Source organism: Prevotella sp. khp7, from assembly GCF_900109055.1.
Classification (GTDB): domain Bacteria; phylum Bacteroidota; class Bacteroidia; order Bacteroidales; family Bacteroidaceae; genus Prevotella.
In genome coordinates this window covers 1-57,671 of the sequence record NZ_FOIV01000001.1, presented here as the reverse complement: position 1 = coordinate 57,671, position 57,671 = coordinate 1, and the positions used below count along the sequence as shown (strand labels likewise).

Annotated in this window: 47 protein-coding genes, 2 rRNA genes and 1 pseudogene (1 of these 50 running past the window's edge); 21 read left to right on the top strand and 29 right to left on the bottom strand. The window is 47.5% G+C overall.

The window, feature by feature from the left end:
* On the bottom strand, positions 1-61 hold the beginning of the coding sequence (locus BMX82_RS00250) for an efflux RND transporter permease subunit (RefSeq protein ID WP_036911927.1). 3,050 nt of this gene lie to the left of the window's left edge; the window shows 61 of its 3,111 coding nt (coding positions 1-61); the start codon lies at positions 59-61; the stop codon falls past the left edge of the window.
* A gap of 1 nt (position 62) precedes the next feature.
* Positions 63-1,079, bottom strand: a complete 1,017-nt coding sequence (locus tag BMX82_RS00245; RefSeq protein WP_091765075.1) for an efflux RND transporter periplasmic adaptor subunit — start codon at positions 1,077-1,079, stop codon at positions 63-65.
* A 174-nt stretch (positions 1,080-1,253) separates the two neighbouring features.
* Here BMX82_RS00245 and BMX82_RS00240 point away from each other — a divergent pair, with 174 nt between their 5' ends.
* From BMX82_RS00240 to BMX82_RS00230, 3 genes are read left to right on the top strand one after another with little or no spacing between them, the layout of a single operon-like run.
* Entirely contained in the window at positions 1,254-2,132 is an 879-nt protein-coding gene (locus BMX82_RS00240; RefSeq protein WP_091765071.1) for a helix-turn-helix domain-containing protein, read from the top strand.
* A 38-nt stretch (positions 2,133-2,170) separates the two neighbouring features.
* Entirely contained in the window at positions 2,171-4,495 is a 2,325-nt protein-coding gene (locus BMX82_RS00235; RefSeq protein WP_255396510.1) for a glycoside hydrolase family 2 TIM barrel-domain containing protein, read from the top strand.
* A 10-nt stretch (positions 4,496-4,505) separates the two neighbouring features.
* Positions 4,506-4,712, top strand: a complete 207-nt coding sequence (locus BMX82_RS00230) for an MmcQ/YjbR family DNA-binding protein (RefSeq protein ID WP_091765066.1) — start codon at positions 4,506-4,508, stop codon at positions 4,710-4,712.
* A gap of 197 nt (positions 4,713-4,909) precedes the next feature.
* Here the strand turns inward: BMX82_RS00230 and BMX82_RS00225 are convergent, their stop codons facing one another.
* On the bottom strand, positions 4,910-5,137 hold the full coding sequence (locus BMX82_RS00225; RefSeq protein ID WP_255396540.1) for a hypothetical protein: 228 nt from the start codon (positions 5,135-5,137) through the stop codon (positions 4,910-4,912).
* Here BMX82_RS00225 and BMX82_RS12830 point away from each other — a divergent pair.
* Both BMX82_RS12830 and BMX82_RS00220 read left to right on the top strand, forming a co-directional pair.
* A complete protein-coding gene (locus BMX82_RS12830) occupies positions 5,091-5,231 on the top strand; it encodes an iron-containing alcohol dehydrogenase (protein ID WP_143058274.1) in 141 nt (46 codons plus the stop codon). The two genes, BMX82_RS00225 and BMX82_RS12830, sit on opposite strands and share 47 nt — an antisense overlap.
* Positions 5,232-5,309: 78 nt before the next feature.
* Entirely contained in the window at positions 5,310-6,050 is a 741-nt protein-coding gene (locus BMX82_RS00220; RefSeq protein ID WP_091766149.1) for a class I SAM-dependent methyltransferase, read from the top strand.
* Between the two features lie 52 nt (positions 6,051-6,102).
* Here the strand turns inward: BMX82_RS00220 and BMX82_RS13260 are convergent, their stop codons facing one another.
* Entirely contained in the window at positions 6,103-6,306 is a 204-nt protein-coding gene (locus BMX82_RS13260) for a Rossmann-fold NAD(P)-binding domain-containing protein (RefSeq protein ID WP_317039568.1), read from the bottom strand.
* A 116-nt stretch (positions 6,307-6,422) separates the two neighbouring features.
* Between BMX82_RS13260 and BMX82_RS00210 the strand changes: the two genes are divergently transcribed.
* A complete protein-coding gene (locus tag BMX82_RS00210; protein WP_091765061.1) occupies positions 6,423-7,082 on the top strand; it encodes an SGNH/GDSL hydrolase family protein in 660 nt (219 codons plus the stop codon).
* Between the two features lie 74 nt (positions 7,083-7,156).
* Here BMX82_RS00210 and BMX82_RS00205 read toward each other — a convergent pair whose 3' ends face one another.
* The gene (locus BMX82_RS00205) at positions 7,157-8,815 is read right to left on the bottom strand and encodes a DUF6377 domain-containing protein (RefSeq protein ID WP_036911910.1); all 1,659 of its coding nucleotides are present in this window, start codon (positions 8,813-8,815) and stop codon (positions 7,157-7,159) included.
* Positions 8,816-9,111: 296 nt separating this feature from the next.
* Between BMX82_RS00205 and BMX82_RS00200 the strand changes: the two genes are divergently transcribed.
* The 4 genes from BMX82_RS00200 (at position 9,112) to BMX82_RS00185 (ending at position 16,566) form a co-directional block, all read left to right on the top strand.
* Positions 9,112-12,066, top strand: a complete 2,955-nt coding sequence (locus BMX82_RS00200; protein ID WP_255396539.1) for a SusC/RagA family TonB-linked outer membrane protein — start codon at positions 9,112-9,114, stop codon at positions 12,064-12,066.
* 59 nt (positions 12,067-12,125) lie between these two features.
* Positions 12,126-13,865 (top strand): RagB/SusD family nutrient uptake outer membrane protein, encoded by a 1,740-nt coding sequence (locus tag BMX82_RS00195; protein ID WP_036911907.1) that lies wholly within the window; start codon positions 12,126-12,128, stop codon positions 13,863-13,865.
* 57 nt (positions 13,866-13,922) lie between these two features.
* On the top strand, positions 13,923-14,345 hold the full coding sequence (locus BMX82_RS00190; RefSeq protein ID WP_051949771.1) for a SusF/SusE family carbohydrate-binding protein: 423 nt from the start codon (positions 13,923-13,925) through the stop codon (positions 14,343-14,345).
* A 67-nt stretch (positions 14,346-14,412) separates the two neighbouring features.
* Positions 14,413-16,566: a glycoside hydrolase family 97 protein gene (locus BMX82_RS00185; RefSeq protein ID WP_374933686.1), complete on the top strand. Its 2,154-nt coding sequence runs from the start codon at positions 14,413-14,415 to the stop codon at positions 16,564-16,566.
* A gap of 82 nt (positions 16,567-16,648) precedes the next feature.
* On the opposite strand, the gene BMX82_RS00180 is transcribed toward BMX82_RS00185, so the two are convergent.
* Positions 16,649-18,181, bottom strand: coding sequence for a phosphatase PAP2 family protein (locus BMX82_RS00180; RefSeq protein WP_036911904.1), 1,533 nt, complete (start codon positions 18,179-18,181; stop codon positions 16,649-16,651).
* Positions 18,182-18,336: 155 nt separating this feature from the next.
* On the opposite strand from BMX82_RS00180, the gene BMX82_RS00175 reads away from it, so the two are divergent.
* Positions 18,337-19,023, top strand: a complete 687-nt coding sequence (locus BMX82_RS00175) for an alpha/beta fold hydrolase (protein ID WP_218142007.1) — start codon at positions 18,337-18,339, stop codon at positions 19,021-19,023.
* A gap of 66 nt (positions 19,024-19,089) precedes the next feature.
* On the opposite strand, the gene axeA1 is transcribed toward BMX82_RS00175, so the two are convergent.
* From axeA1 to deoD, 4 genes are read right to left on the bottom strand one after another with little or no spacing between them, the layout of a single operon-like run.
* Positions 19,090-20,529 (bottom strand): acetylxylan esterase AxeA1, encoded by a 1,440-nt coding sequence (gene axeA1 / locus BMX82_RS00170; protein WP_091765050.1) that lies wholly within the window; start codon positions 20,527-20,529, stop codon positions 19,090-19,092.
* A 28-nt stretch (positions 20,530-20,557) separates the two neighbouring features.
* The gene (locus BMX82_RS00165) at positions 20,558-21,988 is read right to left on the bottom strand and encodes a L,D-transpeptidase family protein (protein WP_091765046.1); all 1,431 of its coding nucleotides are present in this window, start codon (positions 21,986-21,988) and stop codon (positions 20,558-20,560) included.
* Between the two features lie 19 nt (positions 21,989-22,007).
* The gene (gene ettA / locus BMX82_RS00160) at positions 22,008-23,705 is read right to left on the bottom strand and encodes an energy-dependent translational throttle protein EttA (protein ID WP_091765043.1); all 1,698 of its coding nucleotides are present in this window, start codon (positions 23,703-23,705) and stop codon (positions 22,008-22,010) included.
* Between the two features lie 19 nt (positions 23,706-23,724).
* Positions 23,725-24,432: a purine-nucleoside phosphorylase gene (deoD, locus tag BMX82_RS00155; protein ID WP_036911896.1), complete on the bottom strand. Its 708-nt coding sequence runs from the start codon at positions 24,430-24,432 to the stop codon at positions 23,725-23,727.
* A gap of 139 nt (positions 24,433-24,571) precedes the next feature.
* Between deoD and BMX82_RS00150 the strand changes: the two genes are divergently transcribed.
* Positions 24,572-24,877: a Dabb family protein gene (locus BMX82_RS00150; RefSeq protein WP_091765039.1), complete on the top strand. Its 306-nt coding sequence runs from the start codon at positions 24,572-24,574 to the stop codon at positions 24,875-24,877.
* 38 nt (positions 24,878-24,915) lie between these two features.
* Here BMX82_RS00150 and BMX82_RS00145 read toward each other — a convergent pair whose 3' ends face one another.
* The 5 genes from BMX82_RS00145 to pyk form a co-directional block, all read right to left on the bottom strand.
* Positions 24,916-25,743, bottom strand: a complete 828-nt coding sequence (locus tag BMX82_RS00145; protein WP_036911891.1) for a sensor histidine kinase — start codon at positions 25,741-25,743, stop codon at positions 24,916-24,918.
* 116 nt (positions 25,744-25,859) lie between these two features.
* The gene (locus tag BMX82_RS00140) at positions 25,860-26,876 is read right to left on the bottom strand and encodes a GGGtGRT protein (RefSeq protein ID WP_036911888.1); all 1,017 of its coding nucleotides are present in this window, start codon (positions 26,874-26,876) and stop codon (positions 25,860-25,862) included.
* 15 nt (positions 26,877-26,891) lie between these two features.
* On the bottom strand, positions 26,892-27,593 hold the full coding sequence (locus BMX82_RS00135) for an iron-sulfur cluster assembly scaffold protein (RefSeq protein ID WP_036911886.1): 702 nt from the start codon (positions 27,591-27,593) through the stop codon (positions 26,892-26,894).
* Between the two features lie 127 nt (positions 27,594-27,720).
* Positions 27,721-29,859 carry a M3 family metallopeptidase gene (locus BMX82_RS00130; protein ID WP_036911884.1) on the bottom strand — a complete coding sequence of 713 codons (2,139 nt, stop codon included), beginning with the start codon at positions 29,857-29,859 and terminating at the stop codon, positions 27,721-27,723.
* Positions 29,860-29,883: 24 nt separating this feature from the next.
* Positions 29,884-31,323, bottom strand: a complete 1,440-nt coding sequence (pyk, locus tag BMX82_RS00125; RefSeq protein ID WP_036911880.1) for a pyruvate kinase — start codon at positions 31,321-31,323, stop codon at positions 29,884-29,886.
* 164 nt (positions 31,324-31,487) lie between these two features.
* Between pyk and BMX82_RS00120 the strand changes: the two genes are divergently transcribed.
* From BMX82_RS00120 to BMX82_RS00100, 5 genes are all read left to right on the top strand, one after another.
* On the top strand, positions 31,488-31,781 hold the full coding sequence (locus tag BMX82_RS00120; RefSeq protein WP_255327777.1) for an HU family DNA-binding protein: 294 nt from the start codon (positions 31,488-31,490) through the stop codon (positions 31,779-31,781).
* A gap of 262 nt (positions 31,782-32,043) precedes the next feature.
* Entirely contained in the window at positions 32,044-33,618 is a 1,575-nt protein-coding gene (locus tag BMX82_RS00115; RefSeq protein ID WP_036911874.1) for an Rne/Rng family ribonuclease, read from the top strand.
* Positions 33,619-33,639: 21 nt separating this feature from the next.
* Positions 33,640-34,824 (top strand): glycosyltransferase family 2 protein, encoded by a 1,185-nt coding sequence (locus BMX82_RS00110; protein WP_091765037.1) that lies wholly within the window; start codon positions 33,640-33,642, stop codon positions 34,822-34,824.
* Positions 34,825-34,898: 74 nt separating this feature from the next.
* Entirely contained in the window at positions 34,899-36,155 is a 1,257-nt protein-coding gene (locus BMX82_RS00105; protein ID WP_051949769.1) for an ATP-binding response regulator, read from the top strand.
* 36 nt (positions 36,156-36,191) lie between these two features.
* Positions 36,192-37,265, top strand: a complete 1,074-nt coding sequence (locus tag BMX82_RS00100; RefSeq protein WP_091765034.1) for an endonuclease/exonuclease/phosphatase family protein — start codon at positions 36,192-36,194, stop codon at positions 37,263-37,265.
* Positions 37,266-37,343: 78 nt separating this feature from the next.
* Here BMX82_RS00100 and BMX82_RS00095 read toward each other — a convergent pair whose 3' ends face one another.
* The 3 genes and pseudogenes from BMX82_RS00095 to fabD all read right to left on the bottom strand — a co-directional run bounded on the left by BMX82_RS00095 (position 37,344) and on the right by fabD (position 40,926).
* Positions 37,344-37,817 (bottom strand): helix-turn-helix domain-containing protein, encoded by a 474-nt coding sequence (locus BMX82_RS00095; protein WP_091765029.1) that lies wholly within the window; start codon positions 37,815-37,817, stop codon positions 37,344-37,346.
* Between the two features lie 103 nt (positions 37,818-37,920).
* Positions 37,921-40,049 (bottom strand): annotated as a pseudogene (locus tag BMX82_RS00085) (alpha-amylase family glycosyl hydrolase).
* Entirely contained in the window at positions 40,036-40,926 is an 891-nt protein-coding gene (fabD, locus tag BMX82_RS00080) for an ACP S-malonyltransferase (protein WP_036911859.1), read from the bottom strand. Before fabD ends, BMX82_RS00085 begins: the two are co-directional and overlap by 14 nt.
* Before the next feature lie 216 nt (positions 40,927-41,142).
* Between fabD and BMX82_RS00075 the strand changes: the two genes are divergently transcribed.
* The 3 genes from BMX82_RS00075 to BMX82_RS00065 are packed head-to-tail and all read left to right on the top strand — an operon-like array spanning position 41,143 to position 43,305.
* Positions 41,143-41,751 (top strand): thiamine phosphate synthase, encoded by a 609-nt coding sequence (locus tag BMX82_RS00075; RefSeq protein ID WP_036911858.1) that lies wholly within the window; start codon positions 41,143-41,145, stop codon positions 41,749-41,751.
* Between the two features lie 41 nt (positions 41,752-41,792).
* Positions 41,793-42,731 carry a ribose-phosphate pyrophosphokinase gene (locus BMX82_RS00070; RefSeq protein WP_036911857.1) on the top strand — a complete coding sequence of 313 codons (939 nt, stop codon included), beginning with the start codon at positions 41,793-41,795 and terminating at the stop codon, positions 42,729-42,731.
* 7 nt (positions 42,732-42,738) lie between these two features.
* Positions 42,739-43,305: a DUF4369 domain-containing protein gene (locus tag BMX82_RS00065; protein ID WP_091765026.1), complete on the top strand. Its 567-nt coding sequence runs from the start codon at positions 42,739-42,741 to the stop codon at positions 43,303-43,305.
* Positions 43,306-43,344: 39 nt separating this feature from the next.
* Here BMX82_RS00065 and glgP read toward each other — a convergent pair whose 3' ends face one another.
* Positions 43,345-45,918, bottom strand: coding sequence for an alpha-glucan family phosphorylase (glgP, locus tag BMX82_RS00060; RefSeq protein ID WP_091765024.1), 2,574 nt, complete (start codon positions 45,916-45,918; stop codon positions 43,345-43,347).
* 50 nt (positions 45,919-45,968) lie between these two features.
* Entirely contained in the window at positions 45,969-47,630 is a 1,662-nt protein-coding gene (locus BMX82_RS00055; protein WP_091765021.1) for a glycogen/starch synthase, read from the bottom strand.
* Positions 47,631-47,768: 138 nt separating this feature from the next.
* On the opposite strand from BMX82_RS00055, the gene BMX82_RS00050 reads away from it, so the two are divergent.
* Positions 47,769-48,188 carry a hypothetical protein gene (locus BMX82_RS00050; RefSeq protein ID WP_036911851.1) on the top strand — a complete coding sequence of 140 codons (420 nt, stop codon included), beginning with the start codon at positions 47,769-47,771 and terminating at the stop codon, positions 48,186-48,188.
* On the opposite strand, the gene BMX82_RS00045 is transcribed toward BMX82_RS00050, so the two are convergent.
* The 9 genes from BMX82_RS00045 to BMX82_RS00005 form a co-directional block, all read right to left on the bottom strand.
* Complete coding sequence (locus tag BMX82_RS00045; protein ID WP_091765019.1) at positions 48,175-48,753, bottom strand: M48 family metallopeptidase; 579 nt, start codon at positions 48,751-48,753, stop codon at positions 48,175-48,177. The genes BMX82_RS00050 and BMX82_RS00045 overlap by 14 nt on opposite strands.
* A 440-nt stretch (positions 48,754-49,193) precedes the next feature.
* Positions 49,194-49,394 carry a hypothetical protein gene (locus BMX82_RS00040; RefSeq protein WP_091765016.1) on the bottom strand — a complete coding sequence of 67 codons (201 nt, stop codon included), beginning with the start codon at positions 49,392-49,394 and terminating at the stop codon, positions 49,194-49,196.
* Between the two features lie 135 nt (positions 49,395-49,529).
* Entirely contained in the window at positions 49,530-51,104 is a 1,575-nt protein-coding gene (locus BMX82_RS00035; protein WP_143058273.1) for an nSTAND3 domain-containing NTPase, read from the bottom strand.
* Positions 51,105-51,211: 107 nt separating this feature from the next.
* On the bottom strand, positions 51,212-52,519 hold the full coding sequence (locus BMX82_RS00030; protein WP_143058272.1) for a hypothetical protein: 1,308 nt from the start codon (positions 52,517-52,519) through the stop codon (positions 51,212-51,214).
* 1,110 nt (positions 52,520-53,629) lie between these two features.
* The gene (locus BMX82_RS00025; RefSeq protein ID WP_091765009.1) at positions 53,630-54,442 is read right to left on the bottom strand and encodes an alpha/beta hydrolase; all 813 of its coding nucleotides are present in this window, start codon (positions 54,440-54,442) and stop codon (positions 53,630-53,632) included.
* Positions 54,443-54,499: 57 nt separating this feature from the next.
* Positions 54,500-55,849 carry a protoporphyrinogen oxidase gene (gene hemG, locus BMX82_RS00020; RefSeq protein ID WP_091765005.1) on the bottom strand — a complete coding sequence of 450 codons (1,350 nt, stop codon included), beginning with the start codon at positions 55,847-55,849 and terminating at the stop codon, positions 54,500-54,502.
* Between the two features lie 15 nt (positions 55,850-55,864).
* Positions 55,865-57,229, bottom strand: coding sequence for an oxygen-independent coproporphyrinogen III oxidase (gene hemN, locus BMX82_RS00015; protein WP_091765002.1), 1,365 nt, complete (start codon positions 57,227-57,229; stop codon positions 55,865-55,867).
* Positions 57,230-57,384: 155 nt separating this feature from the next.
* Positions 57,385-57,497: ribosomal RNA gene (gene rrf / locus BMX82_RS00010) — 5S ribosomal RNA — on the bottom strand.
* Positions 57,498-57,577: 80 nt separating this feature from the next.
* A 23S ribosomal RNA gene (locus BMX82_RS00005) occupies positions 57,578-57,671 on the bottom strand; the annotation flags it as partial.

Sequence of the window (57,671 nt, the reverse complement as noted above, 5' to 3'; positions counted from 1 at the left end):
CGATGAGCAATGATATCGAGTAATGCTCCAATGGCCATCGGAGCCAATTAACATTCTTCATTTTAATAAACCACTTTGGTGTTTTCACTCAGTTTCTGATATCCCTCGGTAACTATGCGGCCACCCTCAGCGATGCCATCTGTGATGACAATTCGGTTGCCCATTGTCTCACCCGTACGTACGGTGGCACGGTGAGCGGTGCTGTCGTTGGCAATCGTCCATACAAACAGCGAACCATCGGCCTTACGCTGAACTGCCGTTATAGGCAGACTCATATCCTTGGTGGGTTTCTCAAAATTACCAAACTGCACGCTGGCCACCATACCAGGCAGCAGCTTTCGCTCACCATTGGCCACATGGATGCGGATATCGTAAGTATGGGTGAGCGCGTCAGCCTGCACCCCCTTCTCTATCCTACCTCCCGTAAAACTGCCATTTACAGCATCTACCTTAATGGTTGACGAGGTGTTGGCACCAATACCACTGATTTCGGCCTCGGGAATAGCCACTTTTACCTTGACGGTTGAAATATCGAGGATGCTGACTACTGCCTGCGAGGGCATGGCTGTTTCGCCTGCACTTACCAAGCGTTTGCCTACGATACCACTTACGGGGGCTACCAATCGGCAATCGGCCAGATTTTTCTTAGCCACCTCTAACTGCGACTTGGCCTGAGCCACCTTGCTCTGAATCTCCACCCATTGGACCTCTGGGAGCGATCCGTTATCATGTAGCATCTTGTATCGTGCTAAGGCATCGTTGGCCTGCGTCATCTGGGCCTCGGCACCACTTAACAGGTTACGCGCCTGCGTATCGTCCATCTCGGCTATCAGCTGACCACGACCCACTGCCTGTCCTTCGTTTACCAGCATGCGTTTTACAACACCCATGCCTGTAAAGCTTACAGCAGTAGCCTCACACTCCTCTACCATACCTACATACGTCTGACCACTCGCATTCATGGCTGTCGATACGACTTCTGTCTTTACTCTCGTAGGAGCCTTTGCATTCTGCTCCTTCTTACTTGTGCAGCTACTCACCAAAATAACCAAAAGCAACATTAAAATACTCTTATTCATAACTAAATGTAAATTTCTGTTTTCGCATTTTTTTGCAAAGGTAATGCAATATCGGTCATCATCTATGTTCGATTTCACCGCAAATATTATCAAACAAACCACATATTCCGAAATAGAACATAAAAAACTCGATACAAAACACCAAATATGCAAAATAATGATTAATTTTGCCACATGAAACAGCAAGAAGAGATTACCATTCAGTCATTGGCCAACAATGAAGACATCCAGATTGGCTATTCGGATAACGAAATAGTGATTGTGGACAGTATTCAGCAGTTCACTGAAACATGTAACGCTCACGTAGCCATGAATGCCGTGGTTATCTGTACCAGTGGCAAGGCGCAGGCCCAGATGAATGGCTTGCACATGGAGTTTCACAAGAATCAGGTGGCCATTATCCCGCAGAACGTGATGATTACCGATGTGATGGTAAGTCCCGACTTCGACCTGAAAGGTCTGTTCCTTACCAATAGTATCCTGCGCAGTTTCCTGAACGAGAAAATCAGCATTTGGAACGACATGATGTATATCCATCGCCAGCATATCGTAACGATGGACGAAGATGAGATTCTCTTCTACACCCACTTCTACGACATGCTCACACAGGCTATCGAACGAGGCAAGGAGAATCCGTATCACACAGAAATCATCCAGGCTCTACTCCGTTCGGCCATCCTCGGTCTTTGCGGCGCCATGAAGTGGATGCTGGCGTCAAACAATCAAGAAACGCATACGACTGACAGCCACTTCCAGCGTTTTCTCGACCTGCTGCACTCTACCGATGTGAAGCATCGCACGGTTGAGGCCTATGCTAACGACCTTTGCATTTCGCCCAAATACCTGACCACCATCTGCAAGAAGAATTCAGGCAAGACAGCCAACGAGTGGATTACAGAACATGTTTTAGAGGACATCCGTTACTACCTGAAACAGACCGACCTGAGCATGAAGCAGATATGCGACCGTCTTGGTTTCCCCAATCCCTCGTTCTTCGGCAAATACGTAAAGGATCACTTCGGCATGACACCTATAGAATTCAGAAATAGCTAAACCATAAAATAATGCATTATAAATAAATGAAAAAAATTATGATTACATGGATGCTAGTCGTTGCGACGATGACGGCATCGGCACAAACAAAAAGGCAGTTGTTTGACTTCGGCTGGCAGTTTACTCACCGCTCGGCTTCACCGCTTGGCTTGTCCAAAAACGGAAAAACGCAGACTGTGGACTTACCGCATGACTGGGACATCTTCGAAGGTCCCAATGCGGGTAAAGGTGCTACAGGAACCGGCGGCGGATGGTTCGAGGCCGGTAAAGGCGAGTACCGCAAAACGTTTGCCACACCTGATGCTGAACTTGTAAAGCTACACTTCGAAGGTGTCTATCAGAAGGCAGAGGTCTTTGTGAACGGACAGAAGGCAGGACAGCACCATTATGGCTACACACCGTTCACCGTGGATGTGACACCATTTATTAATAAGAACAAAAAACAGGCTAACGAGGTTGTCGTGAAGGTGGATAACTCCGAGCAGCCCAACTGCCGCTGGTATAGCGGCTCTGGTATCTACCGCCACGTGTGGTTGGAGACCATGCCCACACTGCACATTGCCAAGAACGGTGTCTTTGTCACTACCGACGAGATAACGGAAACCTCGGCCAAGGTGAATGTGAATGTGGCTATAGTGAACGAGTCAGACCACCAGCGCAAATTATCACTGATAGTTAACGGCAAAAGAAATCATATCACACTGGCAGCTGGAGAAGCAGTAGATTTTCATGCCTTTTACATGGTGGACAATCCTAAATTGTGGTCTCCTGACACACCATACCTGTATCAGGCCCATGTGGCTATTGAGGAGAACAGACAAATCATTGACGAAAAAAATATCAGCTACGGCATCCGCTCTTTCTCGTTTGATGCAAAGAACGGCTTTATGCTCAATGGTAAAAAAATGCTCATCAATGGTGCCTGCGTACACCACGACGACGGTGTGCTAGGTGCTATGGCCTTCGACGATGCAGAAATCCGTAAAGTACGTCAGATGAAGAAGGCAGGCTTCAACCTTATCCGCACCTCGCACAATCCCACGACGCGTGCCTTTCTCGACGCTTGCGACTCGATAGGGATGCTCGTTATCGACGAGGCCTTCGACGGCTGGCGCACACAGAAGAATCCATACGACTACTCGACCGTCATAGACTCCTGCTTCCGCCAAGATATCCACGCTATGGTGCTGCGCGACCGCAACCACCCGAGTGTCATCTCGTGGAGCATAGGCAACGAGGTGATCGAGCGTAAGGACATCCGCGTGGTCTATACCGCCCGACAGATGAAACAGGCTATTCACGAACATGACAAGACACGCCCCGTTACCGAGGCACTCTGCGCCTGGGACCGCGACTGGGAAATCTACGACCCGCATGCCGAGGTGCTCGACGTGGCAGGCTACAACTACATGATCTTCAAACACGCCTCTGATCATAAGCGTGACCCCAAGCGTGTCATCTGGCAGACAGAGAGCTATCCGCGTGATGCCTTCCGTAACTGGGCCGTGGTGAACGATTTCCCCTACGTCGTGGGGGATATCGTGTGGACTGGCCTCGACTATCTGGGCGAGAGTGGCATCGGTCGCAACTATTATAAAGGTGAGCGCGAGGGCGAGTCGTGGATTGAAGGCGGACAGCCAGAATGGCACGGCGCTCCCTGCGGTGATGTAGATATCACCGGTTGGCGCAAACCCATTAGCCACTATCGCGAGATGCTGTGGCTGAAGGACACGCCACTCTACATGGCTGTGAAAGAGCCCAATGGCTACCACGGCGAGATTCACACCACGATGTGGAGCGTCTGGCCCACATGGGAGTCGTGGACATGGCCCGGTTGGGAAGGTAAAACCGTCGAAGTAGAAGTCTACACCCGTCAACCCGAAGTAAAATTGTATCTTAACGACCAACTCATCGGCACGAAGCGGGTAAGCCGCGAGACTGAGTTCAAGGCTGTATTCCCCGTACCCTATAAGGCCGGAACTCTCCGCGCCGAGGCTGGTGGCGAGAGCGTGACGCTGAAGACTGCTGGCGAACCAGCCCGTCTGTGTCTTACCCCCGACCGCACCGTGATGGCTGCCGATGGTCAGTCGCTTACCTTTATCACCATCGAGGTGGTTGACAAGGATGGAACGCCTGTACCAGAAGCCGCAATAGACTGTGAGGCTGTCGTCAAGGGAGCAGGCAACCTGTTAGCCTTTGCTTCTGCCGATTTGAAGGATACAGAGCCTTACACCTCACCACGCACTAAGACGTGGAAAGGCCGCGCCCTCCTCGTCGTCCGCAGCACGCAGAAGAAAGGCTCCGTCAACGTGAGTATCAAGAGCCCATTGCCCACCGCCAGCCTATCGCTGAAGAGCAAATAACTATGACGTTATGAACATCGAACAAGTACGAGACTACACGTTGTCACTCTACGACGTGACAGAAGACCAGCCGTTTGGCGATGACATCTTGACCTTCCGATTGGAAGGGAAGATATATACCCTTCATACGTGTGAAGAAACGGGCGAAAGTGGTGACTTCGGCGAAATGGAGTTGTTCGGAGACCTGGGTGATGCTCATCGAAGTCTGGCGCAATAAGAAGTGAGCGCAGAGCCAAATTCGCTTGCGCTCGGCTTTGCCACTTGCTCAGCAAGAACTCTGCCGAGTCTCGACTGAGGTCGAAAGAAGTTCAACCCGCTTAAACTCTAATAAATCATAAAATCCCAAGGCAATATCGATTTGCCTTGGGATTTTTTTGTAGATGTGAGTGGCATGCAAATTCCATGGCAGTCCTTTCATCGGTCATCATTCTTCTTGAACTTATTCTTCAAACGTTTGTAGCCCTCCACACCAAGAATCGTAAGACCTCCATACTGACAGGTTTTTGCCAATCCGAACAGGACAGTCCATAAGATTCCCTTTGCAGCCACACTTATCGGTAGCAGCATCTGGGCGAAGGAAAGGATATAGAAAGGTATGTACGACCAGGTGGTGGTCATTCTGCGCGAGGCTGGTAAGACCATTGTAGAGAACCCAGGCGTGATGACCAACCCCACGCTGGAGAAACTGAACGAGGGCGTGAAGATTGCCCCGAGAGAACGAGGTGGCTGGCTGTGATGGTCAGCCATCATTTTTGCAACCGAGTTGCGAGACCAGTGACGTACCTTTGTACCCTGTAAACAAATGAAAAAGATTATGGCAGACAAGATTAAGAGCTCATACAAGTTTAGTAAGAGTTTCTATGACGATGCAATCACGCAGGGCAAGTGGTGGAGTAAACTTTATTTCAAGTTGCTTTGGGGCGGCGTGGATGACAACGAGATTGCCCGTAGGGTTCTGGATTGGATTCCCGATGATTTCAAGGTCAAGGCTGCGATTGAGCGAGAGCAGAGCGGTGCTCGCATCGACTCTGCAGAGCATGAGCAGGCTCGATCGAAGATCAAGTTGCTCGACGTACCCGTGGGTACTGCTGTGTTCACTACAGAGAAATACAGACGGATGAAACAGGCCGACATCACCTGTCTGGACTATAGCCGCGATATGCTGGAGCAGGCTGAGTACAGATTCCGTGGAGCTGGTATCACCAACATCAAGACGATGCAGGGTGATGTCAGCGCACTGCCTTTCGAAGACGAGACGTTCGATTATGTGCTCTGCATGAACGGTTTGCATGTGTTTCCCAACAAGGATAAGGCATACTCGGAGATCCTGAGAACCTTGAAGCCAGGCGGCGAACTGTTAGCCTGCTTCTACGTCGCCGGAGAACAGAAGGCTGCCGACTGGCTTGCTAAAACCGTCATGACCCGCATGGGCTGGTTTACCCCACCCTTCGACACAGTCAACGATGTACGTAAGCGGCTGGAGCCTTATTACGACATTCTCGACTTCCACGTAGAGGGGGCCATGCTATATTTCAGGGCTAGGAAGAGACCGTAATTCCCTTATCTTAAGAAATCACATTCTTTTATAGAGGCAATAAGGAAGGGCTTTATATAATATCGCCAGGATGTGCCAGCGATTCACCCCGCAGACCGCCAACTGAGGTGATAGCGACAAGATGGCCTCTGCCCTGTTGTTCAAAAATACGGTAGAACATATCGACAACAAACGTCCATCCTACGACATTGGTGTCAATGGTCCGTCGCTCTATGGATATCTGCAATTTGACGGCAAAGATACAGAAAGTTCTCAAAAAGGTTATAAAGCCACAACCTTTTTTGTATTATTTAACTAGACACTCATGCTCATTATTTCAAAAGATTTAGTAATTTTGCACCCGTGATTCACAATTATAATATTAAGACTAACATGAAGAAACTATTCATTCTTTCACTGATGGCAGCCACGATGATTGCCGCTTCAGCACAAAACAAGAAAGTGTCCATTCTGGGCGACTCGTATTCCACCTTCCAAGGCATCATCCCTGCCAATTACTCATCGTTCTACCCCAACGACAGAAACGATGTCGTGGAAGTTGAACAGACCTGGTGGAGCCTTTACATCAAAGCCAAAGGCTATCAGTTAGAGAAAAACAATTCATGGGGCGGAACCACCATCTGCGGTACAGGTTACGGCGGAATGGACTTCTCGCGTAACAACTTTATTGCACGTGTTGACAGCTTGGGTAGTCCTGACATCATTTTTGTGTTTGGCGGCACAAACGACGCTTGGGCAAACTCGCCCGTTGGCGAATATCAATATGCAGATTGGACTAAGGAGGACTGCAAGAACTTCCGTCCCGCACTCGCCTGCCTGCTTGATAAGCTACAGAAGCGCTATCCAGAGGCCGCTATTTACTCGTTGCTTAATTCTGAACTGCGGGAGCCAATTAACGAGTCGATGCGCGAAATCTGCAAGCACTATAACGTTCAGCTCATTGAACTCCACGATATTGACAAGCAGAACGGTCACCCCTCTATCAGTGGCATGAAAAGCATCTGCGATCAATTGCTTGAAGCTATCCAATGACCTGCTGCAGCTGTTGCCGTGTGTCGTCGTGGTGGCGGTACGGCTGTATTCCAGACACTGAGAATGAGTCTGGGCTATCTTTCTTTCGAATCTCTCTGATTTTCCTTGATGACGGTGCAAAGGTGCATCACATCATCGTCGAAAGATTCCTTATTGATAGCTTTGTTCTTTATGACGGAGCGGCAGTTGTAAATGGTCTGATTTGAGAGGAAAAGCAGACCGGCAATGTCGGCTGTGTTCTTTACACCAAGACGAATAAGGGCGAAGGTACGCAATTCTGTAGTCAATGTGTGGGGCGACTTTTGCTGAATACGGCCGGACACATGTAGCAAGGCATTGAACTCATCAACGAATGTTGGATAGAGTTCCAGAAATGCCTTGTCGAAGCGCGTGAGGAATGTGGCGGCGTCCTCCTCTGAGATGCGGGTCGATGAGATAATCTGCAAGAGCTCCTGAGTCTGATTGGCCTTAATCTTGCGTTTCACAAGCGTCTGATATTTACCCAGTTTGTCGATGTACTTGGCGCAGAGGTCAATATAGATACTTGCCAGTCCCTCGCGCCGCTTGTTGGTATCGACGAGTCGCTGGTTGAGTTCATGCAGTTGAGTGTTTAGCTCCGCCTGTCGTTCATTGCTGTCGGCTAACTGACGACGATGAACTTTCAGTTTACGATTCTGACGCAGAATAAGATAGGTGGTAAACAAGATGGCCACGACCAACAATGAGATGAAGATGATGCTATAACGCAGGCGGTGGTTCTGTTTCTCTACCCTTGCCTGATAGGTGGTAGTGATCTGAGGCAGGATGCGCGAAATCTCCAGAATGCGCAGGCGGTTGTTATAGAACTTAGCATCCTCCATCGACACACTGATATAGCGCTCAGCCCGTTCCACCTCGCTCTCGCCCTTTTCAAACAGCCGTGTGGCCAGTATCTGCAGAGCTACGGCCTCCATGGTACAACTGCGCAGATCAGCCAGGGCTGCGCGAATAAGGTGCTCTTCGTATTTATCCTCATCATGCTCGTAATTCAAATAATTATTTGCCAGCGCATAGCTGGTCATGGCATAGATGCGTGAGCTGTCACTTTCCTTCTTTATGACTGTCTGATAGTATTGGCGGGCCTTCATGGCATCATGATTAAGATAGGAATAGTACTCTCCCTGATAATAATCGTAAAGTGGATTATCCTTATCAAGATACGCCAAACCTTTTTCAAAATAGTCCATAGTCTTTTGCCAATACACCTCAGCAAAAGGAGTGTTCTGACTGTAGGACGACCAATAGGAGTAGACCTTAGAAATCACCATATAGAACTTGAAAAGCATCTGACGCTCCATGTCGCGTGTGTCAAGAGGAGCCAAGCACTCAGTTGCCTCAGAATACAATCCACCGATAGCAAGGATCTCTGCCCGATAGATTGTGAACAGCTTGGTATAATAAGCATTGCCGTGCATGTTGGCAAGTGTCAGTCCCCAATCGGCATAGTACATGGCCGAATCGAATTTGAACACATGATACTCATTATACAGGTCGTCGATTATCTTCAAGACGGCTGTGTTGTCACGCTCCTTCGCTAACTTATCTTTCAGGTTGTTGATGCGCCCTTCTTTTTCGCGGATATACTGGGCTCTCTGAGCTATTGTTGCATCAAGCTCATGAAGTAACAGTTCTGTGCCTGCCATCGATGTCAGAGACAGCGACAGAAATAGTGAGACTATATAGAATCTGAGCATACTCTTTTGGTTTTGGCGGCAAAAGTACGAATATAAATCAAATAGGCCAATTTTACCTAGACATTTTTAATATTTATTATAAGTGTCAGATTATCAGAACAATAATCAAAAGACATTTTTCCAGATGTTTACTACTGGTTTACTGAAAGGAACAATCATAGAATTATATATGTACCTTTGCCGCAAAATTTAATAATCATTCTAAACTTAAAACAATTTTAATTATGAGCAAAATGAATACATTCGACGACAACAGAAGCCGCTCTGTATGCAAAGAGCCTCTGAACAGACGCTTGATGATCAGTCTGCTTGCGCTGCTGATGCCATTAAGCATCCTTGCCCAGGACATCATGGTGCAGGGTGTCGTAAAGGACCAAACGGGTGAGTCCGTGATTGGTGCCACAGTCATGCAAAAGGGAACGAACAACGGAACCGTTACCGACTTTGACGGTAAGTTCTCACTAAACGTTTCCTCTAAAGCCACTCTTGTTTTCTCTTATATCGGCTACGTCACACAGGAGGTAGCGGTAAATGGTAAAAGCAACATGGAAATCGTGTTGGCAGACGACCATCAGGTGCTTAGCGAAGTGGTGGTTGTCGGTTATGGAACAATGGACAAGAAGGAGCTGACATCGGCCATCTCGCATGTGGGCGAAGAAAACTTCCTCACAGTGAGTTCGCTCGACCCTTCGATGATGATTCAAGGCAAAGTGCCTGGTGTGTCTATTACAAACACTGGTGCCGGCGACCCCAACAATCAGGCAAGCATCCAGATTCGCGGTGTCAGCTCGCGTTCGGCAGGCCTGGGGCCGCTCATCGTTATCGATGGTGTGCCTGGCGGCAACCTGACCAACATTAACCCCAACGACATCGCGTCGTTCGACATCTTGAAAGACGGTGCCGCATCTGCCATTTATGGTACACGCGGTTCTAACGGTGTTATCGTTGTGACTACCAAGAAGGGCAGCAAGGACGGACAGGCACATGCCACCTACTCTTCCCAGTTGTCGTGGGACTTTATCAATAAGGAACTGGATATGATGAACGCAGAGGACTACCGCAAGGTACGCCTCGAAAATGGCGATACTGGCGTTGACTTAGGCGGTAACGTAGACTGGCTGGATGAGGTGAGTCGTACCGGTTTTACGCAGCAACACACGCTGACCCTGAGCGGTGGCAACGACAAGAGTAACTATCGTGTGAGCGCCGACTACCGTAAAGCACACGGTATTGACCTGCGTTCCGGTCGTGAGGAATATGGTGCACGAGCAGCTATCATGCACACCTCAAAGGGCGGACTGCTGACCTTCACGGCAAACATCGCACCACGCATCATCTATCGTGACCAGGCCGACTGGGGTGTATTCAAAGATGCCATCGAGGCCAACCCCACCACACCAATTATGGATCCTAATGACCCTATACGCTATTATAATTTCCAAGGACAGGTGGTGGGCAGTAACCCCATAGAGCGTCAACGCTTAGAGACGGATCACGGCGATACCAAGCTTCTTGACTGGGATGCCACCGTGAAACTGAATATCCTGCCGCTCTTCCTCAAGAACAATCAGGGCAACCAAACACTGACCACGCAGCTGATGTTTGCCGACCACCAATATGACAATAATAACAGCTGGTTCCGTCCGTCAACCAGTACGCAAGCCATCAACAATGGTCGCGAGGGCGAAGCAAATCGCTCTTACAAGAAGGAAAGCCAGTATGTGTTAGAGTGGCTGACCAACTATACAGGCAGCTTTGGCAAACACCACGTAAAAGGAATGGCTGGCTACAGTTATCAGTACTCACGGTATTCTGGCTTCAATGCAGAAAACAAAGACTTCCCCAACGACGGTCTCGGTCCCGACAACCTTGGCTCGGGTGAATACGCAAAGGAAGAAGGTGAAGTGCTGATGGGAAGTTACAAAAACGACTCGAAACTGATAGCATTCCTGGGACGCGTGAGCTATGATTACGACGGAAAATACCTCTTCACTGCATCGCTGCGTCATGAGGGGTCTTCAAAGTTCGGTGCCGACAACAAATGGGGTAACTTCCCCGCAGTATCTGCCGGCTGGCGAATCTCTTCAGAGAAGTTCATGGAGAATATGACATGGATTGACGATCTGAAACTGCGCGCAGACTTTGGTGTGACAGGTAATCAGGATTTCGGCAGTTATCTGTCATTGAACACGATGGCGGGTTTCGGCTACTACTATTACAACGGTAAGTACTTCCAGGTATGGGGCCCATCGAAGAATGTAAACCCCGACCTGAAATGGGAGAAAGGTAAGAACTGGAACATCGGTATCGACTTTACGCTGCTGAACGGCCGTGTATATGGCTCGTTCAACTATTTCAGCCGACGTCAGCAAGATCTGCTGGGTAATTATAGAGTATCAGTACCACCCTATCTGCATGCAGAGACGTTTGTAAATGTGGGTACGATGAAGAATTCCGGTTTCGAGCTCGACCTGAATTTCCAGGCAGTCAAGACCAAGAACTTCAACTACGACATCAACGTCATCGGCAGCACTATGAACAACAAGTTTGTTGACTTCAGCAATTCCGAGTTTGTGGGACAGGACTACTATGACGTGTGTGGCACAGAAGCCCCCTATCCATATTATAATCTGCAACGCATTGAAAAGGGAAAGTCGCTGGGAAACTTCTATATGTGGAAATATGCCGGTCATAACTCGGATGGCGAGTGGCTGGTATACGACAAGGATGGTGACATTATCCGCGCCTCACAGGCTAACGATGGTGACCGCCAGAATGTAGGCAACGGTATGCCTAAGTTCACCATGTCGATGACCCACAGCTTCCGCTATCGCAACTTCGATCTCACGCTGTTCTTCCGCGGTGCATTCTTCTACGACATTTTCAACATTCATGATTTCTACTATGGTACCCGAAACTTCACCGGCAATCACCTGAAAAAGGCATACGATAAGAACTTTGCAATAGCCCCAACAGTCAACCCCGTGGTTTGTGACTACTTCCTGGAGCGTGGCGACTACCTGAAACTCGACATGGCAACTATAGGCTACACATTCTACCCGAAGAATTGGAGATTCTTAGATCGTATCCGTCTCTACGCTACGGGTAAGAACCTTATCACACTTACCAAGTTCAGCGGTGTAGATCCATCGACCTATCAGGTTAACGGCCTCACCCCCGGTGCCAACGGCTCGCGTACTTACTTCCCCTCAACACGTCAGCTTATCGTTGGCTTACAGGTGGATTTCTAAAACGAAGAGCGAACAATAAATAGTGAAAAGTGATGAATAACTTGTAAACTAAGAATACAATGAAACCCATACATTATATATTTGCCGCAGCCATCGGGATGACCGCATTGACAGGCTGCACCAATCTGGACGAGACACTCTACGACCAGGTGGGAACACAGAACTACTACAACACGAAAAACGACGTGGTACGTGCAACATTCCGTCCTTTCGAACATGCTTTCTGGAGCATACAGAGCCGGCATGTGCTTAATGAACTGAGTGCCGACCAGCTTATCACCCCCACCCGAGACGGTTGGTGGGACGACGGTGGCAGATGGCGCCGTCTGCACTACCATCAGTGGGACGTAGAAGATGCTGGCGACGCAGAAACAGAATGGAACGGCTGTTTTCAAGGCATCATGCAGTGTAACTATGTGATAGAAGACCTCGAAAAGCTCGATGCCTCAAAATTCGGATTCTCTACAGCAGAGTTCGATAACCTAAAGGCACAGTGCCGTGTACTGAGAGCATGGTTCTACATACGTCTGCTCGACGCATTCCGTCATGTTCCTCTGGCCGTCAGTTTTAACGACATTAGCAAGAACACCGAGACACAAGTGGAGCCCCGTGTCATCTACGACTTCATCGAGAGTGAACTGAAAGAATGCCTGCCACTGCTGGCCGAGAAGACATCACTGGGCGGTGGTAACGGCACCATACAGGGACAATGGACCAAGGCCGGTGCAGCAGCCCTGCTGGTACGACTCTATCTGAACGCACAGGTATATATCGGCGAGGAACACTATACGGAGTGTGCCCAAATAGCCCAAGAGGTTCTTGACGGGAAATATGGCAAGTATCAGGTGGCCGACCGTTGGGATGCTGCCTTCGACTGGAACAACGACGAGTGCGACGAGGTCATCTTCGGCTTCCCTGCAGCACCTGGCTATAGCTACTGGCACTATCAGGGAGACACCTATTGGTGGACAACGCCATCGCAGGTTCATCACTATTTGAACGACTCAAGAAGCAAGGGTGGATTACACAATACGAAGTATGCTGCCTCACCCAGCTATGCGCCCAATGGGAAACTGCTGAACTTTGAACTGGGCATGCCTATCCAGAAGTTCCGTAAATATGACGGTGACCTGCGTCTGAAGCTATACAAGAACCTTGGAGACAGTCGACGTGAGGGTATGTTCTTCTTCGGCTCTCTGGAATATACCGACGAGTCGGGAGCAACCAAGCGTGTCAAGGCACCAGAGGTGGATTATGAACTCTACATCCGCGATGCAGTAGGCAAGTTCCAAGGCATGGCCCCCAACCAATGGCTGACAGAGAGCAGCAGCACGCTACGCGACGGCGACCATAACTCGGGCTGGCATTTCGCCAAATACCCATTCTACAGCGATGAGGATACCCACCAGATGGAGAGCGACTATACGGAGATTCGTTTGCCAGAAATCATCTACTCACTGGCAGAATGTAAGTTGCGCCAAGGTCAGACGGCAGAAGCCGCACGACTGCTCAACAGCGTACGCAGACGCAACTACCCTGCCGACAAACAGGCACAGGCACTTTACGCACCGGAGGGATCTGCTATACTCGACATGAATGAGATGCTCGACGAATGGGGACGTGAATTCTTCGCAGAGAGCCGTCGCCGAGTGGATCTCATACGCTATGGGAAATTCTCTAATAGTACATGGTGGGATAAGAGCGCCGATGCAGACAAACATACGGAGATATTCCCCATTATGCGTACTATTCTGAACGCTAATCTCAATCTGGTTCAGAATCCAGGCTATAATAAGTAAGAGTAAATAAAGTAGAGTTATATGAAACTGAATCGTTTATTTTCCGCACTGGTCTTAATGGTACTGACAATCGGTATGACCAGCTGCGACGGTGAGAAGGATCTCATCATTATCGATGGCAATCTGCCCATCAAAACATCAACATTATATATGGTTGGAGATGCTACGCCCGCAGGTTGGGATATCGGGAACCCCACGGCTTTGGAGGCGACTGCTGACGATCCCCTCGTATTCCAATGGGAAGGACAACTTAACACTGGTGAAATGAAACTGTGTCTCAGCACCGGTGACTGGGGGGCTCCTTTTATCCGTCCTACCGTGAATGGAACGGAGATTAGTCGGACAGCTATCAACGCAGCAGGCTTTGCCATGCATGCCGGGGATCCTGATGACAAATGGAAGATTGTTGAGGCGGGTAAATACCGTCTGACTTTCGACTTGCGCAACTGGACCATGTCGACCACATTCTTAGGTGATTGAAAAGATGACGACAACGGCATTGGCAACAAGACTTAAATATAATTAAATCAACAAACATAATTCTATTATGATACAAATCTTTAAGAACAACATGGTAAGCGCCTGTATATATCTACTCAGCGCAGTAACGGCTCAGGCGCAGACCATCTTTTCGCCCGACGGCAATATCAAACTGGACTTCCAGTTAGAGAATGACGGCGTACCAGCGTACAAAGTCAGTTACAAAAGTCAACCTGTCGTGAAGACGAGCCATTTAGGCTTTGAACTGCGCGACGCCGAGAATCTGATGGATGGATTCTCGATCATCTCCACTGAAACAGACTCTTTCGATGAAACCTGGCAGCCTGTATGGGGCGAGAGCCGTGACATACGCAATCATTACAACGAACTGCTGGTGAAACTAGACCAGACAAAGACCGATCGTCGTATGAACATCCGTTTCCGCGTATACGACGATGGTGTGGGGCTGCGCTATGAGTTTCCACAGGAAGGACGTCTGAACTATTTCGTGGTAAAAGAGGAACACACGCAGTTTGCCATGACAGGTAATCACACTGCATGGTGGATTCCCGGCGACTATGACACTCAGGAGTACGAGTACACCCGCTCACGACTGAGCGAAATACGAAGCCACCTGCGCGGTGCTGTTAGCGGAAACCTCTCACAAACTGTATTCTCAGAGACGGGCGTGCAGACCTCGCTTCAACTGAAGACCGACGACGGACTCTACCTGAATCTCCATGAGGCTGCGCTCATTAATTATCCCGCCATGCATCTCAACTTAGATGACAAGACAATGACGTTCGAGTCGTGGCTGACACCCGATGCCATAGGTGCCAAAGGATTTCTGCAGACACCCTTCAACACACCTTGGAGAACTATCCAGATCACCGACGATGCCCGTAAAATTCTTGCATCTAACCTCATTTTGAACCTCAATGAGCCTTGCAAAATCAAGGATACCAGCTGGATTCACACGACAAAATACATGGGCGTATGGTGGGAGATGATTTCTGGCAAGGGCGACTGGGCTTACACCAAACAGTATCCCTCAGTGAAACTCGGTCAGACCGACTATAGCAAAGCCCGTCCCTCAGGACGTCACTCTGCAAATAACGCCAATGTGCGCCGCTATATCGACTTTGCAGCCGAACATGGTTTCGATGCCGTGCTGGTTGAGGGATGGAACATCGGATGGGAAGACTGGAGCGGCAACTCGAAAGAGATGGTGTTCGACTTCGTAACCCCATACCCCGACTTCGACATCAAGGCACTCAACGACTATGCTCATTCGAAAGGCATTCGCCTCATCATGCACCACGAGACATCATCGTCAGTGATGAACTACGAAAAACACATGGATGAGGCCTACAAACTGATGAACAAGTATGGTTACGACGCCGTGAAAAGTGGCTATGTAGGCGACATCATCCCACGCGGTGAGCATCACTATAGCCAGTTGGAAATTAACCACTACCAACACGCCATTGAGCGCGCTGCCGACTTCCACGTGATGGTGAACGCCCATGAGGCCGTACGTCCAACAGGACTCTGCCGCACATGGCCAAACCTGATTGGTAATGAGAGTGCACGAGGCACAGAATATCAGGCCTTCGGGGGAACGAAGCCCGGTCATACAGCCATTCTGCCCTTCACCCGTCTACAAGGAGGCCCGATGGACTACACACCAGGTATCTTCGAGATGGACGTAACCAGCGGTTCACACTGCAATTCCACCATTTGCGGACAGCTCGCCCTCTACGTCACCATGTATAGTCCGCTACAGATGGCTGCCGACTTCCCCGAGAACTACCAGAAGCACATGGATGCTTTCCAGTTCATCAAAGACGTAGCTACTGATTGGGACGAAAGTATATACCTCGAGGCAGAGCCCATGGAGTACATCACTGCAGCCCGCCGTGCCAAGGGTACTGGTAACTGGTTCGTAGGATGCGTTGCAGGTGAGAAGGCACACACATCGAACCTGAAATTCAACTTCCTCGATGCTGGTAAGAAGTATATCGCCACAGTCTATGCAGATAAGAAGGATGCCAACTACAAGACCAATCCTCAAGCATATATCATCAAGAAAGGTGTTGTAACAGCTAAGTCGGCACTACGTTTGACAGCTGTTCCCGGTGGCGGCTACGCCATCAGCATCACAGAGGCCACTCCGACCAATTTAAAAGGTCTTAAAAGCCTTCCCTCTGTAGTACAGTAGATCACCAGACATAAAAGAAGGGAGCAGTATACACTTTGCTATACTGCTCCCTTTTTAATTGTAATGGCTGCACTATGATAGTTTACCGTTCTGCTCTGGCAGCTTCGAGCAGAGTGCTGTAGTCGGACGTTGCATGACATACAGGATTCATAACACTGCCAATGATTCTGCCTTGAATGATATCGCTGTTCCAATGATATCGAGCAATGGTTCTTGACACAGCAAAATCATTGGCTGCCCTCATAATCAGATCGGCTTTCTGTGGATAGAGTTCTATCATGGTCATAGCAGCTGACCATATTCCTGCAGCATGACCACTGGGATAGGAGTTTGCATACAACAGGTCCTTGGACATATCCTCATATTGCTCTGGCGACTGCACATCAGCATTCGTCCATTTGCCATTCTCATCATAATAGCAGACCTCTATGTCACCTACATCATACGATGCCTTATGACCATCATTATCCTCAATGACAAAACTCGTCAGCACGTTATATCTGTCGTCAGTATACGACTTGCGCAGTCCCTGCTGCGCCTCAGAACAGCCAGGCCTTAATCTGCCATATTCATAATGACCAAGTGAGGCTGTCGCATGTTGAAGTATGCCTCTTGCCGTGTTACCTGCCTTTTGTAATAGCAGAATGAGTGCGGCTATCTTTCCTTCGGGACTGATGGTCTCACCTATGGTTGAAGCTCCGAATACTGCATTGAAGCTATACTTACCGCCAACATTCTTCTTATCTGCTCCGAAGATATGGTGAACATCATTATCTTCGTCAGCAATAGCCTGTACAGCTCTCTGGTCTGGCAAGTTGAACTTGCTCACAATGTTGTTATAGATTTCCATATCAACCTTCAGACAGCCATTGGAGGCTTTCTCATCGGCAATTTCCGGATTTATCCTATTACGATCAGCGAACTGAGGGGCATATGGACCGGGCGCACTCGCCATAAACTTGCGGAGCTCTACGTAGAAAGCATCGTCGGTAACGTGGTCGCGCGACTCTTCCTTGAGCGTCTCTGCCAGCGTCTTCTGATACTTGCTGCCACCTACCTCAGCCCTCATGGCTTCGATATCAGGTTTCTCTGTGGTGTGCATAGCTGCATAGATGGCACTTGCCACAAGGCGCGCCACATTAGGATCTGAATTGAAGCTATAGCCATAAATATTACTATCCATGGTAAAGTCGCCAGCCTCATATCCTGTCTGATATAGCAGATTGCGCTTGGACGGATTGATTTCCGACAACTGCATGGCAGCGAGCCAGCCAATCATCGTCTTATATACATCTATCTTGTCTGCTTGCTTGTCTGTATAGTAGTTATATGCTGTCGGGAAATTCTCTTCCTTATAAAGCAGGGGCAAACCGCAACTACTTTTCCCCTTCGACTGGGCTATAGCCTCTTCTGCCAACTCAAGCAGATATGTATAGGTCTTGCTGTCCTTATGTACATTGACGATACCATCGAAACTGTTGTGAAGCACTTCATCAAGGAGCTCGTCGGCATTTACAACCCGTTCTTCATCATTATTATTGCCGTTATTATTGTTACTATCCTTGTCGCATGACACAAAGAAGAAAGGCAATACAAACAAAAGTATTTTTTTCATATATACAATTCTTTACACCACAATCCCCCTTATTGAGGAAATTGCGTGGGCAAAATTAATGTTTTTATTTTAATTCAGCAACAAATAACAATTTTTTTCTTCAATTCTACACAGATATTGCCGAATATTCCGAATTAATACTTAACTTTGCCGCCATGATAATGGACATTGAGCATTTCTATAGAGAGAGAGGTGAAGGGTTTCCTTTGATTCTTCTTCACGGGAATGGAGAGAACTGCGATTATTTCCAAGGGCAGATAGATGAGTTTGCTAAATCATATCATGTGTATGCAATAGACACCAGAGGACATGGGCAATCGCCAAGAGGCGACAAGCCTTTTACCATTCGGCAATTCGCAGAAGACCTGCTGGGATTTATGGACAAACACCAGATTGAGAAAGCCCATCTGCTCGGATTCTCTGATGGTGGCAATATCGCCATGGTATTTGCCATACAACATCCCGACCGTATCAGCCGACTGATACTCAATGGTGCCAATCTGAATACTAACGGCGTAAAAAGAAGCATACAAATCCCCATTGAGATAGGATATAGAATTGCCCGAGTGTTCGCCCGTTGGCGCCGTTCTGCAAAACTAAAAGCCGAATTATTAGGGCTGATGGTGAATGATCCGAACATATCGCCTCAGGAACTGAAAGGAATACAAGCCAGAACATTGGTCATTGCGGGCACTAACGACATGATAAAAGATGAGCACACAAGACTGATAGCAGAAAACATTCCTGACGCCACGCTGGTAATCCTTAAAGGCAGTCATTTCATTGCAAACCAACATCCTCAGGAATTCAACCAAGCAATTATGAAATTCTTACAAGATTAGCATCCCATAGAAACAAAAAGCCGCTGAGAGGTCAGCGGCTTTAATTTATTCATACCTTCTTTGATTTTACTGTTTCAAAGCATCAGCAATAATCTGAGCCATCTTATCAGCACCCTGACCATTAGGATGAATACCATCTGTCATCATCAGCTTCTCGCCACCTTCAAACAGCGTGTGCAGGTCGATGACATTCAATCCATACTTTTTGGCAACCTCCTGCTGAACAGGAATCACGCCATTAACAATAATGGAGTCGTTGATATCCCAGGTTGTCTTCTCTGCCTTGATGGGTGTACAGAGGAATATCTGAGGCTTTGCAGGAACTGTGGCAGCTGCTTTCTTACCTTTCTTCTTGGCAGGTTGCAACAGGTCTGGACGTAAGGTAGTAATCATTTGTTCCAAATCCTGACGGAACTCAGCACCAAACAGCCAGTTACGGCCTTTCGAATCATTGGTTCCCAACTTTATCACTACGATATCAGGCTTAAAGGCAAGCGCATCTTTCCATGCCAACTCATTCATATAGGGATAATCACCCTTATTCAGCATAGTACGGGCGCTCACACCGAAATTCTTCACCCAGTAGTCGCTACCCAGTTTTTTCTGCAACAAAGCGGGATATCCGTATGCCGTAGCCATATCGAGACCATGGCCGTCGGTAATGCTGTTACCAATACAAGCCACACGGACAGCATCCTCCTTCGGGGCCTGATGAGCTTTCAGCCAATTACCGATATCCGTCAGCAACTGGTCGTGATATTTGAACCAAGGTCCAAAGCCGAAACCATGATCGCCTGTAGGATATACATACATGGCGCAATCGTTACCAGCCAGACGCATTGCCTTATAATACTCCAAACCATTGGTAACAAACGGTACCAGACGGTCATCACTAGCCGAGATAATCAATGCTGGAGGGGTCAGATGGCGACGTACTGCGTTCATGGTAGAGAAATCACGTACTAACGCGGGATCTTTCAAGCCCTCCTCACCCAAGAAATTGATGCACGACCACTTATGGCTCACCTTCTGATCCATAGAAATAACCGGATAGAACAGAATTGAGAAGTTTGGACGAGCATCGAAGTCGGCATGCGTAGAGACAACAGAAGCCAGATGTCCGCCAGCCGAGAAGCCCATGATACCTACATCATTTGGATTAACACCCCACACCTTGGCTGAGTCACGAACAGTGCGGATACCATTCATCACATCGCTCATAGGCTTCATGCGATCGCCCTCCGGCAAACGATAGTTCACTACGAAATAGGCAATACCTTGTTTGTTGAGCCAATCCGATGCCATCGTTCCCTCATGGGTGTTTGAAAGTACCGAATAGCCGCCACCAGGCACACCTACTATAGCTTTGCCACAAGATGTCTCAGGCAAGAAACACACCATCTGCGCCTTTCCGTCTTCTGTCAGGTCGAGCGTAAACTTCCTTGCTGTCTGGGCTTGAACCATCACAGCCGAGAGCAGCATACCAATAACAAAAAATTTCTTCATGTTGGTAAGTTGATAATAATTTAAGTTTTTATTTTATTAAGAATGTTCCTATCTCTTTTTCTATCACCTCATCATATTTATAGATGTCTGGCCACAGTTCCACCTTACCCGTGGCAGGGTTCGGATAGGCTGTGTAATATACAATATATACAGGCACTTTCGAACTCACATCCAGATACTTGACAAGTCTGATGGGCTCGCCGGCATGAGCACTCAGATAAGTCCTACCCTGCTCTGTCTCTGGTCTGAGATCCATCGACAGCCTCAACTTGTCTTTCGTCCACTCGTCAAGCTCAGGCAACAGGAAACATGCCATATCAAATGGCTTCTGTATTCTTACACAACCATGCGACAGCGTTCGTTTGTCGCGCTGGAATGCACCACGATTATTTGTATCGTGAAGATACACAGAGAAGTTATTGGGGAAACGGAACACAATCCTTCCAAGCGAGTTGCCTGCGCCCCCTTTCTGCACCACTCTCACATTGCCCGACAATAGTCTTTCCTTACTCACGTTAGCAGCATTCAGCGTATCATTCGACTCACGTTCAACAATCGAGTATTTATTACGGGCGAAATACGCCGAGTCGCCGCTATGATGAGCCACGTCGGTCTTGATAATATTGAAAGGAATCACCCATTCGGGGTTCACCTGTATATGACTAATGGCACTATGCAGCAATGGTGTCTTCGTAGCAAATGCGCCACAACATATCTTCATATCAAGAACCGAATCGCCACCAACAGCCCACAAATGCTGCGCTGCAATATTTACTAACACACATTTCTCCAGCCTCTCAGGGTGTTTCATCTGCCAGCGGCATCGTTCCATGTTGATGGCTATCTTCCTGCGCTCAAGCTTGTCTGTTGTCTTTGCCAACTGATTCTTCAACGCCTGATAGACGTAATTATCGGTCTGCGAAGCCTTCAGGTATGCCATACGTTCACCAGTGGCCAGTTTCTGCTGTGCCTCAGTATCATCAGCAGTCTTCACTTCGTAATCAAACAGTCTGGCAAAGCCTTCACCCCCCACCTTGTTATCCAGTCGGTTCAATACTTTGTCTGGTTGCATGAATCCATACCTCAATCCCGTTGTATAGCTAACGTATGCCTGGGTCAGATGATCATCGAGCCGTTTTAACACCTCGTTGATGCTCTGTCCTATTGAATCGAATGCCAGCGTCTTGACGATAGCCATATCCTCAGCTATCTGGGGCACGAAGAAGGCAGTAGTATCAAGTCCGTTCTGAGGCAGTTCGCGGCGCAGGTATATCAACATCGAGTCTGCCTCATCTACCATACCCATACGGGTGAACCATGTTCCCTGCACATCGCTGTCCAAACTATCTACATAGGTACCAAAGGCCGATTTATCCGCCTCAGACAACTGCCTGTTTCCATCACCACAGGAGGCCACAAGCAAGCCACTCAAGAGCACCACACCCCATCTCCGTTTCATGCTCTCATTAATTTAGTTCTTATTCTTCCATCAACTTGCGATAACGGGCACGCTTAGGCTCTTCAAGTCCAAGACGCTGAGCCTTATTGCTCTCATAATCGCTGTAGTTTCCTTCAAAGTAGAATACTTTTCCATCACCCTCAAAGGCCAGTATATGTGTACAGATACGATCCAAGAACCAACGGTCATGACTGATTACGACGGCGCAGCCAGCAAAGGCCTCAAGACCTTCCTCTAAAGCTCGTAACGTATTGACGTCAATATCGTTAGTCGGCTCATCTAAAAGCAGAACATTACCTTCCTGTTTTAGTGCAATAGCCAGATGCAGGCGGTTACGTTCACCACCAGAGAGTACACCGCACTTTTTCTCTTGGTCGGCTCCGCTGAAGTTGAAGCGCGACAGGTAGGCACGTACATTCACATCTTTGCCACCCATGCGGATGCTCTCGTTTCCACCGCTTACTACCTCATAAACCGACTTGTTCGGATCGATATCCTTGTGCTGTTGGTCTACATATGACAACTTCACCGTCTCACCCACATCGAAGGTTCCCGCATCAGCTTTGTCTAAACCCATTATCAGTCGGAACAATGTTGTCTTACCAGCGCCATTAGGACCTATCACACCCACAATTCCATTAGGAGGTAATACGAAATTCAGATCCTTGAACAGTTCTTTTTCTGGGAATGACTTCGCTACATGTTCTGCAACAATCACCTTATTACCCAAACGTGGACCATTGGGTATGAAAATCTCCAGCTTCTCTTCTTTTTGTTTCTGCTCCTCATTCAACATCTTATCGTATGAGTTCAAACGAGCCTTACCCTTAGCCTGGCGGGCTTTCGGAGCCATACGTACCCACTCTAACTCACGCTCCAGCGTCTTACGGCGCTTAGATGCCTGTTTTTCTTCCTGAGCCAATCGCTGACTCTTTTGTTCCAACCAACTTGAGTAATTGCCTTTCCAGGGAATGCCCTCGCCGCGATCCAACTCTAAAATCCATTCAGCGACATCATCGAGGAAATAGCGGTCGTGAGTTACGGCAATCACTGTTCCTTCATATTGCTGCAAATGCTGCTCCAGCCAGTCTATGCTCTCAGCGTCAAGATGGTTGGTAGGCTCGTCGAGCAGCAGCACGTCGGGTTTCTGCAACAACAGACGGCATAAGGCCACACGACGGCGTTCACCACCTGAGAGCGTCTTCACGCTCCAATCACCTGGCGGACAGTTCAGAGCGGCCATCGCACGATCCAACTTTGAGTCCATATTCCAAGCATCGGTAGCATCAATAATGTCCTGAAGTTCAGCCTGCCGCTGCATCAGCTTATCCATCTTGTCGGCATCCTCGTAATACTCTGGCAATCCGAATTTCACATTAATCTCGTCATATTCGGCTAATGCGTCGTATACGTGCTGAACACCTTCCATCACGTTCTCCTTTACAGTCTTCTCCTCGTTCAGAGGCGGATCCTGTGGCAGATAGCCCACCGAATAGCCGGGACTCCACACCACCTGTCCCTGAAACTTATCGTCAAGTCCGGCTATAATCTTCATAAGCGTAGACTTACCAGCACCATTCAATCCGATGATACCGATTTTCGCGCCATAGAAAAAACTCAGGTAGATGTTCTTTAATACTTGTTTCTGATTCTGCTGGATGGTCTTGCTTACACCGACCATCGAGAAGATTACTTTCTTATCATCAACTGTTGCCATTCAATAATAGTTGTTTTATTTATATCAATGAAAATGCCACATCCATCATGTGGGTAAATGTGGTCTGTCGCTCCTCAGCCGTAGTTGCCTCACCCGTCAGTATATGGTCTGATATGGTGCAGATTCCCAGCGCCCTGTTGCCCGAACGGGCTGCATTCATATAAAGGGCAGCAATCTCCATCTCTACGGCCAGCACGCCCATATTCATCCATTTCTCATTCTGCGGATTTTCGCCATAAAAGTTATCTGAAGAGAACACATTTCCTACTTTATAGTTATAACCAAAGCGCTCACAGGCCTCAGCAGCGTCTCTCACCAGTTCAAACGTAGCTATCGGGGCATATAACCCAGGCAGTCCGTACTGGTTCACATAGTTCGAGTTGGTACAAGCGCCCATGGCAATAGCTATGTCGCCTATATGCAGATCATATGAGATAGAACCTGCAGAACCAACACGAATGATAGTCTTCACGCCGTAAAAATTGTAGAGTTCGTAGGTATAGATGCCAATAGAAGGCATACCCATACCATGCCCCATCACACTCACACGCTTACCCTTGTATGTGCCTGTATATCCCAACATGCCTCTGACGTGGTTAAACTCCACAGGAGTGTCGAGATATCTTTCTGCCATAAACTTGGCTCTTAGCGGATCGCCAGCCATAATTACCGTTTCGGCTATCTCGCCGAACTTAGCCCCTATATGGGGAGTTGGTGTTGTTGCCATCTTTTATTGGTTTGGGGTTATTCGGGGCAAAGTTACGTTTTTTTTTGCTAATTGGGGCTGTTTTTGCCATAAAATCTTTGTTAGCCCAATTATTTTACCTATTTTTGCACCATTATATATATCAAACAATAAAATAATTATGGTTAAGCACATCATTCTCTGGACGCTCAATCCAGAACTTTCTGAAGAAGAAAAAGCCAGCGTTAAGGCTGGCATCAAAGCTGGCCTCGAAGGGCTCGTAGGCAAGGTTCCCGGTCTGCTCGACGTCAAAGTTCATATTAACGGCCGTTTGGCCTCATCAAATGCTGACGTGATGCTTGACAGCACCCTCGAATCACCAGAGGCCTTGAAGGGGTACGCTATTCATCCCGACCACGTGGCTGTGGCCAACAACAAAGTTCGTCCTTACACTGTTCAGCGTGCCTGTCTGGATTTTGAAATTTAAAATAAATCCCCGCCAGCTTGGCGGGGATTATTCTTCTTTTATAAATCCTGATACTTGTGGCGCATTCTACAGCCGAACCATATAGAGGCTGTAGTTCCTTTATCTGGTTCTGATGTGATTGACATCTCTCCACCCAACGCTTCAACAATTGATTTGCAGATAGAAAGTCCAAGTTCGTTAGTACGATTCGACAAAGTGAGCGAGTCCTCATTCTGCAACACTGAATACGAGCCATCAAGGACTTCCTTAGGCATACACTCACCCGTATCTGTAATAACGACTCTGAGTCCTCTACGCTCATACCCGTAATTAAGGGTTATGCAACCTTTTTTGGTACGATGGGCGGCATTATTCAGCAGGTTCATCATCAGCTGATGCATTAAGTTTGTATCAAGCCTTGCCTTACAATGAGGCGACAGATCCGACCTTACAAGCACACTCACCCCCGAATTCACCACATGCAGCACCTCTCTGCGATACGACGCCATCATCTCTGCCAGATTCACCTCTATCATAGTGAATGAAAGCACACTGCTTTCAAAGTTCGACAGTTCAAGCAATTGCGAAATAAAATAAAAAAGCTGCTGACCATTTTCGTTAATATGCGTAGCTACCTCTTTTATCTCTTCGCGATTCATATCGCCCTGCTTATCCATCAGTATCACGTCGCTAAAGCCTATAATGGCATTCAGAGGTGTACGCAAAGCATGACTCACATTAGCCAGGAAAACCGACTTAATGCGCTCACTCGTCTGAGCTCGTTTAATCTCACGACGTAATTTCTTTACATAGAAATGACGTACTATCAAAAAACATACTCCCAAAAGCACAAATAGTGCTATCACGATAATAAGTTTGCAGTCCATAGTTAATTAATATTGGCTGCAAAGATAGTAAAAAAATAAAAAATAAAAGAATGATATAGATAAATAAACAAAAAATCCCCACCAACAGGCAGGGATTCTTTATTTTAACATGATACTTACTTCTTGTTGATAGCAAGATCGATAGCTACTGCTACAGATACGGTAGCACCTACCATTGGGTTGTTACCCATGCCAAGGAAGCCCATCATCTCTACGTGAGCAGGAACAGAAGAAGAACCTGCGAACTGAGCGTCTGAGTGCATACGACCCAGCGTATCAGTCATACCGTAAGAAGCAGGACCAGCAGCCATGTTATCTGGGTGCAGAGTACGACCAGTACCACCACCAGAAGCTACTGAGAAGTAAGGCTTACCAGCGAGTACGCGCTCCTTCTTGTAAGTACCAGCTACGGGGTGCTGGAAACGTGTTGGGTTGGTAGAGTTACCAGTGATTGATACGTCTACGTTCTCCTTCCACAGGATAGCTACACCCTCACGAACATCGTCGGCACCGTAGCACTTAACCTTCAGACGGCTGGGGTTGTTGCCATAAGGAACCTCCTTAACAACGTTCAGATCACCAGTGAAGTAGTCGAACTTGGTCTGTACGTATGTGAAACCGTTGATACGGCTGATGATCTGGGCAGCATCCTTACCAAGACCGTTCAGGATAACGCGGAGAGGCTTCTGGCGAACCTTGTTAGCCATCTCAGCAATCTTGATAGCACCCTCGGCAGCAGCGAAACTCTCGTGACCAGCCAGGAATGCGAAGCACTCAGTCTCCTCGCGGAGCAGACGAGCGGCGAGGTTACCGTGACCGATACCTACCTTACGATCGTCGGCTACTGATCCGGGGATACAGAAGCTCTGCAGACCGATACCGATGGCCTCAGCAGCCTCGGCAGCTGTCTTTACGCCCTTCTTGATGGCGATAGCAGCACCACAAACATATGCCCATTTAGCGTTCTCGAAACAGATCAGCTGTGTGTCCTCACACATCTGATATGGATCTACACCTGCCTTTTCACAAATCTCATTGGCTTCCTCGATAGAGTTGATGCCATTCTCCTTCAGAGCAGCAAGAACCTGGTTGATACGGCGCTCCTGACTCTCAAACTGTACTTTTCTAATCATTGTCGTATCCTCCTATTATTCTTTACGTGGATCAATTGCCTTAACTGCACCCTGCTCCTCGGTTGTACGACCGTAAGAGCCAGTGAACTTCTTCAGAGCCTCGTTAGCGTCCATGCCGTTCTTAACAGCCTCCATCATCTTGCCGAGGTGAACATACTCGTAACCGCAAACCTCGTTGTTAGCGTCGAGGTACTGCTTTGTGATGTAACCCTCAGTCAGCTCCAGATAACGTGTACCCTTAGCTACTGTACCGTAGAGAGTACCAGTCTGTGAGCGAAGACCCTTACCCAGGTCCTCAAGACCAGCGCCGATAGCCAGACCGCCCTCAGAGAAAGCACTCTGTGTACGACCGTAGACAATCTGCAGGAAGAGCTCACGCATAGCAGTGTTGATAGCATCGCAAACCAGGTCAGTGTTCAGAGCCTCGAGGATAGTCTTACCAGGCAGAATCTCAGAAGCCATAGCAGCTGAGTGTGTCATACCTGTACATCCGATGGTCTCTACCAAAGCCTCCTGAATAACACCGTCCTTAACGTTCAGGCTCAGCTTACAAGCGCCCTGCTGAGGTGCGCACCAGCCGATACCGTGGGTGTAACCAGAAATTTCCTTGATTTCTTTTACTGCAACCCACTTGCCCTCCTCGGGGATAGGTGCAGGTCCATGGTAAGCGCCCTTACAAACGCTACACATGTTCTCCACTTCTTTTGAATAAATCATTGATAATAAAACATTTAAATGTTAAACAACTTAATATTTCCTATTTTGACGGACAAAATTACTTCAATTTTTTGATTATCCCGACTTAGGCACATATCATTTAGGAATAATTAACGATACACACACATCAGAGACCACGATACTTCAGAAAGCCTGATGCGTCTGGCTGCTTCATGCCTGTGAAGTCAGTAAACATTTCCATCTGATCCTTAGTATTGCCACGACTAAGCACCTTTTCACGGAACGCCTGACCTGTAGCAGGGTTCAGGGCACCTAGTTTCTGGAATGTGTCAGCTACATTCACAGCAAGCACTTCAGTCCACAGATAACTATAGTAACCTGCGGCATACCCTCCACCCCATACATGGTTAAAATATGAGGTGCTGTAACGAGGAGGTATCTGAGCATTAAGCAGACCAATACGATCCAACGCCTTAGTCTCAAAGGCATCAGCCTCGTCGGCTGCAGGAATTTCGCACGATGACAGATGATGCCAGGCCAGATCAAGACAAGTTGCAGCAAGATTCTCGCCTAAAGCATAGGCTGCGTGGAAATTAATACTACCCAGCATCTTCTCTTTCAAATCGGAAGGCATCGGCTCACCAGTAATGGCATGTTTGGCATAATGATCGAACACCTCTGGGATAGAGGCAAACGACTCGTTGAACTGTGAAGGCATCTCTACGAAATCACGGGCTACAGATGTACCGCTAAGCGTGTTATACTGACAGTTGGATAGTATGCCATGAAGCGCATGACCGAACTCGTGGAAAAGTGTGGTTACTTCGTCCCAGCTAATCAGCGTGGGCTGTCCTTCAGGAGCCTTGGCTGAATTGGTAACATTGAAGATGATAGGCAACTGTCCACGTTCAATACTCTGCTTGGCGAAACCATCCATCCATGCACCGCCACGCTTAGTGGGGCGACGATAGAGATCGCTATAGAACAAGGCGATGGGTTTACCACTCTTATCGCGCACCTCAAACACCTTCATATCGGGATGATAGGTAGGCAGATCGGTACGAGGAATAAACGAAAGCCCATAGACCAGACTGGCGGCATAAAATACGCCGTTCACCTGTACACTGTCGATGTTGAAATATGGCTTCACCTCATCATCAGAGATACTGAATTGTTCCTGTTTCATCTTGGCCGAATAATAAAAGCGGTCGTAGGGCTGAAGCTCGAAATCTGCTCCTTGGGTTTTACGAGCATAAGCCTCGATGGCCTGAGTCTCAGCATCAGCCTTGGGGCTATATTCACTAATGAGATTCCTCAAAAAAGCATACACATTATCTGAATTCTTTGCCATTGTACGTTCCAATGAATATGAGGCATAATTATTATACCCCATAATCTCGCCCATCTCAGCACGCAATTTAGCAATCTCAACGACAATAGGATATGTGTTATATTTACCAGACCCATCAGCACGATGACGGGAGGCCTCGTAGACACGCTTTCTAAGATCTCGATTGTCAAGATTAGTCAGAATAGCCTGCTGTGTGGTATTAACGATAACAATGGCATAAGGAGCCTTACCGCCACGACTTTGTGCATCCTTGGCACACTGAGCAATATCCGCCTCGCTAAGACCTGCGAGATCTGCCTTGTTGTCAACCCATACCACAGCGTCGTTGGTGGCATCCGGGAGCACAGTACCCCATTGCTGCTGCAATTCTGCTATACGCATATTAATCTGCTTCATACGTTCCATCTTATCATCAGGCAAAAGAGCTCCTGCACGTACGAAACGTTTATATACAACTTCAGTTAGGCGTTGGTCTTCTCCCGAGAGTTTAGAGAACTCGCGGTCGTAGACGGTTTTGATACGCTGGAACAAAGCCTTATTAAAGTTAATCTCATTAGCGAGCTCTGTACGCAGAGGCGTCACCTTAGCTTCTGTCTCGGCAATGACAGGTGTCTTGTGAGCATCAACGAGGGCATCGAAAATGCGGGTAACACGTTCGTAAAGTTGACCGCTCTGCTCAAAAGCGAGAATAGTATTCTGGAATGTAGGAGCGTCCGGATTATCTACTATTTGTTGTATTTCTTCACGTTGCCGACTGATAGCCTCTTGAATTGCAGGAAGATAGTCGCTCTCTTTTATCTGTTTGAAGTCTGGTGCCCCGAAAGCCAGTTTACTAGGCTCAAGCAAGGGGTTACGACGTATTGTCTGATTACTCATCTCTAATGGTAAAACGGCAGAGGCCTGAAGCGACAATGCGCCCAAGCCAAAAGTTAAAATAAAGGTAGAAAGTTTCATAAATTATATTACATTGTTAGATAGCTATTTCTTAGGGGTATGGAAGCGATAGTTGTTAGTGAACATCTCGCGCACTGTGTTAATTTCAAGAAGTTTGGTACCTCCGCCCTCTCCCACGTTACCACTCAGGTAGGCAATCTTATCATTCTCCTCTACATAGCCTTTCTGACGGAGCATGCGTACTGCAGCCTGAAACAGTGCATCGGGAGCGATATGTTCTTTCTGGTAGACGGGAATCACGCCATAAGAAAGGTTGAGTAAGCGCTGGAGTTTGTCGTGATAACAAATGGCCAACACTGGGTTGGGACCTCGGAAAGCAGCCAGATTACGAGCTGTATCACCTGTATTGGAATCGGTAATGATACCCTTCACACCAAGTTTCTCTGTAGCCTCTATCGCTGAGTGAGCCATGAACTCACGGATATCACAATTAGCCGACAATGGCACTTCAATATCATTTTCACGCATTTTATCCTTCTCTGCCTGTTCGGCAATAGCCGACATCGTCTGTACAGCCTCAACAGGATACTTACCGCTGGCCGTCTCGCCTGAGAGCATCAGAGCGTCGGTACGATAGTAGATGGCATTGGCTATATCAGTAACTTCTGCACGCGTAGGACGAGGATTATTAATCATGGTGTGAAGCATCTGAGTAGCCACAATCACAGGTTTCTTAGCATGTACACACTTACGGATAATCTGACGCTGAATACCTGGAATGCGCTCAATGGGTACCTCTATACCCAAGTCGCCACGAGCAATCATGATGCCATAAGAAGCCTCGATAATCTCATCGATATTGTCAACACCCTCCTGATTCTCAATTTTCGAGATAATCTTGATGTCCGAATTGTAGGCATCAAGAATGGCCTGTACGGCACGGACATCAGCAGCTGAGCGTACAAATGAATGGGCAATAAAATCAATATCCTCGTGTATAGCAAGCATGATGTTTTTACGATCTTTCTCTGTAAGTGTGGGCAGATCGATATGTACACCTGGTACATTGACACTTTTGTGAGCTCCCAGCACACCATCATTCTTAACTTGAGCGATGACGGCAGGACCATTGACACCGATAACCTCCATGTCGAGGGCGCCATCGTCGAAAAGCACATGACAGCCCTCATGCACGTCGGCTGCAAAGTTTGAGTAAGAAAGGTTTATGATGTCGTGAGTAGTGTCCATTTCTGGACGACCGAAGATTTTCACAACGTCACCCGTCTTGTAAGTGATGGGAGCGTCACATCCTGTGGTGCGCACCTCAGGTCCTTTTGTGTCGATGAGAATGCCAATATGCTTACTCACGCTCCTTACATTCTTAATAATCTGCTTGATACCCTGCTCGTCGGCATGGGCTGTGTTCATCCTGACAACATTCATACCCGCCATAAACAACTTACGGATAAACTCCGCATCACATCGGCGGTCACTGATGCTAGCAACAATCTTTGTCTGTTTCATAAATATATGCTCGATTTTATGGTGCAAAGATACAAAAAAAGGGGCAAAGAGAGGCGATTTTCATCAATTTTTGAAAAAAAAACGGGAAATATTTCGGTAATCTACTGAAAATTAGTAACTTTGCAGTCCGAAATCCAAGAGATTCGGATTTTCACATTATTAATATATATAAGTATAGAAATATGACAAAGGCAGAAATCATCAACAAAATTGCTGAGGAGACCGGCGTGGCGAAAAGAGATGTTGCGACATCTGTAGAGGCCTTCATGGAGGTTATCCGCCAATCGCTCGCAGAAGACAAGGAGAATGTCTACCTGCGCGGCTTCGGCACATTCGTTGTAAAGCGCCGTGCCAGAAAGACGGCTCGCAACATCTCGAAAAACACAACGCTCGTTATTGAGGCTCACGACTTCCCCGCTTTCAAGCCCTCTAAGAGTTTTATCGAGAAAATGAAGTAATTACAAACATCAATAAAAACAATTAAGATTATGCCAAACGGAAAGAAAAAGAAGGGCCACAAGATGGCTACTCACAAGCGTAAGAAGAGACTGCGCAAGAATCGTCACAAGAGCAAGTAAAAAACAAGCTTGCCCCTCTGTGATGCAGAGAAAAGAAATGGAAGGAGTGTAACAGCCTATCCCTCAAATACGGAAGGCAGCACTCCTTTCTTGAGTTTTAACGACAACCTCTATTAGACGTTAATTTAGAAAGACAAAGACCATGACAAGTGAAGTAATCATTGATGTTCAACCGAAAGACATATCAATAGCACTGCTCGAAGACAAGCAACTGGTGGAATACCAGAAAGAGCAGCGCACGGTATCATATTCGGTTGGCAACATCTATGTGGCAAAAGTAAAAAAACTGATGCCCGGACTGAACGCATGCTTCGTCGACGTCGGCTCTGAACGAGTGGCCTTTCTGCATTATCTCGATCTGGGAAGTCAATTCAACTCTTATGAGAAATACCTGAAACAGGTAGTTAGTGACCGCAAGAAGCTCTACCCTATCCAAAAAGCAACTCTGCAGCCGAAACTGGAAAAAGAAGGGAGCATTGCCAACAAGTTGAAGGTTGGACAGGAACTGCTGGTACAAATTGTAAAAGAGCCTATCAACACCAAGGGTCCACGATTGACATGCGAACTGAGTTTCGCTGGACGCTATCTGGTGCTGATACCTTTTGAAGACAGCGTTTCCGTATCAACAAAGATCAAGCGTGGCGAAGAGAGAACCCGACTGAAACAGCTGATACAGAGTATTAAACCCAAGAACTTCGGTGTTATCGTACGTACGGTAGCCGAAGGCAAAAGAGCCGCAGAACTTGACGCAGAAATGAAGATACTGCTCAAGCGATGGGAAGATGCCATCACGAAAGTACAGAAAACTACAGAGCGCCCACAATTGTGCTTTGAGGAGGAAAGCCGCGCCGTAGCATTGCTCCGTGATTTATTCAACCCAACGTATGACGGTATCCACGTAAACGACAGCGGCATATATGAAGAAATAAAAAGCTACTTGGGACTGATTGCTCCCGAAAAGAAGGAGATTGTGAAACTGTACAACGGTACGGTACCTATCTTCGATAATTACGATGTAACCAAGCAGCTTAAGTCGGGCTTCGGCAAAACGGTAAACTACAAGCATGGTGCCTACCTTATCATAGAGAGTACGGAGGCTATGCACGTGGTCGACGTGAACAGCGGCACCAGAATCAAGAAAGAAAACAGTCAGGAGACCAACGCTCTGGAAACAAATCTAGGCGCTGCCGATGAGTTGGCACGTCAATTGAGACTGAGGGATATGGGCGGTATCATTATCGTGGATTTCATCGATATGAAACTACCAGAAGACCGTCAGCTACTCTACGAGCGTATGTGTAAGAACATGCAGAAGGATCGCGCCAAGCACAATATTCTGCCACTGTCAAAATTCGGACTGATGCAGATTACCCGACAGAGAGTACGCCCCGCTATGAGCGTGAATGTCGAAGAGACCTGCCCCACCTGTTTCGGAAAAGGAACGATCAAGTCAAGTATCCTCTTTACGGATACATTGGAGAGTAAGATTGACACACTGGTGAACAAGATCGGTATCCGCAAGTTCTATCTGCATGTACACCCCTACGTAGACGCCTACATCAACAAGGGCCTGTTCAGCTTAAAACGACAATGGCAATTGAAGTACGGAATGGGCGTAAGGGTAGTCCCATCGCAGAAGCTAGCCTTCCTACAATACGAGTTCTACGACAACAACCGGCAGTATATCGATATGCAGGAAGAAATCGAAACGAAGTAAGAATCCTCTAAAAAAGCCACTATGCTAACACTTAAAATCCTATTCTGGGCCATGCTGCTCATTGTATTCTACACCTATATAGGATATGGAATACTATTATATATTATCATTAGGCTGAAACGGCTCTTCAGGGGAACTCCCCTGAAGGCCGCAATGCCAAGTGATGAAGAACTTCCCACAATGACACTTATGATTTGTGCCTACAACGAGGAGGATGTGGTGGAAGAAAAAATGAAAAACACCTTAGAGATAGACTATCCGAAAGACAAATTCAGAATCATGTGGGTGACAGATGGCAGCAACGACCGTACAAACGAATTATTAAAGGCCTATCCTGAGGTGGACATCGTATTCAGTCCTGAGCGTCGAGGCAAAACAGCTGCATTAAAACACGGACTGAGGGAACTGCAGACCCGCTATGTCACTTTCACAGACGCTAATACGATGATTAATTCAGGAGCCCTGCGCGAGATTGCCCGCCAATTCAAGGATCCTACTGTTGGTTGTGTGGCAGGCGAAAAACGCGTTACCGCAAGAAAAGCGGGCGAAGCTGCTGCCGAAGGAGAAAGCCTGTATTGGCGTTATGAGAGTACACTGAAACGCTGGGATAGTGAGCTCTACTCGGCGATGGGGGCTGCTGGCGAATTATACGCCATCGATCCGACCCTGATTCGCGAAGTGCCCGACGAGGCATTACTCGATGATTTTATGATGTCGATGTATGTCGTCGACGAAGGGCATCGCATAGCATATACCCCTGATGCCTATGCTCAAGAGTATGGTTCGGCCAATATTTTTGAGGAGTCGAAGCGCAAACGCAGAATAGCCGCGGGAGGGCTTCAGAGTATCTGGTGGTTGCGCAGAATGCTGAATCCGCTGCGTCAGCCATTGGTAACATTTCAGTACGTCAGTCATCGTGTTTTGCGCTGGAGTGTGACCCCTGTGGCACTCGTCATTCTACTACTTGTAAACATTGCTCTTGTAGCTATGGAACCGTGTACATTCTACACTATCGCGCTTTGCTTGCAGTTTATATTCTATACCACATCTATAATTGGCTGGATATTAGATTATTATGGAAAGGAAAATAAACTACCTCGTATCATCTACTATTTTGTCTTTATGAACATCAACGTTTTTCGCGGAATGGCCTATCTGAGAACACATGGAAAGAGTGGAACATGGGAAAAAGCGAAAAGAAGTTGAAAAAAGTTTAAAAGAATTTTGGAATATAAAAAAAATGCATTATCTTTGCAGCAAGTTAGATACTAATACGGCCAATGGATAAAGACGAAAAGGAAATATTACTTCAGAAATTCGCAGATGCTAACAGACGCCTAATGCTGGCACAAGAACAATTGGCAGTAGCCAATCATAAACTGAAGGAATACGAGGAAAAAGCGCAGAAGGCTGAGAAAGCCAGCAAGATGAAGTCGCTTTTCCTCGCCAATATGAGTCATGAGATCCGTACACCACTTAACGCCATAGAAGGTTTCTCACGTGTGATTGCAGAAACCGACTCACAAGAAGATAGAATGAAATTCTTCGAAATCATCGAGAGCAATAACAACAGATTGATGAGCCTCGTCAATGAGATTCTCGACCTCTCGCGTGTGGAGTCTGGCGAAATTGTGATGAAAAAGACAAGAACAGACCTGAACGATTTGGGTGACAGCATAAAGAATATATTCAGATTCCGTTGCCCCGACACCGTAAAGCTCTCATTCAAGAAACCTTCAATGACGGTATCGTTCCATACCGACCCTAATCGTCTGACACAGGTATTCTCCAATCTCATCAGTAATTCGCTGAAGCATACTTCAAGCGGTAGCATCACCTACGGCTATCAATTACTCGATGATGCTAAGGATATCGAATTCTATGTAAAAGACACTGGTACGGGTATCGACCAAAAAGACTTGGAGCACATCTTCGAGACCTATGTTTCGCGCGATGCAGAAACAACGAACAACGGTTACGGACTGGGACTGCCATTATGTAAGATTATCGTAGAAAAACTGGGTGGTACTATCAGCGTAGAATCAAAATTGGGCGAAGGCGCTACGTTCAAGTTCAAATTCCCGTTTGAAGGTGCTATCGGAGGTGTGGATCGTAACAGGACAACAACGTCAACCAATGTACGCACCATCAGAGTGAGCGGGCGTCCAGACGACCTGACAAAGAAGACCATCCTGGTGGCTGAAGACGAAGACAGCAACTATGAGTTGGTTCGCATTGTATTACAGAAGCGTTACAGGCTGTTGCGTGCGCATAATGGTATTGAGGCAGTAACTATCAACGAGGACGAGAAACCCGATTTGATTCTGATGGACATACGAATGCCAGAGATGAATGGCCTTGACGCCACACGGATTATCAAAGAAGTGAACCCATCAGTGCCCGTTGTTGCACTGAGTGCCTATGCATTTGAAGAAAATATCCGTGATGCGAAAAATGCCGGCTGCGACGAGTTTATGCCCAAGCCCTTCAAGGTTGAAAGCCTAATTGAGTTAGTAAAGAAGTATCTCGACGAATAAAAGGAATTACACACATTTTACAACATTTTTCTGATTATGGGAAAACTTGCCGTACAAAAGTACTTTTCGTTCACGATTCTCATTATCACCGTAATGCTGATGATCTTTACGATCACAGGTTTATATGGCGGTGAAGTTAATCCTGCAGGCAATACGGCCCGAGCAATGTTAGTCTACGCTCTGCCGATACTGATCGTGGCCAATGTGATATTGCTAATCTATTGGTGTATTATGCGCCGTTGGCACTGGGCACTGATTCCACTGATTACCATACTATGCTGTATTCCTTATATAGGCACACTCTACCAGTTTGGAAAATCAGCAGAAGATGCGGAAGTTAAAAAGGGAATCAAGATTGCGACGTACAATGTAGCCATGTTCGGGCGAGAGACTTCCGGATTCATGGCACAGGACATTCTGGCTGAGATGAAAAAACAGAAGGTAGACATTGCCTGTATGCAAGAATACAACGACCAGAGCGGTGATCGCAAGAACTCCGACTCCTACAAAGAGTATTTCCCGTACATGGCTATTGGCGAGAGCGACATGGTAATATACAGCCGCTACCCTATCGTGAACCATAAGAACCTGAACTTTGAGATGACCAACAACAGTGCCATGTGGGCTGAGATAAAGGTGGATAATGAGATTTATCGTGTATACAATGCCCATCTGGAGACTACAGGTTTAAACCGTACGTTACATGGTGCAGCCAAGCTGGCGGCTCAAGGCATTGAGATAGAGAGCAACGCTGTCTTGAAAGCTATATATGGCAACTACACCATCGGCATGATAGCTCGCGCAGGTCAGGCAAATGTACTAGCCATGGACATGAGAGAGGCCGAGGTCCCCATCATCGTATGCGGCGACTTTAACGATGTTCCCTACTCTTATGTGTACAACACGATGCTGGGCGATAAAATCGACGGTTTCAAAGAGTGTGGTAACGGCTGGATGTACACTTTCCGCGGTGGTAATAAGAAGGTGCGTATCGACTATATCTTCCACGATAAAGCCCTCGAAGGACTGACCTACTATCGTAGAGATCTCACCTATTCCGACCACTACCCAATATTCATGAAGATAGCCACACCCTCAAAAAACGAGTAAATAACAAAGGATTATAAATACAAGAATCCCCATCCGTCTTTTTGCCGGATGGGGATTCTCTTACATATACATGTAATATTATGATTCTTTCTTTGTCACCTTCTTTTTCTTGGTCTTTGGCTTTACCATTGACGGATGCTGACGAAGGTGCTGTAAGCGATACTCGCGAGGTGTACAACCCATAAAACGGAAAAAAGAAGCATAGAACGACTGGCGATTAGCAAAACCCACCATATCGCTCACTTCCTCCATACGAAGATTCTGATAGCGTTTGTCAACAAGGATTGACATAGCTTCGTCAATACGATACTTGTTTACGAACGATGTGTAGTTCATGTGGAAACGAACATTGACAACAGCAGAAATATAACGGGTGTTGGTTCCGATATCCGTAGCCAGTTCCTTAGCTGAATAATCTTTGTCACGATACTTCTTCTGCATCACGATAATGTTCATTATTTTCTCCTGCATCTCGTCCATCATACTTGGACTTACAAGGCCTCTGTAAGCAGCCACCTTTTCCTTTTTTTCTATAATATTATACTTTGCCATAATCTAGTTATATCAATTAGAGCGCAAAATTACACAAATTCTGCGAGAAACGCCCATAAATCAGAAGAAAGTTATCTAAATTAACAGTATTTTTATGTGACTTTTAAACAATCTTAAACCGAACGCGGAAAGAGCGTTCCTGTTCGTCCCAGTTTGTACCCAACATTTCAAAACGACCTATCTGAGATGTTGAGCGTACATGTCTGCCAATACAGGGACATACATCGTAATTCCCGATACGTACCAAACGAATGGTGTCAGACACATCTTCTGGCAAACGAGCTGGGTCGATTTCCTCGGGTAAATCGTCAATCGAAACGAATTCGAAGGTTACAGGCAGATCCTCATCAATCAGTTCGTTCATTTTCTGTTCAATCTCCCTCTCTTCCTGACGCGTCGGTTTGTGATCAAGATGAAAACTCATCTTACTTTTCTTACGCTCAATATGAGCATTGAAAGAGCGCTCGCAACCAAAAAGACGAATCATGGTTTGGTTCAGCAGGTGCTCAGCCGTGTGTGCGGGTGGGAACTCTTCTTTATGATGTTCGTTTAAGATATAGTCGGCCATTGTTTTTAAGATTTGAATTTCAAGACTATGACACCATGCGGTTCAAGATCGACAGAAATGTAGCAGTCTCGATAAAGTTGTCGTTTAAGTTCCCTGCCACTAATCAAATCGGTCATACTGACACTCTTTTTTTCTTTCAGTTTCAGGAAGTCGAAAGCATGGGCTGGTATGGTGACATCCATCGTTGTAGGCAGAGCATCGAAATTAGCCACCACAAGTAGCACTTCGCCCGCAGCCTTTCTCAGGAAAGCATACTGACGCTGATACTGTCCATTGACATACATGAGATCAAAAGAAGCCCCTTCGGCTACGGCTTTCTCTGTAGCGGCAATGTTCATCACCTTATCATATACGTCCTTGAGGGCACGTTCTTCCTTGGTAAGTTTTCGACCAGCGGCACGCACCAGAGTATCGATACTCCAATAATCGAATATCGTAGTACGACCATCCAACCCGCTAAAGCCTTCTTTATCCATCGCTCGTTCGCCATATTCCTGACCAGCGTAAATCATAAGCGGATTCTGCTGAAGCAGAGCAGAGACCACAAGTCCGGGAACACCCTTCTGTCCACTGCCCGCAAAGAAATCACTGGCAATGCGCTGTTCGTCATGATTTTCCAGGAAATAAAGCATGTGCTGACGGATATCATCCGTCTGTTGCCAGGCAGATGTTATAGCCTGAACAGGCCGCTGTCCACAAATAACCTCTCGGACTGTATCATACATCCCCACCTTGTCATATAGATAATCGAAGCCTGCGCCTATATAGTTGCGATATTCACCAGGATTATAGACTTCGCCGATGAAGACGATATCCGGATAGCGGAATTTCACCTTATCAGTTGCCCACCGCCAAAAATCGGCAGGCACCATCTCGGCCATATCACAACGGAAGCCGTCGATACCCTTTGACGCCCAGAAAAGCAGAATCTCAGTCATCTTGTCCCATGTATCAGGAATGGGTTTAAAGTGACCGACACGACCTGCGTAGTAGTCAAGTCCATAGTTCAGCTTCACGGTCTCATACCAATCATTCACGCCAGGGGCATTGTGGAAACAGTCGTTGCCCGTAGCCTTGGCGGGCTCTTCATCATAGGGCTCCTTTTCACCATGATAAAGATCAAAATATGGTGTAAAGCGCTGTCCCGGACAATAATAGAAATTGTTCTGAGGCGAAAAGCCCTGCTGAGGGTCATCGTCCTCGCCAAGATCCCTCACTCCTTCAGGCTTACAGATTGAATGATATTGACGTGCAACATGATTAGGCACAAAATCGATTATCACCTTCATGCCAGCCTTATGAGTGCGCTCAACCAACTGTTCGAACTCCCGCATACGTTTGTCAACGTCGACAGCCAGATCAGGGTCGATATCGTAATAGTCGGTAATCGCATAGGGAGACCCCGCCTTACCCTTCACAACGGCAGGGTGCTGGCGTGGAATGTCAAAAGAGGAATAGTCGGTTTGGGTGGCATGTCGAATGACACCTGTATACCAAATATGGCTCACGCCCATTTCCCTGATTTTTTTCAGGGCACTGGGCGTGAAGTCGTTCAGTTTTCCGCAACCGTTCTCGGTTAATGTACCATTCTCTTTCCGAGTGATGTTCCTATTTCCGTAAAGTCGCGTAAAAACCTGATAGATAATTATCTTATTCGATGCCATGGGCAGCCACTTCCTTGTTAATCTTAACGATCATACCTTGAAGAGCCTTACCAGGACCACATTCAGTAAAGTCGTCAGCACCATCGGCAATCATATTCTGAACACTCTGAGTCCAGCGTACAGAAGAAGTGAGCTGAGCAATAAGATTTGCCTTGATTTCAGCGGGATCAGTATGAGGCTTAGCATCTACATTCTGATAAACAGGGCACTTTGGAGTCTTAATCTCGGTAGCTTCGATGGCAGCCTGAAGCTCATCCTTAGCAGGCTGCATCAGAGGAGAATGGAAAGCACCACCGACCTTAAGCACGAGGGCACGCTTAGCACCAGCGGCCTTAAGCAGCTCACAAGCCTCATTGATGGCATCAACATTACCAGAGATAACCAGCTGTCCAGGGCAGTTATAGTTTGCGGGAACGACAACACCCTTACCCATCTTGCTAACCTCGGCACAAACCTCCTCTACCTTCTCATCAGGCAGGGCGATAATGGCAGCCATCGTTGAGGGCTGAGCCTCACACGCCTTCTGCATAGCCATAGCACGAGCATATACAAGCTTAAGACCATCCTCGAAAGAGAGGGCACCAGCAGCAGTCAGAGCAGAGAACTCGCCAAGAGAGTGACCGGCAGTCATCTTGGGATCAAAGGCATCACCCATGCAAAGGGCTGAGATAACGCTGTGAAGGAAAACTGCAGGCTGAGTAACCTTAGTCTGCTTCAGCTCATCATCAGTACCTGCGAACATGATATCGGTAATGCGATATCCAAGAATGTCGTTGGCTTTCTCGAAAAGTTCCTTGGCAAGGGGATTGTTATCATACAGATCCTTACCCATTCCTACGAACTGTGCTCCCTGTCCGGGAAATACAAATGCTTTCATTTTTTCTTTTTATTTTTGAGTTATGATTTACATTATCGATTCACATAGCACCCTGCTTACTTTCATCCTTTTGTTGTGTAATTGGGTCGTTTCGAGATGCAAAATTACGATATTTTTCTGAAAAATGCACCTAGTATGCCATTTTTTTGATGAAAGTAGGTCGAATATCGAAAAAAATGTGTAAGTTTGCACGTCAGAAAGAGAATAAATGCCGAAATGAAGCTTATTGTAATGACAAAACCCACCTTCTTCGTGGAAGAAGACAAGATCTTGGCCGACCTTTTCGACGAAGGGTTAGAAAGCCTGCATCTCTATAAGCCAGGAGCATCGCCGCTATACTCGGAACGACTGCTTACACTGCTGGGCGACAGTTATCGCAACAGAATCACAGTGCATGGCCACTTCTACTTAAAAGAGGAATACCGCCTGAAGGGCATTCATATAGACGACGCCCGTACCGAACCACCTACGGGATACAAAGGAAACATGTCGCGCACCTGCCACCAGATTGACGAGCTGAAAGAAGCAAAGAAAAACGCCAACTACGTCTTCCTGCACTCCATCTTCGACAGTCAGACCAATGCCGACGAGAAGGCTTCGTTTACGATGGACGAGCTGAGACAAGCCACCAAAGAGGGGCTTATAGATAAAAAGGTGTATGCGCTGGGAGGTATGAACCTCGACACCATCAAGGCTGTTAAGGATCTGGGATTCGGTGGTATCGTCATCTGTGGCGACTTGTGGAACAGATTCAACATACACAACGAAATCGACTACAAGGCCCTGCTGAGCCATTTCGGCAAGCTGAGAAAGGCGATTGAATAGGTATTGTAGCTAGAATATATAAGACAACTTAAATAAATATTATGCCAGAAAAAAACTCTTATATGGTATTCTCGGGAACAGCCACGAAATACCTGGCAGAAAGAATCTGTCAAAGTCTTGGCTGCCCGTTGGGACAACTACAAATTACTAAATTCTCCGATGGAGAGTTTGCTGTGAGTTACGAGGAGAGCATCCGTGGTCGCGACGTATTCCTTGTGCAGAGCACATTCCCCAATTCAGACAACCTGATGGAGCTGTTGCTGATGATCGACGCAGCCAAGCGTGCCTCGGCTCGAACCATCAACGCCGTTATCCCCTACTTCGGATGGGCTCGTCAGGATCGTAAAGACAAACCCCGTGTAAGCATCGGTGCCAAGCTCGTAGCCGATTTGCTGAGCGTGGCAGGAGTGAACCGTGTGATTACAATGGACTTGCATGCCGACCAGATTCAGGGATTCTTCGACGTACCTGTAGACCATCTTTACGGTTCGGGTGTCATCATGCCCTACCTGAAGAGTCTGAAACTCGAAGACCTGGTCATCGCATCACCCGACGTTGGTGGTTCGAAACGTGCCAACACCTATGCTAAGTATCTGGGCTGTCCGCTCGTACTCTGCAACAAGACCAGAGCACGTGCCAACGTAGTAGCCACCATGCAGATTATCGGTGAGGTAGAAGGCAAGAACGTGGTAATCATCGATGATATGGTAGATACCGCAGGCACCATCACCAAGGCCGCCGATCTGATGAAAGAGGCTGGTGCCAAGACCGTCCGTGCTTGTGCTTCACACTGTGTAATGAGTGGTCCTGCCAGCGACCGTGTGCAGGAGTCGGCTCTCGAGGAGATTGTCTTCACAGACTCTATCCCTTACACACAGCGCTGCGCTAAGGTTAAGCAGCTGTCGGTAGCCGACATGTTTGCCGAGGCCATCCGTCGTGTCATCGACAACAAGAGCATCAGCGACCTCTACATTATTTAATAATATAATGGAACTGAAGTCTATAGTTGGGCTGGCAGCAGCAGGCTTTGTGCTTGCTTCCTGCCAGCCCAACTCTTATCAGATAAACGGCTATGCCCGACAGCTGCATGAGGGCGACACCATCATCCTGGCACTTGACGATCAACCAGAGCATGTGCTGGCCTCAACGACGGTGAGCGAAGGAAAGTTCTGGTTCGAGCGGCAGCTCGACAACAGTGCCCCTTGCAGAGTCTATGCGAAACAACAGCCAGAGTGTTCTGCCTTTTTCTTTCCAGATCAGGGAACGGTGACGATAGATCTCAATCTGCCCCCTACTCCTTCTGTTGTCTCAGGCACAAAGCTGAACAACGAGTGGCAACAGCTCAACGACTCCATCCAGCGACTGGGCATGAGGCTCATCAGCATAGCCGAGAAGCAAGACGGCGACTCTGCAACCCACCTTTCCCGCCTTGCAACAATCGACAGTCTGCATCGCACCATGTCTGCCTGCATCCGTAATACGGCACAAGCGAATAAAGACAATCCGTTAGGGAAATACATCCTTGAAAACTATAAAGAGCCCGAGTTCAAATAAGACCCCGGGCTCTTCATTTATATCAACACCTTCGCCTTCTTAGAAGTTAGGAAGCTCCAGCCATTTCACGTAGCAGAAGTCCTGACGGTGAGGCAGGTTCTTGTTCTTAGGATACATACGAACAGCACTCTTGTAAGAGCCAAACTGCTTCGGTGTCAGATCAGCTTCGAATGTGTAGTTGTTGCCATCATGACCAGTCATTGGCAGAGGCTCAACATTGAATACACACTCCTCACCCTCTTTATTAGTATAGAGGTTAACCTTCTCCAAAGCAACGGCATCCTCAAGTCCCTGCTCGTTGATGACATACTTCAGGTGATAGTTTCTACCAGCCTCGCAGCCTTCTGCGGGGAAGTTCCACTCAGCCGATACCACATCGATAGCATCCCAACGCTCAGCAACAGCCTCCTTCCACAGAGCGATATCCTTAGCCAGCTTATAGTTGTCCTTAGAAATCTCGTGGAAACGCTTAGCCTGCTTGTTGTAGAACTTCTCATAATAGTCGTCGAGCTGACGCTTCATCGTATAGTGAGGAGCAATCTGAGCGATAGAGTTCTTAATCACCTTAATCCAGCCCTTAGAGAGACCCTTCTTGTCCTTATCATAGTAGAGAGGGATAATCTCGTTCTCAAGCAGGCTGTAGATTGTAGCTGCATCCAGACGGTCCTGGTAGCCCTGGTTCTGATAAGTACGTTTCTCGGTAAGAGCCCATCCGGCACCCTCACGATAGCCCTCAAGCCACCAACCGTCTTTTACGCTGAGGTTTACAACACCGTTCATCTCAGCTTTCTCGCCAGATGTACCAGAAGCCTCAAGAGGACGTGTTGGAGTATTCATCCAGATATCGACACCCGATACCAGACGACGAGCCAGCAGGAAGTCGTAGTCCTCAAGGAAGATAACCTTACCCAGGAACTCAGGACGCTGACTGATCTCGTAAATCTTCTTGATAAGTCCCTGACCTGCGCCGTCAGCGGGGTGAGCCTTACCAGCGAAGAGGAATACGACTGGACGCTCAGGATCGTTAACGATCTTGCTCAGACGGTCGAGATCGGTAAACAACAGGTGAGCACGCTTGTAGGTAGCAAAACGACGGCAGAAGCCGATTACCAGAGCGTTTGAGTTGAAGAGGCTCAGCAGGCTAACCACACGTGAGGGGTCGCCCTGATTCTTCAGCCAAGTCTCACGGAACTGCTCCTTGATGTAGTCGAACAGTTTCTTCTTCAAAGCCATACGAGTGGCCCAGATCTCCTCGTCAGGACAGTTATAGATACCATGCCAGATCTCTTCGTTCGACTGGTCGCTCATGTGCTTCTCGTCGAAGTACTTGGCATAGAGTGAACGCCACTCGGCAGCACACCATGTGGGGAAGTGCACACCATTGGTCACATAGCCAACGTGGTTCTCCTCAGGATAGTAGCCGTTCCAGATAGGAGCAAACATCTTCTGAGACACCCATCCGTGAAGCTTTGACACACCATTTACCTCCTGACAGGTATTGCATGCGAAGGTCGACATGCAGAATCGCTCACTGTGATCATTGGGGTTGGTACGGCCCATGCCGATAAACTCGTCCCATGTGATGCCCAGCTTCTGAGGATAACCACCCATATACTTGCCGAAGAGGCCTTCGTCGAAATAGTCGTGGCCAGCAGGCACTGGCGTATGAACGGTGTAAAGACCGCTGGCGCGAACCAGCTCCATAGCCTGGTTGAAGGTCATGCCGTCTTCCTCGATATAGTCGCACAGGCGCTGCAGGTTGCAGAGTGCAGCGTGGCCCTCGTTGCAATGATAGATATCCTTCTTGATGCCCAGCTTCTTCAGCAGCAGCATACCGCCGATACCCAGCAGGATCTCCTGCTTCAGGCGGTTCTCCCAGTCACCGCCATAGAGGGCGTGAGTGATGGGCTTGTCGAAGTCAGAGTTCATCTCGTTGTCGGTATCAAGCAGATAGAGTTTCACACGACCCACATTGACACGCCACACATAGGCATGAACCTGATAGTTGGTATAGGGGACGTCGATAACCATCGGATTGCCGTCCTTGTCGAGCTGACGCTCAATAGGCAGGCTGCCGAAGTTCTGAGTCTCGTAGTTGGCAATCTGCTGTCCGTCCATCGAAAGGCTCTGTGTAAAGTAGCCGAAACGATAGAGGAAACCAACGGCACACATATCTACGTTAGAGTCAGAAGCCTCCTTCACGTAGTCGCCAGCCAGCATACCAAGACCGCCACTGTAGATCTTCAGGGCAGAATGGATACCATACTCCATACAGAAATAAGCCACAGAGGGGCGCTTTGAGTCGGGCTCCACGTCCATATACTTGCGGAACAAGCTATAAACGTTCTTAATACGCTTCATCAGCGCCTTATCATTCATGATTTCCTCCTTGCGGGCAAAACTCAGACGCTCTAACAGCATCACGGGGTTGTGCTTAACTTCATGATAAAGCTCGGGATCCAGGTCGCGGAACAAGTCGCGCGCCTCAAAATTCCATACCCACCACATGTTGTGGGCAATCTCGTCCAAACACTTTAGTTCCTCAGGAAGACTTGACTTCACGGTCAACTCCTTCCAGAGAGGGGCATTTGCATAGTCTGCTTTTATTTTCATAATTCTCTCAAATTAATATATTCAAAACCTTTTCTGTAAATATTTCACTGTTATTTGCTCTTTCTCTCCTCAGCCTTGCTGAGCGCGATGTCGTAAGCCTCATAGTAGTACTTGATAAACTCACTCCACAGCGCCTTCTTCGAAAGCGCGTCGGCATTCTTACGGCACGCGTCGACCTCTTTCCTGGTCATAGCCGAGAACTCAGCCACCGTGTCCTTGATGATATCAGCCACCTCAGAATAGTTATAGTCTGTGCGATGAATCACCTTCACGCCGTCGGTTATCTGGCCGTCCTTGCCAAACACACTGTTAGCCCAGAGGCCGAAACCTGCCAGGTCGGTCGTAATACAAGGCACCTTGAAGGCCACAGCCTCAAGCGGGGTATATCCCCAAGGCTCATAGTACGAGGGATAGATGCAGAGGTCGTTTCCCAGCACCACGTCATAATAAGTAAGATCTACGATACCGTCATTCCCGTCGAGATAGCAAGGCAGGAAAATCACCTTCACATTATCCTCCTTACGATTATGCATATCGTAGTATTTCAGCATACCGAGCACGTTATCGTGGCTCATGTTGTGAAGCCAGTGCGTCACCTGGGGCACGTCCAGCGGCGTGTCGTATTTCTTACCGCTCTTCAGTCGCTCCTGCAGATCCTTACGGGGCTCCCCTACCCATCCGGGTACCTCAATGAAAGCCACCACCTTCTTCTTCAGGTCGCGATCGCGCAGTAGTCGGTTCATCGCCTCTACAAACACGTCGATACCCTTATTGCGGAACTCATAGCGCCCCGATGTCGAGATGAGCAGCGTATCGTCGTCCAGCTCCTCGCCCAGCAGCGCATTAGCCACCTCGAGCATCTTTCTGCGGGCCGCGTTGCGCTTACGGGTGAACTTCTGGGCACTGGGCACGAAACTGTTATCAAAGCCATTGGGCAGCACCACGTCGACGGGTTTATCAAGCAGTTCTACACACTCCTTGGCGGTAATGTCGCTCACCGTTGTGAAACAGTCCACGTATTGAGCCGTCTGCTTCTCTATCGAGTGTTTCGACTGCATGTTCAGCTCGCCCGCCATCTGGTCGCCATTATAGGCAAACAGATAGTCGTAGAGAGGCTTCATGTTACCAGCTATCGAGCGGCCTATACTTGTGGCATGGGTCGTGAATACAGTGCCTACCTGAGGCAACTTGTTGTTGATATACAGCGCTCCGAGGCCACACATCCACTCGTTGGCATGATAGACCACCTTCTGTGAACTGTCGAGATATTGGTTATAGAAACTCTCCACAACCAGAGCGGCTGCATACGAGAACATCGAGGCCTCGTCGTAGTCGCCATAGGCATGCAACGAGTCTACGCCGTAGTTCTCCCACAGCCAACCGTATATTTCGTTCTTCTTTTCGAAGTACGGATTGAAATCAACCAAAATCGCGATTGGTTCGCCAGGCACCGTCCAACGGCCTACCCTTACCTTGAGTCCCTGCAGTCCGGCCTCCGATTGCCAATCAGCAAAGAGAGCCTTGTCCTCTCTGAAATAAGGACTTTCCTGTTCTTTCCAAAAGTCAGGACCAATGAATATGATCTTATCCTGGAGTGCCTCCTGTAGAGTCTTGGCACGTGTCGAAAGGACCGTATATATTCCACCAACCTTATTGCAGACTTCCCAACTTGACTCAAAGATGTAGTCTGGCACTAACTGCTTTCTTGTCATGTAATACTAACTAATTCGCAGCAAAGATACTTAAATATTTCTAAAATCGGCAAAGATATCGCAATTTATTTTAATGAAATAAGAGAAATATTGATATAGATTATTAACTTTGTCATCAATTTAGAAAATGCGTTGAATATGAATAAGTTAATAGCTATAGCCCTCCTCGGCCTCTCCAGCCTTGCACTCAGGGCACAAACCAACTGCGACGATTTCCGTGCAAACCTTTATAACAGCGACTATCAGCTGCTTCTGCACATCGACTTCTGCGATGAGAGCATTACCATTCCCGGACAAGACCTTTACGGACAAGTGCCTGGCTATGTGGGCAAGAAGAACAACTCCTACTGCTGGATCATCACCTCAGCTGAGGTCAAGGACAAGACAGCCCACCTGTCGCTCATCAACGATTACGGCAGCGAAGACTTCACCGCCACCCTTACACAGAAAAACGATTCCGTCTATATTTTTCAATACACAGACGGCAGCACATTCAAGATGCCTAACAACGGCAAGTGGCAGAAATATCCCAAGAAGCTGGAGTTCAAGCGTCAATAGTGTCAGCCCCTTCTCTTGGCGCTTTGGTTCTTAATCGCATTTCCTTGCGCGCCTCTTTCCAGCGGGGGTAATACCTATCCATCAACGCATGGAAACGCCCATTATGACTCGGTTCCAGCAGATGGCAAAGCTCGTGCACCACGACGTGCTCCACACACCATTCCGGCAACAGCAGCAGATAGAGCGAGAAACAAATTTCGCGTGTCCTCACATTACACTGTCCCCAACGGGAGATGGTAGGTTTGTAGCAAACCATAGAAGGACTGACACCCATCTCCTTAGAATGTCTCTCCACCATCGGTTCTACCAAGGTTTTCAGCCTCGTCATAGCCTCGACCTTCTGAGCCTTCGTCGCCAACGGCAACTGACTATAGAACTCCGCCCGTTTCTGATGTTTCTCACAGGTTCTCTTTCTGGCCTTGTCTATCCAGTCACGATGCTGTTCAATGAAAGCCTCCACCATCCTTCTTGGCAATCCTACAGGCGCCGACACGTGCACATCGCCATTCTTCACGATGCGCATCGACAGCCTGCTCGTTCTCCTGTATGTCACCTCTATTGCCATACCCCATTCCAAGTCCTAAACGCCAACCTATCCGTGTCGTTTGTTCCAATAGATATAGCCACCTATGGCCACTAACACAATGACAGCTATCACATGTAATAAATCCATATTATATCCTTTTATCGGTTTATTCTTTATTTCAAAATACAAAGGTAGTCATTATTTCCCAAATAGGAAAGCATTTGAAGAAAAAACAAAGAATAAGTTTCGTCATATTAAGGATTTGTTATGATTCATCCTATTCCTACATCAAGCCATAACTCTACTGTAATACCCATACATCTTTATTTTTTGCAGATATATTATAAGGGGAAAGGACAACAAGAGAACAGCAGCAGTTGCCGATAACGATCGGTCACGTGGCGGAGGTTGTGGCGGTGGCAGCGGCGATATGATTTGAACGTTATAAAGGTCTAAAGAAAAATCCCGAACCTCTTATATTATAGGTTCGGGAGATATTTTTTATGCTTGACAGTGTATCCGGGGTATGTCACGTCGCCCTCGCAGATTGAATTCAGGAATCCTTTCTTCTTCGGATTCTCTCCTTTCTGTGCATTTCCTGAATTCGTCAGACCTGCTATCAGTCCGATTGTGACTCCTGCTAATATGAATACCATTGTTGTCATATTCTTCCCATCCATTCTTTTCAATCAATTGATAAATAGTTTTTATTAAAACAGATTGTACATCTTCCAATCTTTCTTTCTGCATACGAAACAATTGTCGAAATTAATAATCATTAAAAACTTCTAGTGTCCCCAATTCAAGAATCATCTTTAACGATTTCTCATTATTACTGTTGCTTGGGGAGTTATTGAAATTCCCAATGCATTTAAAACATGCATAGATGCAGATAAAATATATGTTGACCAATCCAATAGTTCTATATAATTATCTTTCTTCATGTGTACTATTTCATTAACACTTTCAATCTCACCATAAACATCATACCATTTCCAGTCTGGCAATAGTTTCTTCAGCGATTCCACTTTCTTAAATTCTTCATCACATTCTCCCTGATCAGAAAAACCGCTGATTTCTGACTTCAAATCATCATCAAGCTTATCATAAAATGAATCGTTTAGAACTTCGTCCTCCACGTTCAAATCTTTTACAGTTTCCACCAACTCTATCCATTCATCCGTGTCAAGTGTTTCGTTCTCTATGATGGTTGGAATATACCCGTCTGCTCCCCTAAACATATGATTCCAATCCAGCAGATTCATCAGCCCGATTCTATGCTTTAGTTTTACAGTTTGCCAAGTCAACTCGTCCGCATTGTACAGTTTCTCCGCAAAACCGCTATACTGCTTGCAGAAAAATGGATATTTCGTTTTGAAGTCATATAATATTCGTGTCTCTACGAAATCATCCCTTTCCGCATCATAAAAGATACGATCCTTCAACTGACATGTTCTTCGCTCATTCCATATCCTTTTAAACGCGGTTTCTATCACTGGGAACGAATCTTCGTCAACATACACAAGGTTCTTCCGTACAGCAAAATCCCGATTGTCAGAGAACACATTATACAATTGCTCTATAAAGCAAGCGCCTCTGATAATCTGCAAGGCCGTTGTCGTATTTTGGTTAAGATAAAACACGATGAAGTCTGCTATTGATGGGTTATACATCGTCACCAGTTTGCTGCCATTACGGTTATCTATCTTCAAAAAACAGTTCATCAGTACTTTCAGCGACAGCCTCCATTTGACATCGTCATATTTCAGTCCCAACTCCAGACTGGTTAATGCACAGAACTGCCTATATCCCTCCTGAAAATCATCCAATCTTACGTGGCTTCCCATCGTTCCAAGCACAAGCAGGGTATATCTCGTCTCAACATCCAGTTTCTCAAAAGCAAACTGCCATACGCTAATCGGGTTATCAAAAAATTCCTTGACCTTGTTTGCAAATTCATTCGGATCTATGGTTTCCCATATCTGCTCTTTAATAATCGATTCAATGACTCGTGGATTAAAGTTCTGATGACTAATGATAGCATGATAGCCACGCTTATCCAAAAATACGTCAACATATTCACTAGGTATGTCAGCCTCGGCTAAGTGATTATACAGTATTCTTGCTCTGATAGTCTTCGTATAATATTCTAATTCTATCGTACATTTGGCTATGTCGATATTGCTCATCGACAACTTTTCATAGTGTGCCTTGGCTTCCGATAACACATACTCACGTGTCGATAAGATAAACAACGTGTGCTTACTGTTCCTGACTTTATCTATAAACGTAATGAGTTTGTTCTCAAAACTGACCGACTGCTGGACGAAAGAATTGGCTCCCAAGAAATCATCAAAGAAAGGATCATGGGGACAGGTTTTGACATCCAAAAATGAGTTTCTATCTCATCACTAATTGTGATGACATCTATCTGCCGGAAGATAAAAAAATGGCTCAGGGGAAATCCTTGAGCCATTATTTTGATGAGGGGTATTGATTAGAAAGCGAGGACGGCGCGGACGTACCAAGGATTGCTCGTGAATCCGAAAGACGCCGAGGCGTCGGTGAAATCCACGCGAGCGCCTTCCTCACATATATAGCGATCAGACATCAGGATGCCTCCGGCGGCGTCCAACGCCGACTGAAGACCGCTGCAATCGATCGAACCGCTGGGAGAGTCGGTGTATGTCCAGTTGCTGCCGCATCCGATGAAAAGATACTGCCAGTCCTTGCGCGACGGCAATCTCCAGGTGCCGTCCGGGACGGCGTCCTTTGCGGCACAAGCCGCTGTAGCCGCACTCAATTCCATTTTCGCCTTGCCATTCTCGTCATCCAGAGCGACGGCAACGCCATGCGTGCAGTCCGATTCATCCCCCACATAGCCGATCATGGCCACGCCGGAGGTGCCGAAGGCCGTTGCTATGTCGGCATTCGGATAGATGTTACCGTCGGCACCAACCAACTGGCCGATATCGTCTGCCACGGCGTTTGTGATGGCTGCCGACGTCAGGGCGAGACCGGTGGAGGTGTACGTAGTGCCGGAAGCCAGCGTGACGCTCGCCGCCGTTTTGCGATAGACACCCAGGTCGGTCTGGGCAATGACGCTGACGGGCTGGCCATTGATGATGTCGCCGTACATGGCCACATAGATGTTGTCCAGCGACGTGGGGGTGACGGTGTATGTCATGCTGTTGGCGGGGAAGTTGACGACGAGTTTCGTGATGGCGCTGGTGATGTCGCTCGAGCCGTCGGTGAACGAGAACTTCCAGATGCACATGGCAGGCATCATCGTCACGGTAGGCAGGGTGACTTCCGAATCGAAGACGAACATTGTCTCTGTGCCGGAGATGGCGGCGAAGTTGGCGTTGATGTCGTCCAGGGTACCTATCTGGGCGTCGTAGGGATCCTTCGGGTTGTTGAAGAAGCCGGCGGGGTAGCCGAAGCTGATGCTACCGCCATTCTTCGGGTTGGTCAGCGTCAGCGAGATCGTGGCGGCCTTCGTTGTGGGATCGACGGCGGTTACCGTTGCCGTAGTCTCTTCCGGGGCATCGCCGATGTTGGTGTACAGCACCCAGATCTGGTCGCCCACCTCCCACGCTGCGCTGATGGAGCCGTCTTCGTTGTCGGTCATCGTGCTGCGGGTCCCGACCCCGCCCTTCGGCGAGAGCGTGGTGGTAACGGTATAGGTTCGTGACTGTGCAGGCTGTTCTGCTGTTGTAAGCTCGTCTTCATTCGAGCAGGCAGTCCACGTGGCAGCCGTCAGTGCGAGGGCCGCCATCCAAATGATATGCTTCATTGTTTTCATCTTCTTGTCGGTTTTATGGTTAAGGATTAAATGGGTCGCCGCCACCAGGATAACCGGGCATTGCGGGCGCATCGCCGCTCGTCATGAGTATCCCTGTCTGTTGCAGTTTTACGACTTGCATCGTCGGTTTCTCGTAATTTTTCTGTTTCATTTTTTAAGTAATTATTTTATTCAATCCGGGGACAAAGGTAATAATTTTCGCCGAAACGACCAAAGGAAACAACACTAAATACAAGCCTATAAACAAAAAAGTTACCTAATAATCCTAAATTCCGCAGCACTTTAGTTTAACTATCTTTATAAGTTCCTGAGCAACAAAAAGTTGCCAAGGATTTCGTCATGTCAGATTTTTCACTTACCTTAGTGCTGCATTTAACTACAAGCAAAATCATCAATGACATGGCAAAGGTAAGCATAAAATCAGAGAAAATCACTCCTTTTTGAAGTATAATTCACGTAAAAGTGATTTGGAAAGGGTTCAGGAAAGCTGCTATCATCCAGCTTATAAGCGATAGGGAAATAAAGAGCCATTAGTGGTTTGTGTTCTGGTTACGATTTGGCAACCTAACTCCTTCACCAACCCTCCCCAATTTGCTTTAATCCCCAATTTGAACTTCCTCGTTCTTCCCCGTCTTGCCTTTATTTCAGGCCGAATTGCGTTATTCTTCCAAAATCGCTTTCTATTTACAAACTTTTTTCGTATCTTTGCATCGTCAAGCGGTTGAGATGTCGGCTGGTGAGCCTTCCTTCAGGTTGAGCGATGCGGTCTCAATCGCTTTTTTGTGCCTTAATCAGTTATCTCCATGAGTCGTAAAGATAATCTGAACGACCCATAAAGACTATCCGAACAAGGAATAGATGACATGTCTGTCTTTTGAATGCTTATAAACTAGGAGTTAGGATAGTCCAAAGTGGGAGTTTGGACGAACCAAACCAGGAGTTTGCTTACTAGAAACTCCTGGTTTTTAAGAAACACCTAACCACCTAACCCGGCAGAGAGGCAATATGCTGAAAAACAAGAACTTACGTTTTGAGAAGGTATTCCAACACCTAACCCAACACCTAACCTACTCCTAACCCTACTATTCTGATATTTTTAAATTTATCAGATTAGGGATTAACGGGTTCACCAAGCATCTGCTTGATGTGGGTGTCGAGGATGTGGAACGAGGGATCTACCATACCGCCATGCCCATGTCCGTCGATCTCATAAAGATAGGTCTGCTTATGTCCCACGAGTTTCATCATGCGAGCCAGATACTGGTTTTCGTCGTAACGCCCATAGAGTTCCAGCTCTCTATCGCCACAGATGAGTACCAGAGGGGGACAGTCGGGGCGTACCCAATAGAGGGGCGCATACTCGTCGATTGTCGGCTGTAATGGATTGATACCCTGCATCTTACGTACATTATAATGAGTGATTGCTTGACCGCTGAAAGGGATATACTGCCACACGCTGTCGGCATCGATACCATAGCCCTTCAACCAGGCTTTATTAAGACAGAGCATCATAGACAGATAGCCGCCAGCAGAGTGGCCCGTGACCACAATCTTGCGAGGATCGCCACCATAGTCCTTCGCATGGCGGAACGCCCAGGCCACGGCCTCGGCAGCATCGTCGAGTGTCTTGTCAACGGTGACATTAGGAAGCAGGCGATAGTTGGCGCCTACCACGACATAGCCTTTCTCCTTCAGTCTCTGGGGAATTTCCTTCTGGCCGCCCTCGAGTCCGCCTCCATGAAACCACACGATGACGGGGCAGTCGGTCAGGTCTTCTGGATAATACACATCGAGCTTCAGGCGCTCCTTGGCATAGGCATCGCTCTTCGACGTGAAACTGACATTGCTCACACTCTTATAGGTCTGTGCAGTAACGGTGAGCACCATCATCAGCTGCACGATACAAATAGTTAGTTTTTTCATTTTTACCTTATTAGTTTTAGTTTCGACTGCAAAGATAGGATTTTTCCGCGACACAACCTAAAAAAGGGCGGCAATTTCTGCACCTTGGTGGATACGATTGCCCATGCCTATGCCATCGCGCAAGTTACCTGCCAGAATAAGACCGGGATACTGCTGCTGCAGACGGTCGACGGCCTCGAAGCGGGCGCCGCTGTCGACACCGTACTGGGGAATGGCATGCTCGTGGCGGAAGATACGTATCATGTCGGGCTCGACGCCAATGGGATATTTCAGCATAGAATGGAAAGCGTCGACCACAATGGCACGAATTTCTTCATCGCTCTTACTGAGATAGTCGGCATGACGAGCACCTCCCATGAAGTAGGAATAGAGCGCCCCACCCTCGGGAGCTCGCTCTACGAAACACTCTGAGGGGAACAGGATACCCAACACGCGCTGTTGCTCCTTGCTGGGAACAAGACCGCCAAAAGCGGGATAAACAAGACCGAATGCATGGCGGATGCCTACGCAAACCTGAATGACGGGCGCATAGTAGAGCTGGCTGATAGGACGAAGGTCGTGGTCTGGGACAAAGGGGAGCATCTGGGGCAGTTCGTAAGCACCGACTGTCGTGATGACGTGGTGGCAGCGAATTTCGTGGACACCGTTATCAAACGTAACCTTCCACCAGCCTTGCGACTCGGGATTGATTCGTATATCTCTGGCATTCAGTATGATATCAATATTTTCAGCCAAGGCTTCGACTAAGTGTTCAAGCCCGCCTCTGGCTGAGAACACTTTCTTTGTCACCAGGCGATCGCGGTCGGTCTTAGGCTCTTTTGCCTTTGCCATTGCACCACGTATAAAACTACCATAGCGAGCTTCGAGGTTGTAGAGCTTAGGCAGGGCGTAGCGGGTGGTGAGTTTCATCGGGTCACCAGCATAGACACCTGAGACAAAGGGATCGACGGCATATTCGTAGAATGAACGGCCCAGACGGCGCTGAGCGAGTGAGCCCACAGGCTCGTCGGGGTCGGTACCTTTCTTGCGCCAAGGTTCACCGAGAATGCGGAACTTATCACTCAGCGTGAACAGCGGTGTCGTGATGGCACTCAGCGGACCTGAAGGCAGGGCGTGAAACTTGTTGCCTTTCCAGATAAGTCGGCGCTTGGACGACTCGCGTGCTGTCTCCATCTCGCATTGACCTTCCAAGTTCTGAAACAGTTCTGTAACTTCAGGAAAAGATACGACACCTGTATTAGGACCGCTCTCGAAGGTAAAGCCGTCTTCACGATGTGTCCGTATCTGTCCGCCAATGCGGTTCTCTTTTTCCAGAACAAGCACATCTCGTCCTTTCTGTCTAAGATTAAAGGCTGTACTGAGTCCTGTCAGACCTGCGCCGACAACAACTATATCACGTTCTTGCATATATTTCTTTTTCTATTATATTGGTTTTGAAAATTGTTTATCAGTATTACGCATCAGCGGGTCAAGAGCTGCAGCCACACAACGCACAAACGGGCGTCCGTCGGTATGCACTTCAATATGATCGGCATCGAAGCTAAGCAGTCCGTCGGCGGCCATTTCAGCAAATTGTGTCTTGTCGAACAGACAGGCTTCTTGAAGCGACTCGACGCTAACACCGAGGCGATCAGCCACATCATTCCAGTAGAGAACATAATTACACATCAGGGCTTCAATCACCTCACGCACCAGTTTCTCCTGAGCCGACAAGCGGTAACCTCGCTGGGTATACAGATGCCCCTGACCTATCAGATCAATATACTCACGGAGGTCGCGACCATTCTGTGTATAGGCATCGTCGAGCTGGCTGATGCCTGTTACGCCAAAAGCATAGACCTGAGCGGTGGTGCGGCGTGTGCAATAGCCTTGAAAATTGCGATGCAACTGTCCCTGAGAGAGAGCTACAGCCAGTTCGTCAGTAGGTAACACGAAGTGGTCGAGTCCAACAGGCTGATAGCCAACCGATTTCAGGACCTCCGCAGCAATCTCATACATCCGGTTCTTTTCTGAATCTGAGGGCAACCCTACTCTGTCGAGAATCTGCTGGCGTGGGAACAAACGGGGTAGATGTGCGTATGAGAAGGTGACAAGACGATCGGGGCGCAAACGTGCAGCCTCAATAATGGTTTGGCGGAAATTCTCAGCCGTCTGCAACGGCAGTCCGTAGATGAAATCGAAATTGACAGTAGCACCTGAATCGCGTAGAATCTGCAAGATATCATCTACGGGCAGCAAAGAGTTTCGACGATTAACCGTCTTCAACACTTCAGTGTTAAAATCCTGAATACCAAGGCTATAACGGGTAAAACCACATTCTGTGAGCTGGTGCCAATCGTCATCTGACAAATAGCCCGGATGGCACTCAATGGCAATCTCTGGGCGCTCGATGGTTGGCGCAATAGAAAGCAGATGCTCGTTCAGTTCACGTATCATCCTCACGGGTAATGCCGTTGGACTACCACCACCATAGTGTATCTGAGAAATCAAGCGGTCACGATGAATATGCGGTGCTACCATGTCTATCTCGCGATGTAGGGCATCCACATAAGCCTGCACCAGTTCCGGCTTTCCCATCGGATAAGAGTTACACCCACAATAATGGCACAAATGGCGACAAAAAGGGATGTGGAGATAGAAAGATATCTGATTCTGACGGGCCTCGTTTGAACAATCTACCATAGAGAGATAGTCTGTTTCGGAAAAAGCACCGAAATAGTTGGCTGGCGGATAACTGGTGTATCGTGGCACAGGACGATTATATTTCTGGATAATATCTGAATGCATACTGCTTTTTGTTTTTGCGTGTGCAAAGGTAACATTTTCATTCTGTTTACGCAATCCACATTTATATGGATTTTATCAAACAAAAAACAAGTCTTGGATACAATAATACAAACGAAAGAGCCCTGAACCTTTTCGGATTCAGGGCTCTCAAATAAAAGTGGCGGCTTCCTACTCTCCCGCATTGCATTGCAGTACCATCGGCGCAGGCGGGCTTAACTTCTCTGTTCGGAATGGGAAGAGGTGGGACCCCGCTGCAATAACCACCTGATATGGGTATTGACACTGTCGACACAAGAAACCTCAGTAGAAGCCCGTTTCAGAAACAACTACATCTGATAATATCAGCATACAGCGAAAGATCTCGGGCAATTAGTAGTGCTCGGCTTTGACGTCACCGTCTTTACACCTGCACCCTATCAACGTCATCGTCTATGACGACCCT

What these genes read in the sequence shown, in the direction of transcription:
- BMX82_RS00245 (WP_091765075.1), bottom strand. Translation starts at nt 1,079, where the DNA reads ATGAATAAGAGTATTTTAATGTTGCTTTTGGTTATTTTGGTGAGTAGC.
- BMX82_RS00100 (WP_091765034.1), top strand. Translation starts at nt 36,192, where the DNA reads ATGGGAAAACTTGCCGTACAAAAGTACTTTTCGTTCACGATTCTCATT.
- BMX82_RS00140 (WP_036911888.1), bottom strand. Translation starts at nt 26,876, where the DNA reads ATGATTAGAAAAGTACAGTTTGAGAGTCAGGAGCGCCGTATCAACCAG.
- BMX82_RS00185 (WP_374933686.1), top strand. Translation starts at nt 14,413, where the DNA reads ATGATACAAATCTTTAAGAACAACATGGTAAGCGCCTGTATATATCTA.
- BMX82_RS00130 (WP_036911884.1), bottom strand. Translation starts at nt 29,859, where the DNA reads ATGAAACTTTCTACCTTTATTTTAACTTTTGGCTTGGGCGCATTGTCG.
- ettA (WP_091765043.1), bottom strand. Translation starts at nt 23,705, where the DNA reads ATGGCAACAGTTGATGATAAGAAAGTAATCTTCTCGATGGTCGGTGTA.
- BMX82_RS00025 (WP_091765009.1), bottom strand. Translation starts at nt 54,442, where the DNA reads ATGAAAAAACTAACTATTTGTATCGTGCAGCTGATGATGGTGCTCACC.
- BMX82_RS00065 (WP_091765026.1), top strand. Translation starts at nt 42,739, where the DNA reads ATGGAACTGAAGTCTATAGTTGGGCTGGCAGCAGCAGGCTTTGTGCTT.
- BMX82_RS00110 (WP_091765037.1), top strand. Translation starts at nt 33,640, where the DNA reads ATGCTAACACTTAAAATCCTATTCTGGGCCATGCTGCTCATTGTATTC.
- BMX82_RS00135 (WP_036911886.1), bottom strand. Translation starts at nt 27,593, where the DNA reads ATGATTTATTCAAAAGAAGTGGAGAACATGTGTAGCGTTTGTAAGGGC.
- BMX82_RS00220 (WP_091766149.1), top strand. Translation starts at nt 5,310, where the DNA reads ATGGCAGACAAGATTAAGAGCTCATACAAGTTTAGTAAGAGTTTCTAT.
- BMX82_RS00095 (WP_091765029.1), bottom strand. Translation starts at nt 37,817, where the DNA reads ATGGCAAAGTATAATATTATAGAAAAAAAGGAAAAGGTGGCTGCTTAC.
- BMX82_RS00115 (WP_036911874.1), top strand. Translation starts at nt 32,044, where the DNA reads ATGACAAGTGAAGTAATCATTGATGTTCAACCGAAAGACATATCAATA.
- BMX82_RS00030 (WP_143058272.1), bottom strand. Translation starts at nt 52,519, where the DNA reads ATGAAAACAATGAAGCATATCATTTGGATGGCGGCCCTCGCACTGACG.
- BMX82_RS00150 (WP_091765039.1), top strand. Translation starts at nt 24,572, where the DNA reads ATGGTTAAGCACATCATTCTCTGGACGCTCAATCCAGAACTTTCTGAA.
- BMX82_RS00180 (WP_036911904.1), bottom strand. Translation starts at nt 18,181, where the DNA reads ATGAAAAAAATACTTTTGTTTGTATTGCCTTTCTTCTTTGTGTCATGC.
- BMX82_RS00175 (WP_218142007.1), top strand. Translation starts at nt 18,337, where the DNA reads ATGATAATGGACATTGAGCATTTCTATAGAGAGAGAGGTGAAGGGTTT.
- BMX82_RS00055 (WP_091765021.1), bottom strand. Translation starts at nt 47,630, where the DNA reads ATGACAAGAAAGCAGTTAGTGCCAGACTACATCTTTGAGTCAAGTTGG.
- BMX82_RS00145 (WP_036911891.1), bottom strand. Translation starts at nt 25,743, where the DNA reads ATGGACTGCAAACTTATTATCGTGATAGCACTATTTGTGCTTTTGGGA.
- BMX82_RS00200 (WP_255396539.1), top strand. Translation starts at nt 9,112, where the DNA reads ATGATCAGTCTGCTTGCGCTGCTGATGCCATTAAGCATCCTTGCCCAG.
- pyk (WP_036911880.1), bottom strand. Translation starts at nt 31,323, where the DNA reads ATGAAACAGACAAAGATTGTTGCTAGCATCAGTGACCGCCGATGTGAT.
- deoD (WP_036911896.1), bottom strand. Translation starts at nt 24,432, where the DNA reads ATGGCAACAACACCAACTCCCCATATAGGGGCTAAGTTCGGCGAGATA.
- BMX82_RS00210 (WP_091765061.1), top strand. Translation starts at nt 6,423, where the DNA reads ATGAAGAAACTATTCATTCTTTCACTGATGGCAGCCACGATGATTGCC.
- fabD (WP_036911859.1), bottom strand. Translation starts at nt 40,926, where the DNA reads ATGAAAGCATTTGTATTTCCCGGACAGGGAGCACAGTTCGTAGGAATG.
- axeA1 (WP_091765050.1), bottom strand. Translation starts at nt 20,529, where the DNA reads ATGAAGAAATTTTTTGTTATTGGTATGCTGCTCTCGGCTGTGATGGTT.
- BMX82_RS00075 (WP_036911858.1), top strand. Translation starts at nt 41,143, where the DNA reads ATGAAGCTTATTGTAATGACAAAACCCACCTTCTTCGTGGAAGAAGAC.
- hemG (WP_091765005.1), bottom strand. Translation starts at nt 55,849, where the DNA reads ATGCAAGAACGTGATATAGTTGTTGTCGGCGCAGGTCTGACAGGACTC.
- hemN (WP_091765002.1), bottom strand. Translation starts at nt 57,229, where the DNA reads ATGCATTCAGATATTATCCAGAAATATAATCGTCCTGTGCCACGATAC.
- BMX82_RS00045 (WP_091765019.1), bottom strand. Translation starts at nt 48,753, where the DNA reads ATGGCAATAGAGGTGACATACAGGAGAACGAGCAGGCTGTCGATGCGC.
- BMX82_RS00225 (WP_255396540.1), bottom strand. Translation starts at nt 5,137, where the DNA reads ATGGTCTTACCAGCCTCGCGCAGAATGACCACCACCTGGTCGTACATA.
- BMX82_RS00050 (WP_036911851.1), top strand. Translation starts at nt 47,769, where the DNA reads ATGAATAAGTTAATAGCTATAGCCCTCCTCGGCCTCTCCAGCCTTGCA.
- BMX82_RS00205 (WP_036911910.1), bottom strand. Translation starts at nt 8,815, where the DNA reads ATGCTCAGATTCTATATAGTCTCACTATTTCTGTCGCTGTCTCTGACA.
- BMX82_RS00105 (WP_051949769.1), top strand. Translation starts at nt 34,899, where the DNA reads ATGGATAAAGACGAAAAGGAAATATTACTTCAGAAATTCGCAGATGCT.
- BMX82_RS00240 (WP_091765071.1), top strand. Translation starts at nt 1,254, where the DNA reads ATGAAACAGCAAGAAGAGATTACCATTCAGTCATTGGCCAACAATGAA.
- BMX82_RS00165 (WP_091765046.1), bottom strand. Translation starts at nt 21,988, where the DNA reads ATGAAACGGAGATGGGGTGTGGTGCTCTTGAGTGGCTTGCTTGTGGCC.
- BMX82_RS00230 (WP_091765066.1), top strand. Translation starts at nt 4,506, where the DNA reads ATGAACATCGAACAAGTACGAGACTACACGTTGTCACTCTACGACGTG.
- BMX82_RS00040 (WP_091765016.1), bottom strand. Translation starts at nt 49,394, where the DNA reads ATGGATGGGAAGAATATGACAACAATGGTATTCATATTAGCAGGAGTC.
- BMX82_RS12830 (WP_143058274.1), top strand. Translation starts at nt 5,091, where the DNA reads ATGTACGACCAGGTGGTGGTCATTCTGCGCGAGGCTGGTAAGACCATT.
- BMX82_RS00195 (WP_036911907.1), top strand. Translation starts at nt 12,126, where the DNA reads ATGAAACCCATACATTATATATTTGCCGCAGCCATCGGGATGACCGCA.
- BMX82_RS00070 (WP_036911857.1), top strand. Translation starts at nt 41,793, where the DNA reads ATGCCAGAAAAAAACTCTTATATGGTATTCTCGGGAACAGCCACGAAA.
- glgP (WP_091765024.1), bottom strand. Translation starts at nt 45,918, where the DNA reads ATGAAAATAAAAGCAGACTATGCAAATGCCCCTCTCTGGAAGGAGTTG.
- BMX82_RS00190 (WP_051949771.1), top strand. Translation starts at nt 13,923, where the DNA reads ATGGTACTGACAATCGGTATGACCAGCTGCGACGGTGAGAAGGATCTC.
- BMX82_RS00235 (WP_255396510.1), top strand. Translation starts at nt 2,171, where the DNA reads ATGATTACATGGATGCTAGTCGTTGCGACGATGACGGCATCGGCACAA.